60 protein-coding genes and 2 tRNA genes (2 of these 62 only partly in view) are annotated in these 57007 nt (G+C 45.4%); 19 read left to right on the top strand and 43 right to left on the bottom strand.

The annotated features are described in order from the left end of the window. From QZZ22_RS12290 to QZZ22_RS12250, 9 genes are all read right to left on the bottom strand, one after another. Positions 1-469, bottom strand: partial view of a GTP-binding protein gene (locus tag QZZ22_RS12290; RefSeq protein WP_292465300.1) — the beginning only. The gene continues 623 nt to the left of window position 1, outside the view; the window shows 469 of its 1092 coding nt (coding positions 1-469); it begins with the start codon at positions 467-469; its stop codon lies beyond the left edge, outside the window. Positions 470-498: 29 nt separating this feature from the next. Next, positions 499-2121: a methylamine methyltransferase corrinoid protein reductive activase gene (locus QZZ22_RS12285; RefSeq protein WP_292465298.1), complete on the bottom strand. Its 1623-nt coding sequence runs from the start codon at positions 2119-2121 to the stop codon at positions 499-501. Positions 2122-2339: 218 nt separating this feature from the next. Continuing rightward, positions 2340-2618 carry a FeoC-like transcriptional regulator gene (locus QZZ22_RS12280; protein ID WP_292465296.1) on the bottom strand — a complete coding sequence of 93 codons (279 nt, stop codon included), beginning with the start codon at positions 2616-2618 and terminating at the stop codon, positions 2340-2342. 9 nt (positions 2619-2627) lie between these two features. Next, positions 2628-3095 (bottom strand): hypothetical protein, encoded by a 468-nt coding sequence (locus QZZ22_RS12275; protein ID WP_292465294.1) that lies wholly within the window; start codon positions 3093-3095, stop codon positions 2628-2630. Positions 3096-3109: 14 nt separating this feature from the next. After that, positions 3110-5107: a ferrous iron transport protein B gene (gene feoB, locus QZZ22_RS12270; RefSeq protein ID WP_292465572.1), complete on the bottom strand. Its 1998-nt coding sequence runs from the start codon at positions 5105-5107 to the stop codon at positions 3110-3112. A gap of 59 nt (positions 5108-5166) precedes the next feature. Then, a complete protein-coding gene (locus QZZ22_RS12265; protein WP_292465292.1) occupies positions 5167-5403 on the bottom strand; it encodes a FeoA family protein in 237 nt (78 codons plus the stop codon). Between the two features lie 185 nt (positions 5404-5588). After that, positions 5589-6074, bottom strand: a complete 486-nt coding sequence (locus QZZ22_RS12260) for a metal-dependent transcriptional regulator (RefSeq protein ID WP_292465290.1) — start codon at positions 6072-6074, stop codon at positions 5589-5591. Positions 6075-6148: 74 nt separating this feature from the next. Then, positions 6149-7300, bottom strand: a complete 1152-nt coding sequence (locus QZZ22_RS12255) for a pyridoxal phosphate-dependent aminotransferase (protein WP_292465288.1) — start codon at positions 7298-7300, stop codon at positions 6149-6151. A gap of 174 nt (positions 7301-7474) precedes the next feature. After that, positions 7475-8398 (bottom strand): hypothetical protein, encoded by a 924-nt coding sequence (locus tag QZZ22_RS12250; RefSeq protein ID WP_292465286.1) that lies wholly within the window; start codon positions 8396-8398, stop codon positions 7475-7477. 212 nt (positions 8399-8610) lie between these two features. Between QZZ22_RS12250 and QZZ22_RS12245 the strand changes: the two genes are divergently transcribed. Together QZZ22_RS12245 and QZZ22_RS12240 are read left to right on the top strand one after the other, a co-directional pair. Further along, a complete protein-coding gene (locus QZZ22_RS12245) occupies positions 8611-9408 on the top strand; it encodes an HD domain-containing protein (RefSeq protein WP_292465284.1) in 798 nt (265 codons plus the stop codon). Positions 9409-9440: 32 nt separating this feature from the next. Next, positions 9441-10388: a hypothetical protein gene (locus QZZ22_RS12240; protein WP_292465282.1), complete on the top strand. Its 948-nt coding sequence runs from the start codon at positions 9441-9443 to the stop codon at positions 10386-10388. A gap of 233 nt (positions 10389-10621) precedes the next feature. Here the strand turns inward: QZZ22_RS12240 and QZZ22_RS12235 are convergent. The 5 genes from QZZ22_RS12235 to QZZ22_RS12215 form a co-directional block, all read right to left on the bottom strand. After that, positions 10622-10693, bottom strand: a tRNA-Thr gene (locus tag QZZ22_RS12235). A gap of 65 nt (positions 10694-10758) precedes the next feature. Continuing rightward, positions 10759-11760, bottom strand: coding sequence for a class I SAM-dependent methyltransferase family protein (locus QZZ22_RS12230; protein WP_292465280.1), 1002 nt, complete (start codon positions 11758-11760; stop codon positions 10759-10761). Positions 11761-11762: 2 nt separating this feature from the next. Continuing rightward, a complete protein-coding gene (locus QZZ22_RS12225; RefSeq protein WP_292465278.1) occupies positions 11763-12374 on the bottom strand; it encodes a LysE family transporter in 612 nt (203 codons plus the stop codon). Between the two features lie 117 nt (positions 12375-12491). Next, positions 12492-13505: a transcription initiation factor IIB gene (locus QZZ22_RS12220; protein WP_015052822.1), complete on the bottom strand. Its 1014-nt coding sequence runs from the start codon at positions 13503-13505 to the stop codon at positions 12492-12494. A gap of 95 nt (positions 13506-13600) precedes the next feature. Then, complete coding sequence (locus QZZ22_RS12215) at positions 13601-13861, bottom strand: Gar1/Naf1 family protein (protein ID WP_292465276.1); 261 nt, start codon at positions 13859-13861, stop codon at positions 13601-13603. A 300-nt stretch (positions 13862-14161) separates the two neighbouring features. Between QZZ22_RS12215 and ppdK the strand changes: the two genes are divergently transcribed. Continuing rightward, a complete protein-coding gene (gene ppdK, locus QZZ22_RS12210; RefSeq protein ID WP_292465274.1) occupies positions 14162-16834 on the top strand; it encodes a pyruvate, phosphate dikinase in 2673 nt (890 codons plus the stop codon). 218 nt (positions 16835-17052) lie between these two features. Here the strand turns inward: ppdK and QZZ22_RS12205 are convergent, their stop codons facing one another. From QZZ22_RS12205 to serA, 16 genes are all read right to left on the bottom strand, one after another. Then, complete coding sequence (locus QZZ22_RS12205; protein ID WP_292465272.1) at positions 17053-18018, bottom strand: polyprenyl synthetase family protein; 966 nt, start codon at positions 18016-18018, stop codon at positions 17053-17055. 35 nt (positions 18019-18053) lie between these two features. Further along, positions 18054-19400 carry an RNase J family beta-CASP ribonuclease gene (locus QZZ22_RS12200; protein WP_292465269.1) on the bottom strand — a complete coding sequence of 449 codons (1347 nt, stop codon included), beginning with the start codon at positions 19398-19400 and terminating at the stop codon, positions 18054-18056. 67 nt (positions 19401-19467) lie between these two features. After that, on the bottom strand, positions 19468-20577 hold the full coding sequence (gene fni / locus QZZ22_RS12195; RefSeq protein WP_292465267.1) for a type 2 isopentenyl-diphosphate Delta-isomerase: 1110 nt from the start codon (positions 20575-20577) through the stop codon (positions 19468-19470). Further along, a complete protein-coding gene (locus QZZ22_RS12190) occupies positions 20574-21365 on the bottom strand; it encodes an isopentenyl phosphate kinase (protein ID WP_292465265.1) in 792 nt (263 codons plus the stop codon). The genes fni and QZZ22_RS12190 overlap by 4 nt, the downstream gene beginning before the upstream one ends. Before the next feature lie 2 nt (positions 21366-21367). After that, positions 21368-22276 carry a mevalonate kinase gene (locus QZZ22_RS12185; protein WP_292465262.1) on the bottom strand — a complete coding sequence of 303 codons (909 nt, stop codon included), beginning with the start codon at positions 22274-22276 and terminating at the stop codon, positions 21368-21370. Positions 22277-22317: 41 nt separating this feature from the next. Further along, positions 22318-23115, bottom strand: a complete 798-nt coding sequence (locus QZZ22_RS12180) for an MEMO1 family protein (protein ID WP_292465260.1) — start codon at positions 23113-23115, stop codon at positions 22318-22320. A gap of 66 nt (positions 23116-23181) precedes the next feature. Further along, complete coding sequence (gene rpsB / locus QZZ22_RS12175) at positions 23182-23835, bottom strand: 30S ribosomal protein S2 (RefSeq protein WP_292465257.1); 654 nt, start codon at positions 23833-23835, stop codon at positions 23182-23184. Positions 23836-23858: 23 nt separating this feature from the next. Next, positions 23859-24035 carry a DNA-directed RNA polymerase subunit K gene (locus QZZ22_RS12170; protein ID WP_015052812.1) on the bottom strand — a complete coding sequence of 59 codons (177 nt, stop codon included), beginning with the start codon at positions 24033-24035 and terminating at the stop codon, positions 23859-23861. A gap of 208 nt (positions 24036-24243) precedes the next feature. Then, positions 24244-24339: transfer RNA gene (locus tag QZZ22_RS12165), tRNA-Pro, on the bottom strand. A gap of 1 nt (position 24340) precedes the next feature. Then, positions 24341-24529 (bottom strand): DNA-directed RNA polymerase subunit N, encoded by a 189-nt coding sequence (locus tag QZZ22_RS12160; protein ID WP_292465253.1) that lies wholly within the window; start codon positions 24527-24529, stop codon positions 24341-24343. Positions 24530-24534: 5 nt separating this feature from the next. Beyond that, positions 24535-24945 (bottom strand): 30S ribosomal protein S9, encoded by a 411-nt coding sequence (locus QZZ22_RS12155; protein WP_292465250.1) that lies wholly within the window; start codon positions 24943-24945, stop codon positions 24535-24537. Between the two features lie 10 nt (positions 24946-24955). Then, entirely contained in the window at positions 24956-25375 is a 420-nt protein-coding gene (locus QZZ22_RS12150) for a 50S ribosomal protein L13 (protein ID WP_292465247.1), read from the bottom strand. A gap of 9 nt (positions 25376-25384) precedes the next feature. Then, positions 25385-25765, bottom strand: a complete 381-nt coding sequence (locus tag QZZ22_RS12145) for a 50S ribosomal protein L18e (RefSeq protein ID WP_292465246.1) — start codon at positions 25763-25765, stop codon at positions 25385-25387. Positions 25766-25903: 138 nt separating this feature from the next. Then, positions 25904-26377, bottom strand: coding sequence for a DUF2240 family protein (locus QZZ22_RS12140; RefSeq protein ID WP_292465245.1), 474 nt, complete (start codon positions 26375-26377; stop codon positions 25904-25906). Continuing rightward, positions 26377-26886, bottom strand: coding sequence for a hypothetical protein (locus QZZ22_RS12135; RefSeq protein WP_292465244.1), 510 nt, complete (start codon positions 26884-26886; stop codon positions 26377-26379). The genes QZZ22_RS12140 and QZZ22_RS12135 overlap by 1 nt, the downstream gene beginning before the upstream one ends. Before the next feature lie 8 nt (positions 26887-26894). Next, entirely contained in the window at positions 26895-28466 is a 1572-nt protein-coding gene (gene serA, locus QZZ22_RS12130) for a phosphoglycerate dehydrogenase (protein ID WP_292465241.1), read from the bottom strand. 457 nt (positions 28467-28923) lie between these two features. On the opposite strand from serA, the gene QZZ22_RS12125 reads away from it, so the two are divergent. Next, positions 28924-30354, top strand: a complete 1431-nt coding sequence (locus QZZ22_RS12125) for a GAF domain-containing sensor histidine kinase (protein ID WP_292465238.1) — start codon at positions 28924-28926, stop codon at positions 30352-30354. 41 nt (positions 30355-30395) lie between these two features. On the opposite strand, the gene QZZ22_RS12120 is transcribed toward QZZ22_RS12125, so the two are convergent. Further along, positions 30396-30698 carry a DUF2892 domain-containing protein gene (locus tag QZZ22_RS12120; protein ID WP_292465236.1) on the bottom strand — a complete coding sequence of 101 codons (303 nt, stop codon included), beginning with the start codon at positions 30696-30698 and terminating at the stop codon, positions 30396-30398. 89 nt (positions 30699-30787) lie between these two features. Beyond that, positions 30788-32113: an MFS transporter gene (locus QZZ22_RS12115; protein WP_292465235.1), complete on the bottom strand. Its 1326-nt coding sequence runs from the start codon at positions 32111-32113 to the stop codon at positions 30788-30790. 148 nt (positions 32114-32261) lie between these two features. Between QZZ22_RS12115 and hsp20 the strand changes: the two genes are divergently transcribed. From hsp20 to QZZ22_RS12095, 4 genes are all read left to right on the top strand, one after another. Further along, entirely contained in the window at positions 32262-32789 is a 528-nt protein-coding gene (hsp20, locus tag QZZ22_RS12110) for an archaeal heat shock protein Hsp20 (RefSeq protein WP_292465233.1), read from the top strand. A 210-nt stretch (positions 32790-32999) separates the two neighbouring features. Next, positions 33000-34502 (top strand): homocysteine biosynthesis protein, encoded by a 1503-nt coding sequence (locus QZZ22_RS12105; RefSeq protein WP_292465231.1) that lies wholly within the window; start codon positions 33000-33002, stop codon positions 34500-34502. Between the two features lies 1 nt (position 34503). Next, positions 34504-34896: a 4Fe-4S binding protein gene (locus tag QZZ22_RS12100; RefSeq protein ID WP_292465229.1), complete on the top strand. Its 393-nt coding sequence runs from the start codon at positions 34504-34506 to the stop codon at positions 34894-34896. A 32-nt stretch (positions 34897-34928) separates the two neighbouring features. Continuing rightward, positions 34929-35642 carry a UPF0280 family protein gene (locus QZZ22_RS12095; protein ID WP_292465227.1) on the top strand — a complete coding sequence of 238 codons (714 nt, stop codon included), beginning with the start codon at positions 34929-34931 and terminating at the stop codon, positions 35640-35642. 38 nt (positions 35643-35680) lie between these two features. Here the strand turns inward: QZZ22_RS12095 and QZZ22_RS12090 are convergent, their stop codons facing one another. Then, positions 35681-36376 (bottom strand): AIM24 family protein, encoded by a 696-nt coding sequence (locus tag QZZ22_RS12090; RefSeq protein ID WP_292465225.1) that lies wholly within the window; start codon positions 36374-36376, stop codon positions 35681-35683. Between the two features lie 235 nt (positions 36377-36611). On the opposite strand from QZZ22_RS12090, the gene QZZ22_RS12085 reads away from it, so the two are divergent. From QZZ22_RS12085 to QZZ22_RS12075, 3 genes are read left to right on the top strand one after another with little or no spacing between them, the layout of a single operon-like run. Continuing rightward, positions 36612-36857 (top strand): thioredoxin family protein, encoded by a 246-nt coding sequence (locus QZZ22_RS12085; protein ID WP_292465223.1) that lies wholly within the window; start codon positions 36612-36614, stop codon positions 36855-36857. After that, complete coding sequence (gene trxB, locus QZZ22_RS12080; protein ID WP_292465220.1) at positions 36857-37783, top strand: thioredoxin-disulfide reductase; 927 nt, start codon at positions 36857-36859, stop codon at positions 37781-37783. The genes QZZ22_RS12085 and trxB overlap by 1 nt, the downstream gene beginning before the upstream one ends. Before the next feature lie 30 nt (positions 37784-37813). Beyond that, the gene (locus QZZ22_RS12075) at positions 37814-38242 is read left to right on the top strand and encodes a DUF2111 domain-containing protein (protein WP_292465217.1); all 429 of its coding nucleotides are present in this window, start codon (positions 37814-37816) and stop codon (positions 38240-38242) included. A gap of 6 nt (positions 38243-38248) precedes the next feature. On the opposite strand, the gene QZZ22_RS12070 is transcribed toward QZZ22_RS12075, so the two are convergent. Then, on the bottom strand, positions 38249-38458 hold the full coding sequence (locus tag QZZ22_RS12070; RefSeq protein WP_292465215.1) for a hypothetical protein: 210 nt from the start codon (positions 38456-38458) through the stop codon (positions 38249-38251). 69 nt (positions 38459-38527) lie between these two features. On the opposite strand from QZZ22_RS12070, the gene larB reads away from it, so the two are divergent. From larB to QZZ22_RS12035, 7 genes are all read left to right on the top strand, one after another. Then, positions 38528-39304, top strand: a complete 777-nt coding sequence (gene larB, locus QZZ22_RS12065; RefSeq protein ID WP_292465213.1) for a nickel pincer cofactor biosynthesis protein LarB — start codon at positions 38528-38530, stop codon at positions 39302-39304. A gap of 74 nt (positions 39305-39378) precedes the next feature. After that, positions 39379-40563: a nickel pincer cofactor biosynthesis protein LarC gene (gene larC, locus QZZ22_RS12060; protein ID WP_292465211.1), complete on the top strand. Its 1185-nt coding sequence runs from the start codon at positions 39379-39381 to the stop codon at positions 40561-40563. A 110-nt stretch (positions 40564-40673) separates the two neighbouring features. Beyond that, positions 40674-41570, top strand: coding sequence for a serine/threonine-protein kinase RIO2 (locus tag QZZ22_RS12055; protein ID WP_292465208.1), 897 nt, complete (start codon positions 40674-40676; stop codon positions 41568-41570). A gap of 32 nt (positions 41571-41602) precedes the next feature. Further along, on the top strand, positions 41603-43576 hold the full coding sequence (locus tag QZZ22_RS12050; RefSeq protein WP_292465206.1) for a DUF460 domain-containing protein: 1974 nt from the start codon (positions 41603-41605) through the stop codon (positions 43574-43576). Positions 43577-43589: 13 nt separating this feature from the next. Next, positions 43590-44195 (top strand): molybdenum cofactor guanylyltransferase, encoded by a 606-nt coding sequence (locus QZZ22_RS12045; protein WP_292465204.1) that lies wholly within the window; start codon positions 43590-43592, stop codon positions 44193-44195. 23 nt (positions 44196-44218) lie between these two features. Next, positions 44219-44737: a hypothetical protein gene (locus tag QZZ22_RS12040; RefSeq protein ID WP_292465202.1), complete on the top strand. Its 519-nt coding sequence runs from the start codon at positions 44219-44221 to the stop codon at positions 44735-44737. 225 nt (positions 44738-44962) lie between these two features. Next, on the top strand, positions 44963-45607 hold the full coding sequence (locus tag QZZ22_RS12035) for a tetratricopeptide repeat protein (RefSeq protein ID WP_292465200.1): 645 nt from the start codon (positions 44963-44965) through the stop codon (positions 45605-45607). Here the strand turns inward: QZZ22_RS12035 and QZZ22_RS12030 are convergent. From QZZ22_RS12030 to QZZ22_RS12005, 6 genes are all read right to left on the bottom strand, one after another. Beyond that, a complete protein-coding gene (locus QZZ22_RS12030) occupies positions 45600-46838 on the bottom strand; it encodes an MBL fold metallo-hydrolase (protein WP_292465198.1) in 1239 nt (412 codons plus the stop codon). The genes QZZ22_RS12035 and QZZ22_RS12030 overlap by 8 nt on opposite strands. Before the next feature lie 19 nt (positions 46839-46857). Then, positions 46858-49083, bottom strand: coding sequence for a DNA topoisomerase I (locus QZZ22_RS12025; RefSeq protein ID WP_292465196.1), 2226 nt, complete (start codon positions 49081-49083; stop codon positions 46858-46860). A 267-nt stretch (positions 49084-49350) separates the two neighbouring features. Continuing rightward, positions 49351-49854 carry a ferritin-like domain-containing protein gene (locus QZZ22_RS12020; protein WP_292465194.1) on the bottom strand — a complete coding sequence of 168 codons (504 nt, stop codon included), beginning with the start codon at positions 49852-49854 and terminating at the stop codon, positions 49351-49353. Between the two features lie 36 nt (positions 49855-49890). Next, positions 49891-50544, bottom strand: a complete 654-nt coding sequence (locus QZZ22_RS12015) for a peroxiredoxin (RefSeq protein ID WP_292465570.1) — start codon at positions 50542-50544, stop codon at positions 49891-49893. Between the two features lie 19 nt (positions 50545-50563). Further along, positions 50564-50941, bottom strand: a complete 378-nt coding sequence (locus QZZ22_RS12010; protein ID WP_292465568.1) for a transcriptional repressor — start codon at positions 50939-50941, stop codon at positions 50564-50566. A 209-nt stretch (positions 50942-51150) separates the two neighbouring features. Continuing rightward, entirely contained in the window at positions 51151-53415 is a 2265-nt protein-coding gene (locus tag QZZ22_RS12005; protein WP_292465192.1) for an amino acid permease, read from the bottom strand. 319 nt (positions 53416-53734) lie between these two features. Between QZZ22_RS12005 and QZZ22_RS12000 the strand changes: the two genes are divergently transcribed. Further along, positions 53735-54508 carry an exodeoxyribonuclease III gene (locus QZZ22_RS12000; RefSeq protein WP_292465190.1) on the top strand — a complete coding sequence of 258 codons (774 nt, stop codon included), beginning with the start codon at positions 53735-53737 and terminating at the stop codon, positions 54506-54508. Positions 54509-54629: 121 nt separating this feature from the next. Here the strand turns inward: QZZ22_RS12000 and QZZ22_RS11995 are convergent, their stop codons facing one another. The 3 genes in view from QZZ22_RS11995 to QZZ22_RS11985 are tightly spaced (at most 15 nt apart) and all read right to left on the bottom strand, a layout consistent with a single transcriptional unit that may run on beyond the window. After that, positions 54630-55250, bottom strand: a complete 621-nt coding sequence (locus tag QZZ22_RS11995; RefSeq protein WP_292465188.1) for a uracil phosphoribosyltransferase — start codon at positions 55248-55250, stop codon at positions 54630-54632. Continuing rightward, entirely contained in the window at positions 55247-56446 is a 1200-nt protein-coding gene (locus QZZ22_RS11990) for an AAA family ATPase (RefSeq protein ID WP_292465186.1), read from the bottom strand. The genes QZZ22_RS11995 and QZZ22_RS11990 overlap by 4 nt, the downstream gene beginning before the upstream one ends. A 15-nt stretch (positions 56447-56461) precedes the next feature. Next, on the bottom strand, positions 56462-57007 hold the 3' portion of the coding sequence (locus QZZ22_RS11985; protein WP_292465184.1) for a radical SAM protein. 519 nt of this gene lie beyond the right edge of the window; the window shows 546 of its 1065 coding nt (coding positions 520-1065); the start codon falls outside the window, past its right edge; the stop codon is at positions 56462-56464.

Genomic DNA, 57007 nt, shown 5'->3' with positions numbered 1-57007 from the left:
CAATCAGGTCAAGTTTGTTAATGCCTAATACTTCTGCGTCTATTATCTGCCTCATGGCGAAGTGTTTTACTTCCTTCATCAACTGCTTGAACCTGCTTCCGTCTATAAGCGTTACAAGTGGCTGGATAGTGGTGTCCTTCAGGTCCATGAGGTTAATCTCATTCTTGATAATCTGGGGGAAAGCAATACCTGTAGGTTCAATGAGCAATATATCCGGCTTATAGTCTCTGATCAGGAGGCTAATTGTTGTCTTCATGTTCACTTTCAATGAACAGCAGATACATCCGCTTGTCAGCTCGGTTGTCTGGAGGCCGTATTTGGATATCACATCCCCATCAATCCCTACCTCGCCTATTTCATTGACTATAATAGCAACTTTCTTTCCTGCATTGCTGAAGTCCCGTCCAAGTCTCAAAATGGTGGTGGTTTTACCGCTGCCTAGAAAACCACCAATTACTAATACTTTCATAAAAATGATGCTCCTTCTCTAAAAAATGATCATGCTGGGATTTCCAGCACTTCTAGATTTTCCCACTTGAATTTATCTTTCGGGCATGCATTGATGCACCTTTTACAGTTTGCACCGTCGCAGAGGTCTGAACTTATCATGACCACACCTTCGTCATCGATAGTGAGTGCGTCTGTGGGGCAAACCTTGGCACACTTCTTGCACTCGGGGCAGTCTACTTTCATGGTAAGGAACGTGCCTACTTTTTCCAGCACCTCAAGCCCTTCATCGCCAAGCACCGGAATATCTCTGACTACGCGTTTATCGACCCTTGCGATGTGTTCCGGGAGGTCTATCTGGGGGAGCCCTTTCTTCTTGAGGAATTTCTTCAGCATCTTAAAGGGCATACCTTCTGTCCAGTAGGATATCTCCTGGATATATGCATCTTTGAATCCCTGGTCGGTCGCAAACATTATATGATTGCTTAGGATCTTCTTTGCGATTTCCTGAAGTTCCCATAGCCTCTCTTCCGAGAGCAAGATCTCCCTTGCCACAATGAGTGATGTATTGCCTATCTGGATCACTTCATCTACATTGTAGGGCACCATGCCTATCTGGTGTGCTTTTACTGCATCCATGTAGGTGCCTGCAGCTCCTGACATGTATGCTTTCTTTACTTCACTGACTTCTATACCGGCTGCATTGCATAATGCAAGGTGGCCGGCTCTTATGGCGCCAATAGCAAGACCTGCTTCCTGGACATCGTTCTCAAAGAACTTGACCTTGTCCTGCAGGTAGAGTATATGATCTGGCGTGTTTATCTTGGGAAGCTGTATGATGCCGTTCTTCATCCCGGCGTCAATTATAGCAATAACTCCGGTACCTGTTATGCCTTTTGCAGTAAGCTCGCTGTCCTCTAATACTTCTCCGTTCTTTGGGTCTACAAGCTTTGCCTTTATCGTATTCATTTCAGCATCAAGCACGTAGTTGCGCAGGTTGCCGTTCTCAAATTCCACATCTGCGATGACAAACGGTGATGCCAGTTTACCGTGCTTTATCTGCTGCCCTTCAAGTGCAGGACCAGCGGCAGCGGAACCTGTATAGATGGTCCCATTGTGTATAAGTGCCATTTCTGCGTTGGTACCATAGTCCGTGGCAATAGCAGTTTCCTGGGTATCGAGGAAGCCGGACTTTATAATAAGCGCAAGTGCGTCTGCTCCAACTTCATGTCTGATGGCGGGCGGTACCACGAGTTTTGCATTTGGATAAACCTCAAGCCCGGTGACCTCGGAACAATTGACAACACGTGCACTCCTGTCAGATTCCTTAATGTTGAGCTTCTCTTTTTTCCTTTCCCCTGCATATGCAAGATCGTCTATCGGGATTCCCTGGAATATGGAAAGCTGTATCGGGTTTCCACAGATGGCCATTCTTTGTAGTTCTCCAGGCACTATTCCCAAAGCCTCAATGACCTTTCTTACCGCATTCACGTGAAGTCCGTGAGCAAGTTCCAGTCCGTATGTAATAGCAAAGTCAAGGTGGTCCATCACATTAGCTCCCGGAAGCGGGTTACGAAGAGTAATAACTGTCTTTTTTATTTCTCCGCTATCCAGGTCTATCTTCTGTGCTCTAATACCACTAGTTCCTAGGTCGATTGCAACTCCTGTTCTCATGTGTATCCCTTGAATTTTTTGTAAATTTAGTAAGTTACTATTAGGTCCTAACTTAAAAAGTATATGCTACAGTACTGATGTTTGAAGGCAGTACTATTTAAATTGATTGAAGTACTTATATTATTTATGAAAAATGGCAGTACAGTAATCGAATAAAAACACGTATCTCAAGTCAATTGGATTTGTATCCTGTGAGAAACAGCGTAAGAACTAAATAATCATTCCTTGCTGATCATCCTATCTCCTTTTTCAGTCAGGACATACTTTTTACCGTTGTGGTAGGACTTCCATTTATGGCACGCTGGTGATGAAGGACAGGTGCAACACTCTTGTCCGGCAGCTGGCTCGCCGTCATCGCAAATCTCCCTGATGTAGCCCATATGCTCCATATTCTGCATAACTCCCTTCAGCGTATCGGGGCTGATGTTAAACCGTTGCGCAACCTCTCCGTATGAAAGGTTCTCAAGGTAAAGGCCTTTCAATACCTCTTTAAGCATTATATCAACTCAATTCTCTGCAACTTCAAAGCTGTCCTTCCACTTAAGATATGTGAGCAACGACAACACTCCCAGATATATCTCAGGCCTGAGTGCATCAAGGATCGACCAGCCGGCATACTCCTCATTCTTTAGCAGATGGGCCTCAAGCAAGTCGCCTGTCGCTGCAAGCACATATATTCCTGCAAATATAAGGGAAAGCAGGATTCCCACATAAACATATGCAACTCCTTCGTGTACTCCGGAGTGTATCTCTGATGCCCCATACAGGAATACGCATCCTATAAGCATGAGGATCATCCCTGCAATAATATCCGGCGGGATGAACAGACCGTCTGCTATCACATGTCCTGCATACTCTGTCATGCTGGCTTCTGACAGGGCTTTTAAGGCGCCTGTTATCAACTGGACCATTCCAATAAGGATGTAGCTACATCCCATAATAAGGGCGAACAGCATTTTGTCTGTAGTGCTCATCTTATAACCTCTGTTCAGTATCCAAGCAGTTTTCCTCCCTGGTATACCAGGAAAGCTATTAGCCATGCAACTACAATCCCGTAAATAAGGGCAAAAATCGCCCATTTCCAGGAGCCGGTCTCTTTTTTAATAACTCCCAGGGTTGCCACACATGGCATATACAGCAGACTGAATACCATGAGACTGAGTGCACTAAGGGCGGTTATGGATGGGTCAGCGATCAGGCTTGTGGTCAGAGCTGCAGGGTTGTCTCCTACTCCGTATAGCACTCCCATTGATGCCACAACTATTTCCTTTGCCACTAAACCAAACACAAGGGCTACGGTCATCTTCCAGTCAAAACCGAGGGGCTCAAGTAGGGGTGCAAAGAAGTGACCTATCATGCCTACGTAACTTCCTTCACTCCCATATTCTATTCCCCATGGGAACGACGCGAGGGACCATATTATTACTACGCCAAGCAGTATGATGGTTCCTGCTTTTTTGATGTACATCGCCCCGTTATCCCACATGTGCACAATGCTCGTCCTGAGCGTAGGCACGCGGTAAGGTGGCATTTCCATGATGAATGGTGCAGGCTTACCTTTCACGATCGTTGATCTGAGGAGTTTGGCAGATATGACTGCCACAACTATGCCAAGAACATACATGAAGAACACAACGGTTCCTGCTTGTCTTCCAAAGAATGCCCCGGCCAGAAGTATATATATCGGAAGCCTTGCTCCGCAGGATACGAATGGCACTACTAATATAGTAATAAGCCTGTCCTTCTCATCCTCTATACTGCGCGCGGCCATGATGGCAGGGACATTGCACCCGAATCCCATGAGCAATGGGATAAATGATTTTCCATGCATGCCTATCTTATACATGAGCCTGTCCATTATGAATGCTGCTCTGGCAAGATATCCGCTACCTTCGAGCAGGGACAGGAGAAAGAACAAAATGAATATGTTCGGAACGAATGTAAGCACAGCTCCGACTCCACCGATGATACCATCCCCTATCAGGGAGGCCAGCCATTGCGGCTCCAGGCCGGAGCTTACATTGACCGCCAGCCATACAAAGACCCTTTCTATCATGTCGGTGAAAGGTGTGGCGAATGCAAAGGTAAGTTCAAAAGCACCCCACATCAGGGCCAGGAATATTGGTATTCCTAAGTATTTGTTTGTCAGGACTCGGTCGATCATGTCTGATTTTGTCAGCCTGACATTACATCTGGTGCATATCTGCGGAAAAATAGCATTGATGGCAACATATCTTTTGTCTGCTATCTCCGCCTCATACTCTTCCTGGTCAATAGAAGCAAGCAATTGATTGATGGCCTTTGACACCGGGCTTTTCTCCACCTTTGCCTTAACATTGCCGTCCCCTTCAAGCAATCTTATACTCATCCAGCGCAGAGGGTACTTCTTTTGGAGACTTGGGTCTGTCAGCAGGATTTTCTCTATTTCAAGGACCTTGCTCTCAATAACGTCGCCGTAACCAATCTCACGTCCGTGGTACTTATCATCCTGTTTCTGCTCGATAACTCTGTCGAGAAGCTCATCGATGCCGATATCACGGCTTGCTACAGTCTGCACGATAGGAGCTGCCAGGATTTCCTGCATCCTGTCGATATAGAGCTTATCACCTCTTTCCAGAGCGAGATCACACATGTTAAGGGCTATGATCATCTCTGTTTCAAGCTCCATTAACTGTGTTGTAAGGTAGAGGTTTCTCTCAAGGTTCGAAGCGTCGACTATCTGGATAACAATGTCCGGTTTTTCTTCTATAATATAATCTCTTGCAACTATCTCATCCATTGAGTATGCTGTGAGGCTGTAGGTGCCAGGGAGGTCGGTGATCTCTATGTCGTATCCCCTGTAGGTCTTCACTCCGGTTTTCTTCTCAACCGTAACACCGGGCCAGTTGCCCACATGTTGTCGGGACCCGGTTATTGCGTTGAACAATGTGGTCTTTCCCACATTTGGGTTGCCTGCAAGAGCAACTCTGATCTTCGTGTTTCCCATAGGTTCCTCACTCATTAATGTAAATACGATATGCAAGTCTTATATTGAAGGCCGTTTCTTTATTCTATCTTCTGGACAAATATCTGGCTTGCTTCTTCTTTCCTTATCGACAGATGATATCCTTTTATCTGGAACTCTATCGGGTCTCCTAATGGTGCTTTTCTTACAAGTTCCACTTCTGAACCCGCGACCATCCCCATATCTAACAGCTTCCTTCTGGCAGGACCTTTTACACGTACTTTGGTTATCCTTGCCATGTCTCCCGGTTTAAGCGTGTCAAGCGTGATCTCGGACATTTTAAGCAGTTCCTTCTTACTATCAAAATCTCTGATACGGTAATCCTACTTTTGATATATAGCAATATCGCGATAGCTAATATGTTTCTGCATGCAAAACAACCGGAATGAATCGACTGTGCACTCTTTGCAACTGTCAGTAACATAGCCTTCAATGCATTATTGATACACTTTGCAGTTAATACTTACTTTTTATTATTCTTGTGTATCGGGCAATCTTCTTTCTGGGAAGGCTTGCAATCAATGTATTCGCCTGTAGTGTAAAAGTGCCTGAAGTGGTCCAGCCAGTATGGCCATTCACTTCTCATATCAATGAACTCGACGAACTTTGTCAGGATCTCAAATGTTTCGGGTGCAAGTACATGCTCTATTTTGCATGCGTCAAGATTGGCATTTTCCTCGTCAAGTCCAAGTAGTAAGAGGAAGTCCCTGATGACACCGTGTTTCTCCATGGTGCATTTGGCGATTCTCTCTCCTTCTTCGGTAAGTGTGACACCGCCATATTTCTCATAGTTGATGTATCCTAGCTTGGTAAGTTTTTTGAACATCCCGGTAACACTTGGTGAACTGAGCTCCAGTTCCCGTGAAACATCTTTTACCTGGGCATAACCTTTTCTCTCCACAACTTTTTCTATGGCTTTCAGGTAATCTTCAGTTCTTTCAGTTGTCATAAAAACCTACCGTTTTTCGGATTAGCTATTGTATGTAATGATGGGCGATGTTATCTTATATAGATGTATCGGTTTTAATCTGCAAGGTATGTCTGAAGTCTGTCCATCCCATCTTTTATCTTATTTAGACTGTTGGCATAGGAAAAACGCAGGTACCCTTCAGCACCGTCACCGAAATCGATCCCCGGAGTGACTGCAACTCCCGTATCCTCAAGTATTCTTCGGCTCAACTCCAGTGAATCATCTGAGAATCGGCGGGCATCGGCAAGTATATAGTATGCTCCTCCTGGCTCGCCTTCAATCTCAAATCCCATTCCCCTCAGGCGCTTCAGCATATAGCGCCTTCTCTCGTCGTAAGTTGATATCATCTCCCTCACCATCTCCTGCGGACCCCGGAGAGCGGCGATACCAGCATGTTGCACAAAGGCGTTCGTGGATATGAATAAGTTCTGCTGTACCTTTTGCAAGGTGCGAATATGTGCTTTAGGGGCGATCAGGTAACCTAACCTCCATCCTGTCATTGCATACAGTTTAGAGAATCCATTCAGCACAAAGGCATTATCGGTGAACTCAAGAATGGTGTGGTCCTCTCCTTCGTATATCAGTCCCTGGTATATCTCATCGGATATTATGGGCACATCCCCTGCAACATCTGCCAGCCCCCTGAGTGTTTCCTGTGGCATTACATGGCCGGTAGGATTGGAGGGTGAGTTGATAAGTATTGCCTTTGTTTTTTTGTTTATCCTCGAAGCAACCTGTTCCGGTTGTAATATAAAACCGCTTTCTCTGCCGGTATAAATGAAGTCCGGAACTCCGCTAACTGCCCTCACAAAGTTAGGATAGCACGCATAATGCGGGTTTGACATTATCACTTCGTCGTATGGATCAATTAATGCGATGAACAGCAAAAGCATGGCAGGACTTGTTCCCGATGTTATTATCACCTGCTCGGGGCTGATATCAACTCCAAATTTATATCTGTAATTCTCGGTTATAGCTTCCCGGAGTTGCGGGATGCCCTGACTGTGAGTGTACTTCGTGTTCCCTGAACACATCGCTGAAGCAGCAGCTTCACATATATGCGGAGCGGTAGGAAAGTCCGGCTCCCCAATTTCAAGATGGATTATGTCTCTGCCTTCTCTCTCTAGTTCCTGTGCCCTTTCAAGTACTTCCATAACATGGAATGGCGGCATATTTACTGCTCTTTCAGACAAACTTACATTCATTATGATCGGGTCCCTGCCTTCTCTATAATAGCAGGAAAGAGTATGTTAATAAAAAAGTTTCTATCCTGGTTCTGTCAGGACTGGCTAAAGATTAAGAAAAAAGCCCGGCTTCGATGAGCCGGGTCAAGGTCTTTCATCGATGTTACACTTTTACTCCCTCATCTATAATTGGCTCTACTGTTTTTTCTCTCTCGCATAAGCCACAATGGCATCCTTTATGCCCCACTTGAATGCAACCACGATTGCAACTCCCCAGGCAAGCGGGTTGAGGAGAATATAAAATATGCTCGTATCTATGAGCATTGCATCAAGGGCAAGCAGGATTACTACCAATGCAAGGAAACCCCGAAGAGCGGGCATCCATATCTCACTGCCTTCGACACTCATGTTCTTCATAAAGCTGCCAATATAATCCATGAACAGGTCTATCGCAAGAAGCCCAATGACCAGTATCAGGACTCCTGCAAACAGGCTTGGCAAGTATGCTATCATGGCTGCAACAATGCCTGCGATGAGCGTCAGGTTGAGTATGTCCAATGCAGCCATTATGAAAACCAGATAACCAAAGATCTTCACAATGCCAGCTATCAACCCTGAAAATGTCATTCCGCTGGTTCTCATCCCACTTCCGATGGATGTTCGTTCCAGACGTTCATCAATGCCGGTCGCAATAATGATATTTTTAACAAGGCCTGCCAGGAAATCGACAAGAAGCAAGCCTATTATCAAAACTGCCAGCGCTGATAGTATTAACGGGATATATAGGATTATGCTTGTTATAAAAGCTGCTACAACCTGTATCTGCAAAAGGTCTATGATAATGACTGCAAAGATCAGATAAACGAACCATCTTATAACTGCGTCAAATAATTGCACAATAGTAAACTCTGTTCTTTCTATCATTCTCCCGAGGGATGTTCTGTTTATAAGGTCATCCAACCCGATTTTATCAAGAATCTGCGACCCTATCTTTCCAAGGGCTCTTCCTGCTATCCAGCCTATGATTATTAGCAGTATTACGGCTATCAAAAGCGGGATAAAAGCGATTAACGCGTTTATCAGGCCATATACACTATTCATTATCGCTGTTTCAACCATGTTATTTCCTCCTTTCAAATGCAGCATGATAAACACACTTTAAATCTGCTGCATTGGAACCACACAAATGGATGCTCCTATAAGGAAGGCATCACACTCAATCCACATATCAAATTTTGTTATTGCTCTTATTTAAACATACTGTGCAATTAAATTGGCAATCACTTTTCATAGAAAAATCCAATACTGATCGAGACGTTAATCACTACCAGATGATAGAAGATGAGTTCCCTGATCTTGAAAAGAGGTTTCTGGAATACGCACGTTCTTTCTACTCGAAAGACAGTTTCATCCTCCGCAACATCAAGCTCAAGGAAGGGCATAGTCTGAGAGTATGCAAGAATGCCTCATTAATCTCGGCTTCTGAAAAGCTGGACTGTGAAGATCATTACCTTGCCATGACTATTGCACTTTTCCATGATATCGGCCGCTTTGAGCAGGTATCCAGATACAGGACTTTCAAGGATTCCGAATCTGAGGACCATGCACTGCTGGGTGTAAAGGTCCTGCGTTCAGGGGGAATACTCTCGGTTTTGTCTCCTGAGCAGCAGGAGCTCATCTATCGGTCGATCGGGAATCATAACATGTACAGAATTCCCGATGGTCTCGACAGTAAATGCCTTTTTCATTCAAAGCTTGTGAGAGATGCGGATAAACTGGATATTCTCAAGGTTTTGACCGATTACTATGCTGAAAAGGATTCCTTTCCGAACCCTGCACTTGATATGGGCCTTCCTGATGTCCCTGAATACTCGCATCATCTGCTGGATGATATCTTCAATTGCCGGATAGCAAGCACCGCAAATGTACGGACCTGCAACGACATGCGGCTTACGAGGCTCTCATGGGTGTTTGATCTCAACTTTCCCGAGACCTTGCGCCTTGTCAAAGAGCGGGGCTACATCGATATGATAGTGGAAAGGCTTCCGCATGATAATAATGTGGCAGCTATTCGCGCTCATTTGAGTAAGTACATGGACTCTGTCCTTAAGCTTCAATGTAAAGGGTAACTTCTTTAAAAGCCTGGTCCATACTTTATGTAATGTGTCCTGCTCTGGTAGAACTGATTAGTTCACGGATACGCCTCGTAGGGTCTTTGCCTGTTGTCAGGGGATACTACCTGGTCCTGGGTGGCGGGAAGATAGGGGACTCTTTTCTCAGGTATTTAAAGAAAGCGCGTTTCCCATTTGTTCTTGTGATCGATGCTGATGCCAATGCACCAGCTTCATTGAATTCAGATGTTGTGAGTGACATGGGGCATATTGTTGGTATTATCAAATCCATGGCTATCACTCAGGGAAACGATAAACTAAAAAAGTCTTCTCAAAATGAAGAAAATGATGCGGGAAAAGCAGGGGTGATGGGAGGATTTGCTGAGCCACGTTTTTATTTTCACCGGATGGATGTGAATGATGTCTTTTCTCTCCTGACCCACGGGCTGCCTGAATTTGTGATACCTGCCGTGCCTTCACATGCTGCTGCGGATATAGTGGCCTGTGCCATGGACTTCGGGCAGGGTAGACTTGTGAGCAAGCTTTCTATAAGCGGGAATGATGGGGAAATTGAAAAGAGAACCTATTTTGAGAATATTGTCACTACTTTTCCAAAAGACATTGTTGCAGGAAACTATCCTGAACATGGCGCCATATTTTTCTCATACGCGCAGCCAGGAGAAATATGTCCTGACAACTGCCCCGGCCAGGAAAGTTATTGCCGCACTTTTGCCAGAAAGAAACCCCGTACCATTACAAGCTATGTCCGTGATCTGACTTCGAGTTATCCTGGTCAGGTTTTTGAAAGTTATCAGATGAAGCCAGGCATAGGCGGCATCAGGGGTAGTGATCTAAGGCGCAATCTGGTTTCTATCATGAGGCATGTTCGCGCCATCAGGCAAAGCCCACAGGAGCATGGAGGAATCAAAGAGAGCTCCTTTTTTATCGCAACCACCTGCAATTGTCATGGAATTTTGACTCTGATGCAGGTTAAGTGATTCCGGTCTGGTGGGAACATGAGAAAAGAGTGGCCGGATGAAAAGTTGGTGGTTGTTGGTTGGTTGAAGTTGGTGGTACGATATGAACCCGGCCTAGCTTATAATTATATTAATTCATATAAAAATATATCTATTTGATTCTGTGAGTTCTATGCCTTTCAAGATTCTTTTTTCCTTCGATCATCACAAGGTTAAATAATATCCGGCCTGCAGGTTTAGAATCATGGTTTAAAAGCCTCCGGGGGGATTTGAACCCCCGACCTGCTGATTACGAATCAGCCGCTATACCGCTAAGCCACAGAGGCAGATGTGGATGACCTTATAATCGTATGTAGTGATTTAATGATTTCGCTTATATGGTCATGTTCTATTATATTACTTTCACTTCTATACATACGTTGAACTGGTGCGGGGCATAGGAACGGACGACCCTTGTATTAATAACTTCGGTTTCCCGGTTTGCTTTGCATGCAGCCCCTTCTATAAGTTTCAGGGAACTTCCGAATAGATCATTCTCGGAGGTGATGTCGTAGTAATGAATGACAGCACCAGATGCGCACAGCCTGATTGCAGCATCAAGGAACTCGTGGGCGTTGTGGGGGAGATTCATTATGACATGATCCGCAAGGCCCGGGAATCTCTCTGCTAACAAGTTTGCGTCGCCTTCAATTGCCTCAACGTTAGTCGCGGAATTGAGTTCTATATTACGCCGCAGGAATCCAACAGCATCTGGATTCTTATCGATAGCGATTACGCGTATGCAATTACTCTTTTTTGCTATCATTATGCTATAGGGGCCGACACCTGCGAACATGTCCACGACGGTCTGTCCTTCTCTGACTTGTGCCAGGATACGCGAGCGCTCCGTTGCAAGGCGGGGAGTAAAGTATGCTTTTTCAAGGTCGATGTAGTATCTGCAGCCGTACTCCTTATGGATGGTGGAGGTCTTCTCCTCGCCTGCGATTCTCCTGAACCTGCGGGTTCTGAACTCGCCCTCTACAGGTCCCAGGGCGGCAAGCACCGTTTTAACATTGCCCTTGACTTTCATGATGGCCTCAGCGACCATTTCGGGCTGCGCCACGTCATCTTCGATTAGCGCGATATCTCCTATAACTTCAAAATGCGGCACTTCCTCCATAAGATCTTCAAGCTTCAGTTGTCCCTTATGCTCTTCAAAATCCTGCTCTGTGAGCTCAAAATCTCCCGGCAGCAGCTTAAGTTCTGTATCCTGCGGTTCTGCTGTGAGGGGCAGGTAAAGGAAGTCACCTTCCGAGCAGATCCTGGAAGCATTGTCCAGCAGATCCATATCAAGAAGTGCCCTTCGTATAGGCTCGCCATTCTTCTTCAAAATCCGGATGCAACTTTTTCTCATATTCATGTACCTACGATAAACCATGACCCGAACAGGACAAGGAACAGACCACATGACATCAATACCCTTTCATAAAGTTTTGGGGACATAAGCTTCTTTCCCCGGCTGAATGATGTGGAAACAACTGTGAAATAACTAAGGTCTGCAATCCAGTGTCCTATAACGAACAGTGCTGCTGCAAGCATACTAATCTCAAGCCCTTTCAGCACAAGGGCGCTTCCTGCGGCAAGCCACCACAGCCAGAAATATGGATTCGAGGCAGAAGCTAGTATTCCTGCCAATACTGGGTTCGAACAATTGGTCCTGTGCTCATGCATTGAGCCTGCCGCACCATTTGCATTCCTGATCGTGAGGATGCCGAAGATAACCAGCGTGACTCCTCCTATGATGGATATTGCCATAACAGTGTTGTCACTTACTGCTGTGATGCCGTATATTATCAGCATGCAAACTATGAATTCTAAGGCTGCGTGGCCGATGAATATTTCCGGACCTGCCTGCCATCCCCTTTTCAGGGAGGTGTCTATTGTGGCAAAAAGCATTGGTCCGGGCACAAGTGCACCTGTCATCCCCACAGCGAATCCCATGGTCAGCATTTCCAGTAGTCCGATCATAGTTTACACTCACTACCAGTTCAAGTGTTAAAACAGATTTGCCAAAAAGGATATTTACAAAGGAAGTAGCTGAAGATTCTTCCTTTGTTTGATTATGTTTCTATATCTATTGCGTACTCAGAGAATGATCTCGATATCGAGCTCTTCTGCGAGTTCCTTGTACCTGTTACGGATAGTGACCTCGGTCACACCTGCAACATCAGCGACCTCGCGCTGTGTCCTGCGCTCACCGCACAGGATGGATGCGATGTAGATGGCTGCTGCAGCTACACCTGTCGGGCCACGGCCGCTGGTAAGCTCTTTCTCGGAAGCCTGTCTCAGGATCTCAACACCTCTGGACTGCACTTCACCTTTCAGGTTAAGTCCTGAACAGAACCTTGGGACATAATCTATTGGTGATGTAGGCATGAGCTTGAGGGACAGTTCCCTTGAGATGAAGCGGTATGTCCTGCCTATCTCTTTCCTGCTTACCCTTGATACTTCACCTATCTCGTCAAGCGTCCTTGGGACACTGCACTGGCGGCATGCTGCATACAATGCTGCTGCGGCAACACCTTCAATGCTCCTTCCGCGGATGAGGTTCTTGTCAACGGCTTTCCTGTAGACCACTGCCGCGGTCTCACGCACTGTCCTTGGCAGACCGAGGGCTGATGCCATACGGTCAAGTTCTGACAGTGCAAAAGCCAGGTTCCTTTCGGTAGCGTTACTAACGCGTATCCTACGTTGCCATTTTCTCAGCCTGTACAGTTGCGCCCTGTTCTTGGAGGAAATAGATTTCCCGTATGAATCGCGGTTTCTCCAGTCAATCATCGTGGAGAGACCTTTGTCATGTATAGTGTAGGTCATCGGCGCACCTACACGGGAACGTTTCATTCTCTGGTCGTGGTCAAATGCACGCCATTCGGGGCCTTCATCTACGAATTCAGCGTCTACCACAAGTCCGCAGTCCGAACAGACAAGTTCTGCTCTCTCATAGTCCTGTACAAGGCTTCGGCTACCGCACTCAGGACACTGGACCTTGGCTTTCTCAACGTCCATGTCTTTCTCTTTTTCCTTGCGTGCCTTGATCATTGCACGTATCTTCTCCCTTTCGGAAGTATCGGAATACCGTACCCTTTCAACTTCGACCATTTTCAATCACCTTATCTCTATAAACAGAAAATATATTCCTTCAGTCTCTCTCAGTCAACCACAGCTCACAACAACAATCTAAAAGGCTCATGTATTCACTGAACGTATACTCGTTCATTTATCATTTTTTGAAGTTCAGAACCAGCAATTCCCTTGTTCGGTTTCACAATGTAATAGGGCCAGTCAACAGGTCCGAAAACACCGGTAACCTTCCCTATTCTCTTAATCGACTTATCAAGAACAAAAGAATGTATTCTAGGCATTTCCTTCATAGATCCGGAAAACTTCTTCGTCTCCCCTCTGATGATCAGATCATCCTGTTTCGAAAGATGCAATACTTTACCAAGTCGTTTCATATTTTGTGCAGGTTCTACTTTTTTTATTTGTAGCTAATCTCGCGCTTATGTTATATATAGTTTATGCAGAGGTATTAATACCGTCATTTTTCCATACAAAAAGATATCGTTGATTCTGGGAATAAATTGCATGTGTTTTTATACCTAACGCTAAGTAGTGACCGTGCTATCTCTTCGCAGACCACAACCTTAAAGTTATAACAGGACTATTTTGGCACGACTTTATTGTGATTCATAACATCTCTATAATGACTTTATAATTAACTATCCATCATCTATTTTAGGCGTGGAGGAAATCCGGTGGCAGATAGAAAATTCGTATACTTTTTCGGGAAAGAAGAAACTGAAGGTAAAAATAGTATGAAAGACCTGCTTGGTGGCAAAGGTGCCAACCTCGCGGAAATGGCTAATCTGGGAATACCGGTCCCACCCGGGTTCACCATCACAACTGAAGTTTGTGTGCTCTATCTTGAAAACGGGTCATATCCTGATGGGATCCTTGATCAGATAGACGCTGCGATCGAGAAACTCGAAAAGGTGAATGGCAAGAAATTCGGGGATCTGAAGGACCCTCTGCTGCTTTCAGTCAGGTCGGGTGCGCGTGTTTCGATGCCCGGCATGATGGATACTGTCCTGAATCTGGGTCTGAACGACGTTTCTGTTGAAGGCCTGGCAAAAAAGACCGGTAATGAAAGATTTGCCTATGACAGTTATCGCAGGTTTTTGATGATGTTCGGAGATGTGGTACTGGATATCAAGCACGAATATTTTGAATCTGCTATAGAGGCAAAGAAAAACGAGCTTGGTGTCAGGCAGGATACACAGCTCAATGCAGGTGCCTTAAAACAGCTGGCTAAAACGTTCAAGGAGATCATAAAGAAGAAAACCGGCTCTGAATTCCCTCAGGATCCACGTAAACAGCTCCAGATGTCCATTGAGGCTGTTTTCAATTCATGGAACAACCAACGTGCTATCAGGTACAGGAAACTCAACAATATTCCAATGGACTGGGGTACTGCCGTCAACGTGCAGACAATGGTCTATGGTAATATGGGTGAAACCTCCGGTACCGGTGTCGCTTTCACAAGGGACCCCGGGACAGGTAAAAAGGAGTTCTTTGGCGAGTATCTTATGAATGCACAGGGTGAGGATGTAGTAGCGGGTATCAGGACTCCTCTGACTATTACCACCCTTGCACAGAAGATGCCCGGAGCTTATTCACAGCTTGTAGACATCTGCCAGAAGCTTGAGAACCATTTCAAGGATATGCAGGACATCGAGTTCACTATTGAGGAAGGCAAGCTCTACATGTTGCAGACCCGCAATGGTAAACGTACTGCAGCAGCTGCTCTTAATATTGCTGTTGATATGGTCACTGAGGGCCTGATAGATAAGAAGACAGCACTTATGAGGGTCAGGCCGGAGCAGATAGACCAGTTACTGCACCCGACGATAGACTCAAGTGCAAAGTACGAGGTTATTGCCACAGGTCTGCCTGCCTCTCCAGGTGCAGCTGTGGGGAAGGTTGTCTTCACAGCCGAGCATGCCGAGGAGATGGCTGCACTTAACAAGAAAGTGATTCTCGTCAGAGCAGAGACATCACCTGAAGACATAGGGGGCATGGATGCTGCTCAGGGCATACTTACAGTAAGGGGGGGAATGACATCTCATGCCGCTGTGGTTGCCAGGGGAATGGGCAAGCCCTGTGTCGCAGGTTGCGGAGCTATCAGCATTGATATCCATGAAAAAGTATTCACAGTTAACGACCTTCATATAAAGGAAGGTGAATACATCTCAATCGATGGTGCAACCGGGTGTGTCATCCTCGGAAAGGTCTCGCTCATCACACCAGGTGTCAGTGAAGAACTCAAAACCCTGCTTTTCTGGGCTGATGAAGTAAGAAAAATGAACGTCAGGACAAATGCCGACACTCCTCACGATGCGGCCGTAGCAAGGGACTTCGGTGCAGAGGGGATTGGTCTTTGCAGGACAGAGCACATGTTCTTTGGAGACGACAGGATACCTGTTGTCAGGGAAATGATACTGGCAGAGGACGAGTACTCAAGGAAGGAAGCCCTTAACAAGCTACTGCCGATGCAGAGGGAAGACTTCATCGGTATCTTCCGTGCCATGCAAGGATATCCTGTGACAATACGCCTGCTTGACCCTCCACTTCATGAGTTTCTGCCAAAGCAAGAAGAACTGGCAGAAAAATTCCGTCTCCTTGAAGCCGAGATGCTCGCAAGTAATGCAGATGAGCTTATAGGTCTAAAGATCATAATGGAGCGCGTTGAGTCTCTGACAGAGATCAATCCGATGCTCGGCCACAGGGGATGTCGCCTTGGCATAACTTATCCGGAGATCTATGACATGCAGGTGCAGGCGATTGTCGAGGCTGCCTGTCAGCTTAAGGCCGAAGGCATTGATGTCGTGCCTGAGATCATGATCCCTCTCATATGTCATGTGAACGAGCTCAAAGCAGTGAAAAAGCATGTTATCAATGTTATTGAATCTGTGCTGGCTGAGAAAAAGGTGAAGATGGATTACCTGATAGGTACAATGATAGAGCTTCCAAGAGCGGCCCTGACGGCAGACCAGATCGCCCGCGAGGCTGAGTTCTTTTCCTTCGGTACCAATGACCTGACTCAGACAACCTTTGGTTTCAGCAGGGATGATGCGGGCAAGTTCCTTCCCTGCTATGTTGCCGATAGTATCCTTGGAAACGATCCCTTTGCAGTGCTTGATCAGGAAGGTGTTGGTGAACTTGTAAAGATCGGTATTGAAAAAGGCCGCTCTACAAGACCTGATCTCAAGATCGGTATATGTGGTGAACATGGGGGAGAACCAAGCTCCGTAAAGTTCGGCTACAGGGCCGGGCTTGATTACGTGAGCTGCTCACCATTCCGTGTGCCTATCGCCAGACTTGCTGCCGCACAGGCAGTCCTTGAGGACGAAGGCAAATCTCTACAGTAATATACGGGCCTGGTCCCGTATCACTTTTTTGATACACATACTTTATTATTCTGTCAGACTTGCTGATATCTCTGGATATGGATATCCAGATATCATGAGCAAAAATCAAAAACAGGCTTGTTTCAAAAATCAATGAAACCCTATAACAAGAGTACCCAGATATGAGTATGGGTGATATCTATATAAAAACAGAAGAGCAAAGCTCTTATTCAAAAAAATTAATGTGATCTCTGAATCATATAATCTGCAATTGCAAGAAGTATATCTTTTGACTCACTGTCCTCAAGGATATCAAGAAGCCCTTTACCTTTTGTGATATATGACACTGCAAGGTCCCTGGCATAATTTATCGAGCCGGAATCTTCCAGCAGGCGGACAGCATCATTTATCTCTTGTATACTGGCTTCTCCTTTGCCAAATATGTCCAGTTCAACGCCATTGTTCAGTGCATGAATAGCAATGAGCGTCTTTTTCCCTTCCATGAGGTCGCTTCCTCTTACCTTGCCGAGCACTTCTTCAGGAGTGATCATATCTATGACATCATCATATATCTGGAAAGCAATGCCAATGAGCCGACCGAATTCGTAAAGGGTGTCTGCTGTCTCATCAGATGCGCCGCCAAGTATGGCACCGATCTTGCATGCGGCAGCATAGAGCACTCCTGTCTTTTTCTCTATCATGTCGAGGTATTCTTCCTCGGTGACATCCGTGCGGTCTTCGAATTCGACATCCATCCATTGACCTTCGCAGATATCCCTGCAAGTCTTGGACAGTATATCAACACACTTCAGGAGGTTCTCGGGACAGCCTTCGGCACGTGTCATTATCTCAAAAGCTTTTGAGTATAACGTATCGCCTGCCAGGATGGCGCCTGCCTCTCCCCACTTTACATGGACGGCTGGCATTCCCCTGCGGATATCATCCCTGTCCATGATGTCATCATGGACAAGTGTGAAATTATGTACGAGCTCTACGGCAACAGCAGCAGGAAGAACCTTTTCAGGTTCACATCCCACGGCCTCAGCTGTCAAGATCACAATGGCGGGCCTGAGCCTTTTCCCACCGGCATCTGGCAGGTAGCGGGCGGCCTTATACAATTCTGTCGGCCTGGACACCGGGAGATAGTCCTCAATGCCCTTATCGACGCGGACAGACCTTTTTTTAATCTCTCCTATCAGATCCATAGTTTATCACGCTGTTTTTCCTTAACTTTTAACTCTTAATCTTCTTCGATATAGAGTTCTTCGCCATTCCTCAACAGGTGCAGAGTATCGCCAAGTGAGTAACCTGCATCTTCTGCCATCTGGATGTACTCGCTGTGCATCTGTATCGTCCCATGCGCTGGAATGACATGTTCCGGTTTCAGCATTCTGAGTAGTTCCCAGTGGTCTTCCCTGTATGCGTGTCCCGATACATGTACATTATCATATATCCTTGCTCCTTTCATCTTGAGCTTTGTCTCAAGTGCATAGCGGTTTGCCTGGGTCATTGGGTTTGGTATCACATTTGCTGAGAATATGATCCTGTCTCCGGTTTCTATCTTAAACGGAGTTTCACCATTTGCTATCCTGCCAAGTACAGCCCCGGGCTCACCCTGATGTCCGGTCATGACGGGCAGGTACTTGTCCTTGCCACCTTCCATTATCTTTTTCAGCGCATTGTCGATGTCGCGGCGTGTGCCATATATCTCCACGTTTTCCGGGAGATCTATGTATCCCAGCTGATACGCAGTACCAACATACCTCTCCATGGACCTTCCCAGGAGCACTGGTATCCTTCCCATCTCTTTCGCGAACTGCACGATAGAATTCATACGAGCTATATGGGATGCAAAAGTGGTGACTATCATACCGACAGCAGATTCCTCCGTACCGAGCAGGACATCCCTGAGCATCATGTGTGCGATAAGTTCCGAAGGTGTCTTTCCATTCCTTCCCGCATTAGTACTCTCGGTGATGAGTGCAATAACTCCTTCTTTCCCAAGTTCTTTCAGCCTATCGAAGTCTGGGATCTCTCCAAGAGTGGGTGTCCTGTCGAACTTGAAGTCACATGCATATACAACAGCGCCGCTTGGTGTGTGTATGGCCACGAACACTGTATCGATTATACTATGTTGGGCATTGATGAATTCGATAGTGATGTCTTTTGTTATCTCCAGTGTCTCGCCTGCTTTCAATGCAACAATATTGTTCTTGACACCGAATTTCCTCTCAGAGTCTATCTGATGCTTTATCAAAGCAGTAGTGTAAGGGGTTGCTATTATTGGTGCTGCGTAGCGATGAGCAAGCTTGGGGATAGCACCAATGTGGTCCAGGTGGCCGTGTGTACAGACGATGGCACGCACGTTACCGTTGACCTCATTCATAATTGTGTCATCCGGGATTGCTCCCATTTCTATCAGTTCAAGTGAGTGCATCCTGTCGGTGTCCACATCTTCATGGATCTGGACCCTATCCAGGCGAATACCCATGTCGATGATTATTATATCTTCGTTTACTCTGATCGCAGTCATATTGCGGCCCATTTCGTTGTATCCGCCAACTGCTATTATACCTATTTCAGTCATATATTATCCTCTGTTATTTCTATAAATCCAATTTTGCATCTATGTATCATGCTATACTAAATGACAGTTAAATGATCTGGAGATCACTGCTCTCAGATCTGAGTGCGAGTTCTTTTGCGTCAAAACCCCGTAATTCTATATATTCTCTGGTCCACCCGGTCACTATCGCTGGTGCAGAGTGCAGCTTTTTTACATCCTTGCAACCGCAAAGGAACATAGCCACCTTAAGCTCATCGATCATAAGTGAGATGCTTTCAATGACTTCTTCTTCCCCTTTCATTGCCGGTGCTACGAACGGTAACGCAGCGCTTGCCACACAGGCGCCCATGGCAATCGATTTAGCGATGTCCAGCCCTGACCTTATACCGCCGGTTGCAATAACAGGTAGGGATACACTGCATTCTACTATGCTAGGTATGGTGGGTATTCCAAAATCCCAGAATAATTCTCCAATCAGTTCAGAGCGTGTATCCTCTCTTGCCCTGGCACGGTATACTTCTACACCTGACCATGTAGTCCCACCGACGCCTCCTACATCTATGGCTGAGACTCCTGCTTTCTTTAGAAGCAGGGCGTCTTCATGTGAGATGCCGGCACCAGTCTCTTTAACAATTATGGGTGTCTTGAGAGAGCATATCTCCTTGATGCTTTCAAGCGCACCGGATGCGTTCCTGTCCCCTTCCGGTTGTATAGCTTCCTGAAGGAAATTAAGATGTATTGCCATAGCATCGGCGTCTATCATCTCTATTAGTTTTTCCACGCCTTCAACGCCATACTGCTTGATCTGGGCAGCACCGATATTGCCATATACAAAAGCATCCGGTGCCTCGTCTCTGACAATTCTGAAAGAAGCTTCTTGTGAAGGATCCTCAATGGCGGCCCTCTGGCTACCTACTCCTATTCCAATGCCAAGCTCTTCTGCCGCCCTTGCAAGAGCTGCATTGATGGGTGTCGTATCGGGATGACCCCCTGTAATAGAAGCTATCATGAACGGCGCATTCATCTTCCTTCCAAGAAACTCTGCGGAAAGGTCAATGTCATCCATTCCCATTTCCGGGAGTGCCCGGTGCACAAGCATGATATCTTCAAATCCGGCTTTAATCTTTCTTGATTCCACCGGGCTTGCCGCACATAACTGGAGGTGTTCTATCTTTCTCTGGGAGGTGCTCATAATCATGCTCCTGGATGTTCTGCTTTGGAGATCGCAGTTCCTATATTCTCTCCACGGAGGAAGCCTGCAGTGTTCCCTGCATAACCTGCGTTGAATATATATGAAGTTATATCTGATGTATCACTAAGTTCTAGAAGCTCAAGTACCTTTCCCAGCATGCCTCCGGTCACGTCAGTATTTGCAGAACCGCCGATGAACTGTTTGATATGTTCAAAGTTGGTAGCACTGATAACCTTGATCGTGTCGCCGTTCCCGTCAAGAACTCCGTTCTCAGCACTTCCTATGCCTATGCGTTCTGCACCCAGTTCTGATGCAATGTATGGTACTATCCGGTCGCCTGAGAGGACGCATGTCCCAAGTGCCGTATCCATTACAACATCACCATGTAATACTGGTACAAAACCATTGTCCAGCATTAAGTGTATCTGTTCAAGGAACATGTCCTTAATCCTGCCGTTATTGCAAATAATGCAATTCATAGGATGGACTCCCACAGCTTTCACACCAGCATCATTGAGGATCTCAACAACTATCCTGTTCAGCTCTTTGACTGATGCGTGAGTTATGATAGAGCCAAGTGGGTCAAATTTACCCGTAAGGCCATAGCGCTTTGCCTGAGGGTGGCCGAATGAACCTGCACCGTGAACGATCACAAGCCGTGAATCCGAAAGGGCGACTTCACTGGCAATACGCCTGATGTCTTTTACCCGGGCAGTGCCTTCATTCGTGCTTTTGTCTGTGATTACACTTCCGCCTATCTTGAGTACAGTAAGACTTTGGTGACTTGTTGTCATTTCTATGGCTCCCGCCGGACACCCTCATGCGTGTTCTTTGTTATTATGGATTCAGCACCCAGGTCACGGATGGCTTTTGCTATTAACTGTGCGTTTGGCTCGTCAGCAAGTGCGACCATGCATCCTCCGCCACCAGCTCCTGTTATCTTGGCTGCAAAAGCTCCATTGTTCCGTGCAGCATATACCAGTGCCGAGAGTTCAGCACTCCCCACACCAATAGCATCTAGCAGGCCGTGGTTCACATTCATGAGCTTGCCAATGGTTGCATAGTCTTTCTTGCTGACGTACTCTTCAGCGATCTGAGACATGGTCCCTATGTCTGCAAGTATGGGATCTATCACATTCGGGAATTCCCTTTTCAGCCTTGCGACACTTGCCACAAGCTCCCTGGTCGATGAGAATCGGCCAGTGTTGCCGACGACGATCGTGCAGTCGAGGGCCTGCAGTTTTCTGCGTTGGGGTATCATGGCAATGCCTCCCATGGTACTGACATATGTGTCCGTAGGACTGGCGTTACCCTGTACCTCTTTTTCTATTTCGTGCCCGATAGTTGCTATCTCTTCAAGTTGAAGGTTGCACCCAAACAGATGGCTCAATGCCTGGATCGCTGCAACCGTAACAGCAGCTGATGATCCAAGGCCGGAACCAACAGGAAGTCTTGAATCCACCTTGATCTTGACACCCCTTATACGTGTGTAGTCCTGCATCTTTTCTATTACTCTTGAAACATAAGGGTGGATATCATGATCAATACCTGTCCTGCCAAGCACGGATTCAATAATTATGGAGTCACATATCTCTGCCTGTACCCGGGTGCGAATATCTATCGCGCAGCAGATGGCGCTGTGCCCGTAGACAACCGCATGCTCCCCAAAAAGGTAGATTTTTCCAGGTGCAGAACATGTTATCATTTGTGACTCCTGATTGTTAACTGATTATATATCTGTATATTTCATTCAAAGACTATGGCTGCATATCCCACAACCTGCGACCGGTCGCCAGTTACGTCCCCGCTGGTTGCATACTTCAGAAGGCTTGCCTTTCCGGCTCCATGTTCTCTTGACGCAGCTATCGTAGCTGCTATCGGGCCAAATCCACAGGCAGTGATATTTCTTTCCTCTCTTCTCCTGTAGAATTCAGGAATATCCATCGTGATAACGGGATCAATAAGATAGTGATCATTATCGGATGCTTTCTCTGCAGGCTGGTAATGTGTGAAGTCGCTGGATGCTATAAATACAACTCTTTTTCCAGATGCCTTGACTGCACGTGCAACTTCCAGCCCGACTTCTACTGCAGTTTCTTCGTCCTGAAGTCCCATGCAGATAGGAAGTATCTTAAAACCTTCCGTAAACCTATGCTGAAGAAAAGGTATCTGCACTTCGATGGAGTGTTCGAATCGATGGGCTACCTCGTCATAGTCCACTATACTTCCGGCAAGGAGCTTTCCAATCTCTCTGTCGGCTTCGACCTCGCCAAGAGGTGTGATCCATGTGTCCTGGGATAAGGCTACAGCAGACCCGTAGCCTGTATGGTTCGGGCCAAAGAACACGTAGGTGTCCGCTTCGGGAAGCAGGGCATATGCGTGGGCTGCAACCTCTCCGGAGTAAATGTATCCGGCATGAGGCACCACCGCGCCTGTTATGTTCCTTGGCTTGATGTCTGTGTCTTTAAAACATCGGCTCAGTTCCTTCTTCAGGTCTTTTGGACTCCTTGGATAGAACTGGCCCGCAACAGTTGTCTGTCTCATACTACTAATCACCCTATATTAGTACGGGTTTTTGGTATTTGTAGTATGCTCGTACAGATAAGGGCCTCAGACGCCTGCCTCAAAGCTCTCAAGCTCGTAGTTGAAAACTGAATTGTTAGCCTTTGATATCTCTCTTGCCAGAAGCCAGTATACGAGTGATAACGCTTTTCTTCCCTTGTTGTTAGTAGGGATTACAAGATCAACGTCAGATGTCATGTTGTTGGTGTCGCAGAGTGCAACTACTGGTATGCTGATGTCAACCGCTTCCCTAATTACCTGTGCGTCTCCTGTAGGGTCTGTGACAATGATCACATCGGGCTCAAAGAAATGTTCTACTGTTGGGTTTGTGAGTGTTCCCGGGATGAACCTTCCTACCATTGATCTTGCACCGATGGCTTTTGCGAACATTTTTGCAGGGAATTGACCGTATTGCCTGGCGGATACTACAAGTATTCTTGCCGGATCGTATTCGGACAGGAATTTAGCAGCCATCCTTATCCTTTCGTCTGTTGCCTGGATGTCAAGCACATAAAGTCCGTCAGTCCTGACACGGTACACGAATTTCATCATGTTCTCTGTCTTTTGCTGGGTACCTATGTGTACTCCTGCTGCCAGATATTCATCTATGGGGACCAGTGACGTTGATTTCTGCTCCTCGCTGTTTTCAGTCGTTTCTGCTGTTTCAGTCTCAGTGAACTTAATATCTTCAGTTGTATCCATTCAATCACCTTGATTATTATAATCTACTTCTTTCTTTTGACAGTGATGGGAGTAGCTCCCAGTTCGAATTCCCTTTTAGCAAGATATAATGAATTTGTACTTGGGTCATCTATGAGCACTGGCGCTCCCATTGATATCTGCAGTGACCTTGCTCCAATGATCCTTGCTTTTTCATATCTTGTGTAATGTTCTGTGTTCAATAGATCACCTAACGTAAAATTCCCTATATTAAGATAACAATAAAATAGCTTGACCATAGTTGCTTCTATTGGTATAAAGCAGCACATTTTAATGAATAGCCTGTACTATGGTTTTATGCATTACCTTGAATTTGGTGTATTCGGAATCCCTCCGAAAGTGGTCGTCTGCCTATACCAGCATTCTTCCGGTATTAACCGGAAGGGTGTATGGGACCGCTGAGATTTGAACTCAGGTTCCGGCGTAATCCGCATGGAACACCATGTCCCGAACGCCGAAGGATGGACCAAGCTACCCTACGGTCCCTTTACTGATATGGTGCCAATACATCTACAAGTTCCACATGGGAAAGGATCATTCTGCGGCAACAATAGCGAGTAACGCCAAGGTCATCAAGTACCTTGGCAGGCTCTTCGCCTTCGTTAACGCGCCTATTGAATTCTTCCCAGCAGCTTGAGACAACTTTTCCGCAGGTGAAACAACGAACTGGAATCATTTCGCTTACCTGTAGGATTTCTGATATCTGGAACGTGCACCAGGTCCGCCGAACTTCTTGGTTTCCTTCTGTCTGGAATCGTTGACCAGGAGGTTACGGTCGTATGCCATATATGCATCACGAAGCTCGGTATCATTGGTCCAGTCTACAATGCCTCTTGCAATGGCTGTCCTGACAGCGCTTGCCTGACCCATGATGCCTCCTCCGTTTACAGTGACGTCAATGTCAATGCTGGTTACAGCATCTCCTGCAAGAAGGACTGCTTCATCTATTTTTAGCTTTATGAATTCGGGGTCGTATATCTCGAGTGGCTTTTTGTTGATTCGCACCCTGCCGGTTCCCTTCTTCACAGTTGCACGGGCGACTGCTGTCTTCTTCTTCCCGGATGAAGTTACAACCTTATTAGTAGTAGTCATTTTAATCTCCTCAGAACTTTGAACCCAGTTTAGTACTGACATCTCCAAGAGTCAGGTATTTGTTAGAGCTAAGGCGGTTCATGTCTGCTTCTGCAACCTTTGTGATCTCTGCGCTTCTTAACTCTATAGGAACTCCGACATACACCTTCAGGCGTCCCATTGCATCTCGTCCTCTCATGCGCTTATGGGGGATCATTCCCCTGATCGTCCTCTTAAGTATCCTGTCAGGTCTCTTCGGGAAATGAGGGCCGAATTCTCTTGAACCTCTGGTGATCGACTCATCATATTCCTGCAAGGTGGTTGCCTTGGAGCCGGATATGACTGCCTTCTCAGCATTCACTATGTCTATTTTATCGCCTGTGAGTAGCATCTTTGCAACAACACTGGCAAGCCTTCCCATAATGAGCCCTTCTGCATCTATAACTGTCATTCTGGTCACCTACTGTAAAATCCTTACTCTGGAGCCCTTGGGATTCTCTGCAAGGAGTTGTTCTATGGTCATGCACTTTCCACCAAGGCCGGTGATCTTGTCCTTTGCAGTAGTGCTGAAGCTTAATGCTGCCACATTGACTGCTTTGCCTATAAGGCCGGAACCAAGTACCTTGCCTGGTATAAGGACTGTCTCATTGTCCTGTGCGTACCTGCTGATCTTACTAAGGTTTACTTCAGCGTAGTTCTGCTTAGGTGCTTCAAGCCTCTTGGCTATGTCTCTCCAGACCATGACATCGTTATCACGGGAACCCTGCTTCAGATCATTGATCAGCTGCGGGATCCTTGGGTTTGTCTTTCTAGTGATTTTAGCTCGTGTACTCTTGCTCATAATGTTCCTCCGCAAGATTATGTCTCACTCACGCATCAATATGCGTTCGAACATCCATTAGGTGCCAATAAAGTAAGAACATGATAAATCTATATTTCATAGATTCGTCCTTTCAATAACATTACTAGTACATAAATGTTATGTGCTAGTGCGATGGAATATTCTAGTATGGACCTTCTCATAGATGCCTCCTGTGTCGCATCCCATATCTTTTGCGACTATCAGTCCGACAATTTCGATATCTACAAGGTTTCCAAGTTGCTCCTGCTTGCCATTTATCCGGGCTACCACGTCCTTTTCACTCTTGTCTGTCTTTGCTACTATCGTGGATATTAGTTCTTCCAAGAGTAACTTTTCTGCAAAAAGGTTACCTGAGGGCTTGAACCCGTTTGGCAGTTCTATGTGTGCAACATCAAAGGTAGGTATTAGCTTGCTTCCTTCAAGCTTTAAAAGCCCGGAACTTATTGCCTTGTCCCTTGCTTTTGAAGCTAATGGGGGAGCCATCCATTTGAGGTCAAAGGAAAGCGCAAATTCAAAGTCCTTTATTGAAAGTGATGTTGTCGCCTTTTTCTTAAAAGGAGTGGCAACAACAAGTTTCAGTTCATCATCCATTATGACCCACGTCTGAGTTCATCAATAATAGTGTCTGCAACCCTGCCGCATTCTGTTCTTTTCTGGCCGTCGATATGGTTGATATGAAGCACAAGAAGTTCATTCTCAAGGATGGCGCGCACAAGGTACACATCGCCTCTGAAAGCCACTCGGTTGTACTTCCCGTCAAGATAACTGTAGTGCAACTGGACTCTGAAATCCAGGATCCCTTCCTTCTCAATACTCTCAACGATCTCATCGACGTTTTCATAACTCAGTGAGCCGAAGTCGACTCCATTAGTGACGATCTCCACACGTATCTCTCGTTTGGCTTGTATCCTGTGACCTCTCTGGGTGATGGATTCGGTGACGAACATACCGAACTTCCCATCCATGTTAGCCATTACCCTCGTAAAAAAAGGTAAGTCCGAATGATATCGGTACTTTTGTTCGAATTCCACTTCCCTATGGGGGAACCGGTGATATATTCGCTTCCTCATCATTGGCTGATCGTCTTCCGCCAGTTTCATTTTATAACTCAGAGTTTAATAAGCTTGGCATCAATGATCCCTTCCACGGACCTCATCTCTTTAAGAATGGGCTCCGGGACTTCGGAATCGACATTCAATGCCATAATAGTTACTTCTCCGATTGGCACTCTGCCAACCTGCATTCCTGATATATTGATATTGTTTTTCCCCAGTACGATACAGCAGGGTCCTATCACATTAGGCTTATTGATATGGGTTGCCACAATTATGTATCCGGCTGGCGCCAGATCTACATTCTCGCCATTGATGCCGATTATCTTGGCAGCATTGCCAACGACAGTACCTGTAATGGACTGGTCCTCATTACCCTTTGTGATTTTTATCTTGACAATGGAAGCGTATTCATCCGAGGTCTGTGATTTGCTCTCGATAACCTCTACCTTTCTGGACTTTGCGAGGCTGTTTGCATTAACATAGTTGACGGCTGAACCAAGTGCCACCTGGAGCATACCCTTCACAGCAGCAACGGTTACAGGCCTTGTATCTTTTCCTGCAATTTCGCCATGGTACGAGATCTCGATCTTCTCATAGTTCTTTCCAAGCAGCTGTGCGCAGGCTTTGCTCATCGTTTCAGCAAGCTGGATATACGGTGCAAGTACGGACATGACCTCGGGCTTGACAGATGGTATATTGATAGCATTCTTGGAAACACCTCCATTCAATACCGAGACTACCTCTTCTGCAACTGATACCGCGACATTGATCTGCGCCTCTTCGGTGGATGCACCCAGATGGGGAGTTGCTACCAGATTTTCACATTCGAGCATAGGGCTGTCAAAAGGAGGTTCGTTCACGAATACATCTACTGCAGCGCCAGCGATCCTGCCAGACTTAAGGGCTTGGGCGAGTGCTTCTTCATTTATTATACCTCCACGGGCGCAGTTGATTATTCTAACGTTGCTCTTCATCATCTCAAACTCTCTCTTGTCGATGATATTCCTTGTTTCCTTTGTGAGTGGTGTGTGTACTGTAATGAAGTCTGCTTCCTTTACAATCTCATGCACTGACCTGAGCCTGACGCCTAGTTCGCTTGCCTTATCCTCTGAGATGAACGGATCGTATGCAAGAATGTCCATATTAAGTCCCTGGGCTCTCTTAGCAACTTCAGCTCCGATGCGTCCAAGGCCGATGACTCCCAATATCTTGCCATTGACCTCCACGCCCATGAACTTATTGCGCTCCCATTTTTTGGATTTAAGGGAGGCGTTAGCCTGTGGTATATTTCTTGCAAGCCCCATCATCATTGCAATAGTATGCTCGGCAGCTGATAACATATTGCCTTCAGGTGCATTAGTAACAATAATCCCCTTTTCTGTAGCCGCCTCAACATCAATATTGTCAACGCCCACGCCTGCCCTGCCGATTATTTTCATTTTACCGGCCGCTTCTATCACTTTCCTTGTGACCTGTGTCCCACTACGGATGACTAGAGCATCATAGTCACGTATCTTCTCTATGAGTTCTTCTTCGGAAAGCTTGGTTAATACATCCACTGTAAATTGTTGACTGAGTATTGCCAATCCCTGTTCAGATAATGGGTCGCTGACTAATATTCTCATGTTATTTGCTCCATGGATCAATGTGATTATACTATAATATTTATGGTACATATGTGCAGTTTATAGTATAGAACTGCAGCATACATTTTATAATTGTCTCCAACATCTGCATAGTAATTACGTTTTATCTGCCTGGTCTTCCAGGCGCGCAACCTACATACGTATAACTGCTTAAAAACTTAAGCATTGAGTAAGCGTTTACTTGCTTTTCTCATCTAAGCATAATTTTTACTAATGACTCAGAACTACTATTGGATTGATTTTATGATCATTTACAATTTGTTTGAATACACTCTGGATTTATATGCATTGTATGTGTGAAGTTTTATATATTTGTGCTTCATGCCTATATGTAATATCGTAGGAACGATTGGTTACAGGCAGTTATTGGTGGTCTATGAGAAACAATCTATTCTTTACAAGTATTACACTATGTATAATTCTATTTTTCTGCCTCTTGGCTCTGACCCAGGATCCATTTATAGACTTCCTTTTTATCAATGATGCATTTATCTCTGGATTGCTTGCGTATTTCCCTGGGCGGGAACTCTACCTTCACTCTTTCATAGTTATTGTATTCCTGCTTTCAGGGGTTACTCTTTCCCAGTTAACAGTGCAATGCCAGAATGCTGAGAGGAAGGTGAGCAAAAAAGACCGAGAGCTGCTAATTCTTCATTCTGCCGCCTCTGTATCTGCCAGCTCCTATGATGTCCACGATTTTTTAGAGAATGTTCTGAACGAACTTCTTTCATATCTGAATGCAAACTATGGATTCATCCACCTGATAAAGCAGGATTCTGACAACGCAGTAATGTTTGTAGATGCTGAAACGCCTGTCCTGCTGAAAAAAGGTCTTACAAGTATTCCTCTTGATCATCCTCTCATAGTGAGCATAATTGAAATGAACAGCCTTTCTCGAAAGACTGAGAAAGCACATGTTCTTGAAGTGAAATCTGATATCTTCCCGGAATTGGGCATGGACAATATTATTGCTATCCCAATGGTGGCAAGAAATGAGGTGACCGGTTTTTTCATGTTTTCCCTGAAAAAGCAGCTGAAGCTCAATGAAGATGATTCCTACGTACTTGAAAGTGTGGGTAAACTTGCCGGAATAACGGTCGAGAACATACAGCTACTGGAAAAGACTACTAAAGCTTATGAGGAACTGAAGTCGCTTGAAAAAATGAAAGATGAATTCGTATCCAATGTTACTCACGAGCTAAAGACCCCTCTTATCTCCATTAAGGGTTACAGTGAGATAATATATGAGGGCATGCTCGGTGATCTGAACGAGAAACAAAAACAAGGACTAAAAGTCATTGTCTCCAACTCCGAGCGCCTGAGCCGGTTGATAGAATCGCTCCTGCATATGAATGCCCTCCAGTTCAAAAAGCAGCATGTCTTTTCTCCCCTAAGCATGGTCGATGTCATGGATAACGCTATGAAGAGCCTGTCATTTAAAGTAGAGGAAAAAGGGCTACTTCTTAATGCTTCTTATGATAAACGTATGCATTTCATATATGGCAATACTGAACTACTGAAACAGCTTTTTATCTACCTTATAGATAATGCAGTCAAATTCTCACCTAAAGGGGGCCGAATCGGAATCTGCGCTTACGAGGAAAGCGGAATCATGCATGCTGAAGTATCTGATAACGGGATAGGGATACCAGAGAACCATATATCTAAAATCTTTGAAAGATTCTACCAGGTAGATGGCTCAATGACCCGTAACTATGGAGGCAATGGTCTGGGACTCTATCTTGCTAAGAACATTGTAGATGTACATAAAGGAAATATCTGGGTGGAGAGCAGAGAAGGGGTTGGTACGAAAGTTCACGTATCACTCCCATTATATGCTGAGGACGGACATACTGTTCCTAAATAAGTCTTTATCCAATGGATTATTAGTGGATAATATGTGTAGCCTCACAAAATTTCCTCAACTGTTCCTTCTCCAGTGATTGCCTTTTTGCTTCTCTCAGGATATATCTCTTTGTTTTCTCCGGTATTCGCGGTATTGATCCCGAGCAACACGTAGGGGGTACAATGGCGTGTGAGAGATGAAAATATTCCGGTAAAACCTATAATTGCCAGTACCCACTTCCATTTACTATGCTTTGCGATGCCAACTGCCAGAGCAGATATCGCAAGTGACCCAAAAAGCGCCCTTAATATGAGGTCGAGACCTCCTACGTTCTCTTTCATGAACAATTCTTTCAGATTTCCCATATAAATGCCTCCTAATATTTGTACCTGCCTTATTTCCTGTTCTTGCTCTTATCTTATTGCTCTTACTATATTGTTGTGATATGGAGTATTTATTCCTCTTTTCCTCCTTTTATATCCATTCCAATCAACCTGAATGACAAAATGACAACAGAAAATATTATCAGGGCTGCTATAAGAAACGTAGTTGTCCTTAACTGCGTGTATAGCAATCCGCCTGCAAGAAGTCCCAGTATGCTTGCAAGGCTACCGGCGCTCATGGCAAAACCCTGCACTGAACCCTGGTAGATCTTTCCTGCAAATTTAGAAAGGACTGAGAGGATGCAGGGCCACATCACTCCGTTGCCAAATGCAAAGAAAAGTGCTGCTACATATATTAAGAACATATTACCGGGTATTATGAGAAGGAACTGCATCCCAAGAATAAAACCACCGGTAACGATCAGTATTGATTCTGTGTACCTTGTTGCAAGTCTGGCAAGCACCGGTCCCTGGACAAAAGCCATCAAAGCACTGATGATGGAAAAATAGATCCCGAGTTCCGCCGGGCTCCATTCAAGAGCGACAGCAGCAAAGATTGGGAATGCTGTGTAGTATATATTGAATCCCAGGAAAATTAAAAAGTAGACCAGTATCATGAAGGGAACATTCTCGATCTTGAACACCTCTTTAAGGGCAATCTTTTTTCCTTCTTCGGGTGCGTAACATTCCTTGTGCTCCTGGCCAATCACTTTTGCAATACCTCTTGGTGGGGGTGGTTCTTTGCTAATGCAGGCAGAGGGATTGGGGAGATATAATATTATTATCAGGGCTCCAATAATTGATATTGTCAAAGCTGCTAAGACTGGAAGGGTTTCTCCATACGCCGTAGTTCCCAGGATGCCTGCAAGTGCGGGGCCAATGACATATCCAAGATTGGATGCTATTGACATTTGTCCGTAGTTCTTATTTCTCTCCTCTTCGGATGTCAGGTCTGCCAGATATGCATTAGCAACAGATACGTTACCTCCTGTGAGGCCATCGAGCGCTCTTGCAAAGAAGATAACTACCAAAGGAAGAGTTACCATAAATGAACCAAGGAGGCTGGATTCGATCTGAATTAAAGGAGTTACCGGGATAAAAAGTGCTATAAGGAATATGATCCATGCGGCTACTGTTCCTAACTGGCTAAGAAGTAAAACCTTCTTCCTTCCGTAGATGTCGGACCACTTTCCGAGTACCGGGGCCCCGATAAGCTGGAATGCAGGATATGTGGAGGCAAGCAGGCCATATACAAGTGCATTACCTCCATAATCTGTCACAAGAAAAACAAGGAATGTCAGGATTATTCCAAAACCCAGGGTCCCGATGAATGTGACGGTATACAGGGGAAATAATGCTTTTTGACCGGCTGTGGAGTTCATGGAACTCAATGTCATTATACTAATAACTTGCTCAAACAGTTATATATTATGGTATTACTGTTTTGATTGGCAGGCGATCAAAGCAAAATAGTTAAGAATGCATACCTATTTAGTGTGTATTGTCTATTGTAGACCATTCCGATTATCAAAGTGGTGTTTATCAATGTCCGATAAAAGAAAGAAGCGAAGTTTTTTTGAAGATATCCTGGATGATGAGGACTTCAGTGATATTGAAGATATCATCGAGCATATGATGGAAAGGTTCGGTGTAGACGTGGATGATCTTTCAAAACAGCCGTTTGTCTATGGTTTCTCTATCTCGCAGCGTCCGGGTGAAGAACCTGAGATAAGTGAGTTTGGCAATGTACCTTCACCTGATGAGAACCGTTCCGGAAGGCAGCAGATACGCGTGGATGAAAGAAAACCATTGATAGATGTATGTGAGATCGATGATAATGTATATGTTACTGCAGAACTGCCCGGTATAGAGAAAGAAGAGATCGAACTTCATGTAACAGAAAACTCTATGCAGCTTAAAGCATCCGGTAAAGAGCAGAAGTATACTGAGGAGATCGAGCTTCCTACCGGTGTGGACCCTGACAGTGCAAAAGCTGCTTACAGGAACGGAGTGCTTGAGGTAGTCCTGGCTAAAAAAGAGTTCGGGATACAGAGGCCAGTCAGGATAGATTAATGCTATAGGTGGCCTCTTTTTTGTATTCTCTTACATTTTTACGCGTTTTTTTAAGGTTTATTCATTCATCAGTTTATCCTGATACATCTCATCAGTATTTCAGATTGTTCTGTTGGAGTACTATAAAGAAGACAATGTCCGGTTGAAATTACCATAAGTAATTTATAGTAGACAAAATTATTAATTTTCAGAATCCCGAAGGTATAACGCATGGTCAAAAAAACAATTCACGAAATAAACGCTAAGATCAGGGACGGAAGTGTGAATGTTGTCACAGCCGAAGAAATGGTAAGTATCGTAGCGGAACTCGGTCCGGAAGGCGCGGCACAGGAAGTGGATGTGGTTACTACAGGTACCTTCGGTGCAATGTGTTCTTCAGGTGTCTGGTTCAATTTAGGCCATTCGGAGCCTCCTATAAAGATGCAGAAGGTATGGATGAATGACGTTGAGGCTTACACGGGCGTAGCAGCTGTGGATGCATATATGGGCGCCACGCAGCTTTCCGAATCCATGGGTATGGACTATGGTGGTGCACATGTCATCGAGGATCTACTGCGGGGCAAGTCCGTAGATGTGCATGCGACATCTCATGGAACCGATTGTTATCCACGTAAAGTTCTGGATACTTCTCTTACTCTTGAGGACATGAACCAGGCATTAATGAGCAATCCCCGCAACGCATACCAGAGGTATAATGCAGCGACCAATAGTTCCAAACAGACAATCCATACTTATATGGGCTCTCTGCTGCCAAGATTTGGCAATGTCACCTATTCAGGTGCGGGTGTCCTGTCTCCCCTGTCCAATGATCCGGAATATCTGACCATCGGTACCGGTACGCGTATCTTTCTCGGGGGCGCTCAGGGATATGTTGTCGGACCGGGTACGCAGCATGCCTCAGCTGGCATGTTTGGTACTCTCATGGTACAGGGGGATCTTAAGAACATGGATCCTGAGTACATAAGGGCTGCTAATTTCACGGGATACGGTACCTCCCTTTATGTGGGAATGGGCATACCTATACCGGTGCTTAACGAAAGGATCGCGCAGGCTACTGCTGTGAGAGATGCTGATATTACAACCAATATTCTTGACTATTCTGTTCCCAGCCGCGACCGCCCGGCTTTGCGCAAGGTCACATATGAGGAATTGCGCTCAGGTCATGTGGAGCTTGACGGCAGGGATGTTGCAACCTCTTCACTCTCGAGCTTCAAGAAGGCCCGGGTAATAGCTTCTGAACTTAAGGACTGGATCTCCAGGGGCGACTTCCTTATGAGCATGCCTGTTGAGAGGCTGCCTGAAAACACAGTGTCCCGTCCGATGAAAGAGACCGAAGGTCTTTCTTTTGTGTCTGATATCATGTCAAACACCATCGTGACCATAGATAAAGATGCAAGTGTCTACAAAGCAGCAAAGATCATAATGGAGACGGCTTTCAATCACCTGCCGGTGGTCAACAAGGATAATACGCTGGCTGGCATAGTCACAGCCTGGGATATTTCAAAAGCAGTTTCCCAGAATAAGTTTGATCTTGTAGAGGATATTATGACACGTAAAGTGATCACTGCCCAGGCTGATGAGCAGGTTGCTGTTGTTGCCAGGCGTCTTGACCAGCATGGCGTGTCTGCTCTCCCTGTGATCAACAGTATGAACCAGGTTGTGGCAATCATCACAAGTGATGACATAAGTAAATTATTCGCAAGGAGGCACTGAAATGAAGATCAAGATCAACATTTCAAGTGAAACTGTTGTAAGGCCTATTCTCGCGGAGTCGATTATAGAGACCGGGGTTCTTCTGAACGTCTCGCAGGCACATTTTGACCGTTCCCATGGAGAAGTCGTAGCTGATGTATTGGAAGAACATTATGAAAAGATATACCATGCATTAACATCGAGAGGTGCGCGCGTCAGGAGACTCGACGCTCCTATCGAATGGGACGAGGATGAATGTGTCGAATGCGGCGCATGCATATCCGTATGTCCTACCAGGGTATTCTCTCTGGATGAAGATTACAGTCTTAAGGTAGACCAGGCAAAATGCATCCAATGCGGCACATGTATTGAAATGTGTCCCCACAGGGCCCTTACCTTGCTGAACAACAAGTGAACCCGGTTCATAGGTAATACTATTTTCTCAGCATGAAAGAATATTATCGGTTGAAGGAAACCATAGTGACTATCCAGGCGGATGAGCGCTCCTACATAGAAGCAGCCAAAGCGGAGATCATCTGCCAGAGGATGGAGCTTGAAAGATATATTTCCTTTGATCCTTTCTTCAGGACAAGCCTTGAACCCTATGGCATAAAAGGTGAAGCTCCTCTGATCATAAGAAGGATGACAGAGGCAGCTACTACCATGGGTATCGGTCCTATGAGCGCTGTTGCAGGCACTATCTCCGCTTTTGCAGTCGAAGCAATGGTTGATGCAGGAGCCACCTTTGCTATTGTAGATAACGGGGGCGACATCGCAATCATTAATGACCGGCCGGTAGTGATGGGTATCTATGCAGGAGAATCTTCCCTGAAGAATCTTGGTTTCACTTTGAAAGAGAGGGATATAATCACTGGTATTTGTACGTCATCAGGGACAGTAGGGCCTTCCATAAGTTTTGGGATGGCTGATGCGGCAGTTGTTTTCTCGGATAATGTTCCGCTAGCTGACTCCGCTGCTACTGCTCTGGGAAATGCAACCGCTGTAGGGAGGGATGCTGTTGAAGCTTCCTTTGATGTTGTAAAGGATGCATCCGGGATAAAAGGCGCCATAGTGATACAAGGTGACTATCTGGGCCTCTGGGGCGAGGTCCCTCCATTGACAAGGGTCAATGTGGATTACGACTGCATCACAAAAGGATGAGTTGCAGGTGAATACCTGCAAGAATTCCGGTCTCTGTTTCAGGCTGTTGTCGTAACGTACATAATCTCTTCAAAGGGCTGCACTACGACAAATCCCTCTCCTCTGAAAGCCATCTGTACGCTCTCGCCGCTTGATCTTCCGACAAGCGTCTTCAGGGATATGTCGGTCTTAAGCTCAGGGGCAAGGTTTCCGGACCAGGCCACAGTGGCATTTGGGTCGGTGTATACCGGCTGGTCACTGGTAACTCTGAGTGTCAGGGGATCATAGTGGGTAGTTATTGCAACCATTCCCGTTCCTTCCAGCCTGACATTGAAAAGACCTCCTGACATCATACTTGCCATTTTCTTCATAAGCTTGATATCCCAGCTGACACTTTCCTCAAAGGCAAGCAGGTCATTACCGTTGACAAAGATGGACTCATTATTCAGATTGATAATGGATATCTTCTTTCCGGTATCGGCCAGATACACTTTACCAGTTCCTTCGGCCTTTGTGAGGGATACTCCTTCTCCTGTAAAGGCTTTTTTTACAAATTTTCCAAGCCCGTGTTCAAGCACTCCCTCGCGTGTGAATTTCACATTGCCAAGATATGCGATCATAGCGCCTCTTTTTATCCAAACCCTTCCGTCAAGGTTTACTTCCAGCAGCCTGTCGCGCTCCAGTTCGAACTTTCCTTCCCCAAGGTCTTTCTGGCCTGTGGTCCTTATGAATTCTTCCATTGTATAGCGTGGCATTTGATATTTCCTCTTTTTGTAGAATAGTTCACAATTTGTATACATGCAATATAGTTTATTATATTTTATATCTTGCATTAAATTTCTCATATCGCGGGCTACTACAGGTAATCAATAACCGGGGTCAATCCGGAGCCAATATGGCGAATCAAGCTAAGAGTCAATAATTAGATATACTTTTCAGATAATAGAATAAATGACAGGTAATAACAAATCATAACAGGAGTGGTATATTATGGTAAAGGTAACCCTTGTTCATTCGGAATGGTGTCATTTCTGCCCAAGTGCAAAGGAACTCTGGCGGGAACTGAAGGACAAATATGATTTTGAGTATGAGGAAGTTGAGCTGGATACCCCTGAAGGCAAAGAACTTGCTAAAAAGTTCAAGATCCGCTCTATTCCTACAACTATAATCGATGATAAAGTGGTATTTGTAGGGGTCCCAGACAGGGAAAAGGCAAGCAATGTCATAATAGTCTGATGGTTGCAACTATGTATGACCTGATCATTGTGGGGGCAGGGCCAGCAGGATTGACTGCGGGAATATATGCTGCACGGTATGGACTGGAAACACTGGTGCTTGAGCAGTCAGCAGTTCCGGGGCAGATCTCTGTCGCAAATGTTATCGAGAACTACCCTGGCTTCATCTCCACTTCCGGAAAGGAGCTTATGTCCCGTTTCAGAGAGCATGCCCTGGCTAACGGGATCGCTATAAAAAAAGCTGATGTTAAGAAAGTAGAGGATGTAGCAGGTAAAAAGATTGTTCTCACCCATGATGAAGAACTCTATGCTCTTGCAGTTATCGTAGCAACTGGTGCAAACCCAAAACTCCTTGGTGTCCCGGGTGAGAGGAAGCTTCTGGGCAAGGGTGTTTCATATTGTGCTACCTGCGATGCTGCTTTTTTTGCAGACCAGGAGGTTCTCGTTATCGGCGGGGGTGAATCTGCTGTGACTGATGCCCTGATTCTGTCCGGTATTGCAAGTAAGGTCTATGTTGCTCACAGGAGGGACAGCCTAAGGGCCTGTAAAGTGCTGCAACAAAGGGCTTTTATGAAGGATAACATTGAATTCATATGGGATTCGGTTGTCGAGGAGATTATAGGCGAAGAAGCTGTCGAGAAGGTCATAATGAAGAATGTGAAGACCGGCGAGATGACAGAAAAGAATGTTGAGGGTGTCTTCATATATGTGGGCATCAATCCTAATACGGGAATAGTTGAACTCGAAAAGAACGATAATGGTTTCATAATTACAAATGAGAAAATGGAAACGTCTGTAAAGGGTATCTATGCTGCCGGTGATTGCCGTGTAAGCCCTCTCTGGCAGGTTGTTACGGCAGTTGCTGACGGGGCTGTGGCAGCGATCTCAGTGCAGGAATATGTGACAGATCTTAAATTGATGCGATAATAATACTTTTATCGCTTTAAATAGTATGGGATGTTCAAGATGATTTGTAACAACGAGAATGATCAATTGTATTGTCTCAGGATATGTGCGGACTCTACTGCCGATGATCTGCAGCCTGTAGCCCAGGTTGTGCATGCCCTGCTCGGAATCCCTGTTACTATCCGAAGCAAGAATTATAAAGGTCTCCGCATGGAACGGGGCGTGGTCGTTGAGAAGGAATATACGGGTCCGATCCTTGAAGAAGTCCTCCGGACTAATACTCTTATCAGGAAGGTTCCGTCTGAAGGGACTTACAAGGGGAAATCCGTAGTTGTAGTTCCTATAAGGACGCATGAAGGTGATGTGATAGCTGCCATAGGTGTCGTGGACCTGGTGGCCGCAATGGACATACTCTATATGTTCAGGGAGTACCCGGGAATCATCGACGAAGTCGAAGAAGCCAGGAGCAGAATGAAATAAATTGTTTTACAGCTCTTTGAGTTGCCTGAACTTAATGGCCTGTCCAATTACGAATGCAACTATAGAGACTGCAATAGCGAGCAGTATGACCATCAAGAGATTGCCTGCTTCTGCATATTTCATCATGCTGTAGAACAAGAATGCACTTAGTACGGCGCCAATTAGAAACAGGAGTGCAATCGGCAAACTATATATTTTTTCAAGTGGTCCTTCCATAAGGGGAACAGAGTTTTATCCATATTATACTTTTCTATTGTAATCGTGCTAAAGAACATGGAGTATCAAATGGAACTAAAGAACATACTTAATAAAATAAAGAATAACGAGATGGAGCCAGAAGTGGCGGAAGGGCATATACGTTCCATGGGTTATGTTCCGGTTTCAGACATCGCAAAAGTAGATATATTCCGCAGACATCGCACAGGTATCATGGAAGCCATCCTTGCTGAAGGGAAGGACCCCGAAGATGTAGTTGAAATTGCGAAGGCACAGGTGGCTGCAACAGGAAGGGTGCTTATAACCCGTCTTGGGATAAAGCACATGGAATCCCTTGAGTCCTCTTTCAATCCTGGAAATATCGAATGGAGCATGCACAGGACCGCAGCGGTTGTCCACGACGGCACACCTTCCCTGAGAACCGGGGGTCTTGTAGCTATCATTACCGCCGGGACTGCTGACATAGATGTTGCTGAAGAGGCCCGTATGGTAGCCCATGAGATGGGATGCGAGACTATCGCCATATATGATGTGGGTGTTGCAGGCTTCCACAGGCTGGTGGGAGAGATGATCAAGTTGCAGGATCACAAGCCGGATGCCATAGTCGTGGCAGCCGGACGGGAAGGCACTCTGCCAACCGTAGTTTCCGGACTGGTGGATGTACCCGTGATTGGTGTTCCCGTTTCTACCGGCTATGGCGCCGGAGCAAAGGGTGAAGCTGCCCTGCTCTCTATGCTGCAATCATGTTCTGTTCTCTCTGTGGTGAATATCGATGCAGGATTTGTGGCTGGCTCCTTTGCTGCAAGGATCGCAAACACGGTTGCAAAAGCACGTAGCAGAGATTAACTCCGGAAACGCTGCTTCCTGTATAAATAACGACTAGCAATATCCCGATTCAATTATTAAGATGATGTGAAAGCATGAGGTCGCTTATATTCGAACCATTCTCAGGCGCTGCCGGGGATATGATACTTGCAAGCCTTATAGGGCTTGGTGCGGACAGGGAAAAGGTCAGGGAAACCATAGAATCCGCAGTGGACGTTTCCGTATCTGTGGGAAACGTCAACAAAAGCGGTATCGAGGCAGTTGATGTAAAGGTCCACGCTCCCCGGGAGACCCATCACAGGCATTACTACGAACTTGTTGATGTCATTAAAAGCGCAGGACTTCCTGTCGGGGTTGAACAGAGCACTCTTGGTGTGTTTGCCATAATGGCTAAAGCCGAGTCAAAGATCCATGGGCTTCCTCTTGAAGAACTGCACTTCCATGAGGTTGGACAGAATGACGCTCTTGCGGATGTTATAGGCTCATGCTTTGCCTTTCATGAGATTGCTGCAGATGCAGTGTTGTGCACTGCGGTAAACGTTGGCGGAGGAAAAGTGAAGGCTGCACATGGCATGATGGCAGTTCCCGCACCGGCAACTCTGGAAATACTCAAAAACAGCGGGCTATATTTTTATGGTTCAGGAAAACGGGAGCTGCTGACCCCCACAGGTGCAGCTTTGCTAGCATATTTCTCAAAGCCTGTCGAGAACATCCCACAGGGCCGCGTTCTCTCGATCGGCTATGGTGCCGGGGATGCGGATACCGAGGATCCCAATGTACTTCGTTCGATACTCCTGGATGTACAGGACACTCTGTCCCGGGACACGATCGAGGTGCTGGAAACCAATGTAGACGATGTGACCGGCGAGGTGCTCGGGAATCTTTTCGAGAGATTGCTGTCAGCCGGCGCGCGTGATGTCACCATCACTCCCACGACCATGAAAAAAGGCAGGACCGGGCATATCATCAAAGTGATAACAAAACCGCAGGACAGTGACCATGTCGCCAGGGTGTTGATGAAGGAGACCGGCACTCTCGGTGTCCGTGTGATACCCACAAAACACAGGTATGTCGCAGATCGCCGCATGGAGAAAGTTGCTGTGTCTCTCAGGGGCGAGGAATTTACAGTCGCGGTCAAGATAGCCCAGGACCGGACAGGGGAAATATTGCACATGTCAGCGGAATACGAGGACTGCCGCAAGGTTGCGGAGAAGTCCCGGATCCCACTGAAGGAAGTTATGAGGAGGGTTGAGGAAGAGGCGTGGGAGAGATTTGCATAACTTATAGTCTACTCCACAAAGGCTTCCTGTAAGATGTGTTTCATAGAAGGTTGGTTAATATGCCAGATCAACCACAAACATTCTAAACCATCCCGGCAATTACACACCAAATGATAGACGACGTCATAAAAGTATTCAAGGAACTGGACAGCAAGGACCTGCGTATACTGCAGGGCATAGAGATTGGGATGAAGCACTATGAGTGGGTGCCGATGGATGAAGTGATCAAGTTCACACGCCTTCCTTTCTCGATGCTGGATTACAGGATCAGGCAGCTAATGCGAAAAAGGATGGTTGTGGCAACCAATGTTCCTTATGAGGGGTACCAGATATATTATGATGCATACGATGCGTTAGCCCTCAACACATTCGTTAAGAGGGGAACAGTGAATGCCATTGGAGATGAGATTGGTGTTGGCAAGGAATCCGTCGTTATCGAGGCTATAAAACAGCCTGAACTTGGGATTGGTGAACCGCAGGGAGTGATCATCAAGTTCCACAGGGAAGGCAGGACAAGTTTCAAGAGCGTGAAGAGGGTGCGTTCCCATCTGGATGACAAAGAGCACTTCTCATGGATATATGCCGCCAGGCTTGCGGCAAAAAGGGAAGCCGACATCATGCGCCAGCTTTATCCGGATGTGTCCGTACCAAAACTGATAGACAACAACCGCCATGCTCTTGTCATGGAAGTCGCGCCAGGTTCCCTTCTCTATCGCACGAAGCTTGAGGAACCGGAATGGTTCATGGATGCGATCATTGATCAGTTGAAGATCACTTACAGTAAAGGTATCATTCATTCCGATATAAGCGAGTATAATATTTTCGTATATGACGGCGGGGTACAGATCATTGACTGGCCGCAATATGTAGAGAACAGTCATCCTCATGCAGATGAACTGCTGGGCAGGGATGTCTTTAACGTGATCAAATACTTCAAGCGCAAATACAATCTTGACCGGGATCAGGATGAGGTCATGGGATATATAAAGCAGGCCCAAGAGTCATAACTATATGCTATCGCCAACATACGTTTCATTATATGCAGAATGGGGTCATTTACGGTATTGATATCGCAAAGGGTTCCTCGCGGGCCCAGGATGTGCCAAGGTATGCGGTTGCGATCCTTCATGAAGGCGAAGTCACACATTATACCATGCTGCGTAGGCACAAGATACTCAGGATGGTACAGAAGGACCGTCCTGACTATATCGCGGTGGACAATATCTACGAATTGGCGGCTGACAAGAATGAACTGATGCAGTTCCTTGGAAAACTGCCTGAGAACACAAAGCTGGTCCAGGTCACAGGCGGCATTCACCAGAAACCTCTGCTGCGCCTCGCCCAGGAACAGGGTATATCTTTCAACCAGTTCAACCCGGTTGAGGAAGCTGAAGCATGTGCCACGCTCGCGAACCTTGGCGTGGGTTGCGAAGTCTCTCTTTTTGAAGATGTCACAAAGATAAAGGTTAGCAGGGCCCGCTCTCTTGGCAGGGGTGGATGGAGCCAGAACCGGTATCGCAGGAAAGTACACGGGGGTGTGAAAGAGAAGAGCAGGGAAATCGAGAATGTGCTGCGCAGATTCTCCAGGGATACAGGTTTTACTTATACTCTCAAGACGACGGAAGGTTTTGGTGGCTATGTCAGGGCAGAGTATACAGTAAATGCTAAAAGAGAACGAGTACCCATAAAACCATCTTCCACTGCTGATGTGCAGGTAACAGTAAAAAGCGTGGAAAGGGACAAGATTAAATACCTGCCCATAAAGAAAAAGGGTCGCAAGCACACTATCGTCGGGATAGATCCCGGGACCACGGTAGGCATAGCTATACTTTCCCTTGAAGGAGAACTTCTGCTCCTGCGAAGTATCCGTGGGATATCTCATGATGAGGTAGTTAAACTGATAGCAGAATACGGGAAGCCTGCTGTGGTTGCAACGGACGTCTTCCCCACTCCGGCGGCCGTTGAGAAGATACGCCGCAGTTTTAATGCTGTTCTGGGAACTCCGGGAGGGGAAATGAGGGCCGAGGATAAGATAGCACTGGCCAGACCTCTCGGTTATTCCAATGACCATGAAAGGGATTCCCTGGCTGCTGCACTTACAACTTATAAGAATTACAAGAACGTCTTTTCCCGGATCGAGAAAAGGGCTCCAAAGTATCTTGATATTGACACGATAAAATTCCATGTGATTCATGGTGCTTCTATAGAAGATGCCATCGAAAAAGTAATGCCAGCCCCGAAGGTAAAGAAAGAGCTCCGGCCAGAACCGGAAAAGACCGAAATGACGGATGCTGATGTGCAGGTAAGCAGGCTCCGGGAGGAACTGAGCCAGAAAAATGCGCAGATCAGGCAGCTTAAAGATTATGTGGCCGAGCTTAAATATGAGTCCGGACAGAAAGAAAAATCCATTGAGACACTGGAGCATCGCATCAGCAAATTGAAAGGTTCCGGTTACCTTAAAGTTCGCAGGGAGAAAGAGGTACAAATTCGGGATAATGAGATAAACAGGCTTAAAAAGGAACTTGCAAGTGTCCGCCAATCTCTCAGGAACCAGCGTTCCCATACCAAGCGCCTTAAACAGATACATAAGAAAGAAATGAAAGGTGAAGGGTTACCTGTAAAAATCGTCAAATCATTTGCAAAGGAAGCCATACAGCATACAAAAGATATGTATGGTCTTAAAAAAGGAGACCTTATATATCTTGAGAACCCCAGTGGCGGAGGCCCGGTCACTGCATCAATGTTTACGGAATCAGGTGTTCGTGCGATCATAACCTCGGAGGATATACCGCATACTGCCCTTGAATATTTCTATGACACCAACCTGCCTGTTATCAAAGGCCTGGAGGTGCAGAGGGTGGATGACTTTGCAATGGTTGACCCTGCAAGGCTGGAAGATGCCATAAGTGAATGGGAGGAGCGATCAAAGAAGCGCCTTAAAGAGAAAGAGCATCAGCAGTTCAAGTCAATACTTGACGAATACCGTAGTGAGCGCAGGCGGGGACTTGTATAGGGGTGGTATTTTCATGAAACGATCCTCTTTGCTTCTGGCAGGTGGTCTTGGAACAAGGCTTGCAGGCAGAGAAAAAGCACTACTTCTCTTAAATGGTAACACTTTCATAGAGAATACCCTGCGGGTTCTGGACAGGGTATGTGATGAGGTAATAATCTCTTTCAGGGATGAGGCCCAGCTCAGGCAGTTAGGTGAATATGTGCATGGAAGAAAAACAGTGCTGGACACACTTCAGCATGCTGGTCCTCTTGCCGGAATGCTGGAAGGGTTCAGGGCGGCTTCGGGAGAGTATGTGCTTGTTGTAGCCTGTGATATGCCCTACATCAATGCTGATGTCATTGATCGCCTGTTCAAACGGGCAGAAGGCCATGATGCAGTGGTCCCTGTAGGTGATTCCGGGAAAAAGGAGCCATTGCATGCTGTCTATAAAAGAATCCCGATGTTGCATGCAATAGAAATTTCCCTGCCGGAGGGGGATAGGTTTGTCATGTCTCCTGTGCTGAAACTGAACGATGTTGTTTTTCCTGAAGCCAGGACTCTGGGTGACTTGGGAAAGGGGATAACTACATTTATAAACATAAACACTCCTGAAGACCTGGCAAAGTTAAAAGACAATTAATTTAACACTTTTGAGGCAGTTCAATGGATACCGGTATATTAATAGAGACGGCAATAAAAAAGATAGCTGATATCTATGAGCTTGAGATAACTGATGTTAAAAAAGCTATCTCTGACTCTGAATACCCTCTGGATCTGCCAAGAATGGTTGATGAGGGTGTATATTGTTTTCGGGGTCATGATGACGAAATACGGTACGAGAATGCTTCGATATGCCTTTCTGACAAAATACTGGCAAACCCTGGTGTTGCTAAGATTCTGTTGGCTGTTATCTGTTCAAGGATTGACCAATGGGACAGGGAGGATATTCATGAACTTCTTTCACTTCTTAGACAGGCTATCGGTATAATGGAATTGAACCCTGACTGTTACATAGGTTTAAGCTCATGCTGCATTGATATCAACGATCTCCCCTCGGAAGATATCCCTGCAGACCTTGACGGCAAATACAGGATATGGGCCATGGATAAAAATGGGATGTGTCTTGTGGGTACTGATGCTGATCAGGTCATGCATCTGGATGATCTCAGGAACTCCTTTTAATAAATTGTGCAGATTGCTAAACGTATTTATCACTTAAGAGGGTCTCGTTCTTTACTATATATAGGATGCAGTATGCCGAATTCTTTAACAGACTTATATAAAACTTCTAAAAGATTCGATAAGTTAATAATGTTGATGTGCATTAACAAAATTGGAATGGTAGTAATATACTGATATTTGCATATTTATTATCTTCATATCCTTATCTCGGAGTTGGTTGGCGGGATGGAGAACGATACACCTGAGGAATGGTTCAAGCTGGCTTTTGATGCAGAGGAGCCGGAAGAAAAAATAGAGTATTTTGACCTCATACTTGATTGTGAGACGAGGGATCCCGTTCTTTGGAGTGATGATGCTCTTGCTCTCATATGGAACAATAAAGGTATTGCCTATACTTTTATGGGGATGTATACCGAGTCAATGGATTGCTTTGAGAGGTCTCTGAGATACAATAAGAATGACATTGATGTATGGTATAATATGGGAGTTGCCCTTTTCAACCTGGAAAGATTCGAAGAGTCCCTTAACTGTTATAATCGGATTCTGGCAATTGACCCGCGCAATGATAACGTATGGATCAACAAAGGCGATGTGCTTGCTTATACTGGCAGGCACATGGAGGCTATTGACTGCTACAGCAAGGTTCACAAGGAGATCGAGCTTGATTGCAAGTTTGCTATTGTATGGAACAAAAAAGGGCTGGCATATCTTGATCTTGGCCTTTATGAGAATGCAGCCGAATGTTTCTCAAAGGTCCTTTCAATAGATCCTGAACATGTAGGTGCCATAGAGAATATGCGACTTGCGGTTGAAGAAGCCAAAATAAAGAACAGCCTTGCAGTCCAGGCACAGTCCCACACCATTAGATAGTAAAGTGATCGCCCAGTTGAGGTGCATGTGCATTCACACCAGTTTCGCTCCTGACCCACTCTGCAAAGCCTTCCGTGTCCTCTCCGTGCATGGTGAACACCTGCTCTGTACCCCTGTCGCAGAAATCCCGAACAATTGTTTTAAGTTCCCTGTCCCCGCAGTGAGCTGAGAAGTCATACTGTTCAACCTTTATCTCCAATTGCTGGATAACTCCGTCGTTCTCAATTACACGATTGTCCAGGGCCATCCTGCCATTTGTGCCTTCGACCTGATAACCCGTGAGAAGGATCTTTGACTTCGGGTCCCTGTATAATTTTTTCAGGTAGTATAGCACCGGACCGCCGCTCAGCATTCCTGCAGTCGTTACTATTACAGTTGATTCAAGAGGTATTTTGTCTCTTTTAGGTCCGTACACCATTATAGCATTAGCAAAAGCCTTTCTAAGATGCGTGGGGTTACGCAGGGTATCAGGATGCTTTATCATTATCTTGTAAGCGGAAACACCAAGCCCGTCGACATAGGCTTTGATACCATGTGCATCCAGAAGCATTAGTATCTCCTGCGTTCTTCCTATAGCAAAAGCGGGAACTATCACATTACCTCCCACATTGAGCGTATCCATGAGCGAGTCGATAAAAGCTTTCTCTATCTCTTTTCTGGGAGGGTGGTCGTTCCCGAAATATGTACTTTCTATTATTAGCGCATCAACATCCGGGAAATCCGTAGCCCCGGATACCAGCCTGGTGTCTATTGTGTTTATATCTCCTGTATAATACACACTTTTCCCACTCTTGTCTTCCAGACGAATGGCTGCAGCGCCCGGTATGTGTCCGGCATCATAGAACTGTGCATTGTAGCCGTGGGTGTGGAACTCCACGCCGGTATCTATCCGGTGAGTATTTTCAACGAACCTTGAAAGGTCTGTGCTATCGTATGCCGCTATTTCCCTGTTTCTTTCTGCGATTCTGAGGGTATCCCTGGCAAGCATGCTTGAAAGGTCAAATGTCAGGGGTGTCATAAAGACATCAGGCGTAATATCCATCAGATTTGGCACGGCACCCGAGTGGTCAAGGTGTGCATGTGAGACCAGCACAGCTTCCGGCCGCGCACCGTTCACCGGATACTGGGTGACCTCGCCGGGCTTTAAGCCATAGTCCATCATTATCCTGTCATCGATCAGGACGGCCGAGCGTCCGACTTCTCTGCATGCTCCTTTGAATTCTAGTTTCAACCTGATCACCGCTCAAGTTTCAGGCAACGGCATCCTGCCAGCTCCTGATCTTCTTCACCGGAATATTGGTGGTTTTTGCAAGCTCCAGAGGATTCACGTCAACAAGGTCCTTAACATCGGATACTCCTGCCTCGGTAAGTTTCTCAGCTGTAACTTTTCCTATTCCTGTTATGTCGGTTATCTTTTTAGGTTTTATCTTACCGTTGTTATTCTTCTTCTCTTCTTCCTGTATCTTTTTCCACTCAATGAAGTTGCACTGCGGACATCCGAGGTTCCATGGCCTCTTTCCGGAATTGATGATGGTGATGTAGTAAAGGCCGTGCTGTTCGCAGGTCTTATCTGTCACTATCACTTTCCCTCCGCGGGGCAGGGGGAGTGAGAAATTGCATTCAGGGTATCCTTCACAGCCAATGAAACGCCCTCCTTTCTTTGAGCGCATGACCATAAGCTTTGAGCCGCATTCAGGACAAACTCCTATTATCTTATCCTCTCTCAAACCGGCACGTAAGGACTCGCTGATGTTGTCCCTGTTTTCCTCAAGATCCCGGAAGACCGAGAACAACATTTCTCTTGATTCCTTGAGCACTTCGTCTTCCGGAATGTTCCCTTCTGCTATCCTGTCCATATCTTCTTCCAGCTTGCTTGTCATGTCTGGTTTTGATATGGTGGGCGCGAACCTCTCAAGTGACTCTACAACAGCAAAGGCGGTCTTTGTAGGCTGAAGCGGATTGCCGTGGATATATGCCCTTGAGTATAGCTTGCTTATAATCTCATGGCGTGTTGCTTTTGTGCCAAGGCCAAGCTCTTCCATGAGTTTGATAAGCCTGCCCTGACCGTATCTCCCGGGTGGTTGCGTTTCTTTTTCTGCTACATCCTTGCTCAGGACGGCCAGCTCATCACCTTCTGCCAGAGCGGGGAGCAGCCTGTCTTCAGGCGCATTGTATGGATAGTACCATCTCCATCCGGGCTTAACAAGTCTGGCCCCATTAGCCTTGAATTCCTCTCCGGTAATGTCGAACCGCGCTTTGATGGTTTCCCATTCTGCTGGTTCTGCAAATGTTGCAAAGAAGCGTCTGACTATCAGTTCATAGAGTTTCCACTCCTGCTCGTTCAGTTCGGTCTTCTTTGCAAGGGATGCCGGATAAATAGGCGGGTGATCCGTCGTTTCTTTCTTTCCTCTTGTAGGCACGAGCTCTTTCATTGCAAGGAGTTTTTCAGCGTATTCCTTGAATGGACCCTTGGTGAATATCTCTATCTGCGCCCGAAGGTCTATAGTCTCAGGGTAAACGGTGTTGTCAGTCCTGGGATATGAGATGAAACCGTTCATGTAAAGTGATTCTGCGATGTTCATTGCACTTGAGGCAGTATAGCCCATAGTACTGGCTGCACTGATGAACTCCGTGGTGTTGAAAGGCGTGGGCTGCTTGTCGGTCTTGGTGGAAGTAGTTATGCTTGAGACCACTGCGGTCTCTTTAAGTGCGCTGAGGGCACTGTCAACAGCTTCCTTTTCCCAGAACCGGCTGGTCCTGTGCTCAGCCAGGAAGACTTCTCCATTTTCTGTTTGCAGGCTCGCAGAAAGCTCCCAGTATTTCCTGGCTACGAAAGCATCTCTTTCCTTTTCGCGCTCCACTATAAGAGCAAGTGTAGGCGATTGTACCCTTCCCACAGAAAGGAACATGTTACCCAGTCGCCCGGCAGCCAGAGATATGTAGCGTGTCAGGGAAGCACCCCACACAAGATCAATGACCTGCCTCGAATGTCCTGCATCAGCAAGGCTGAAGTCTATCCTGGTGGGATTCTCAAAAGTATCGTGTATCTCCTTGGGCGTGATTGCACTGTAGTGGACCCTGTCAAACTCTACATCGGGATTTACGCTCTTCAAAATGTTCACTGCCTCGACACCAATAAGCTCTCCTTCCCTGTCGTAGTCAGTGGCGATAGTAGCTTTTGTAGCCTCTTTACCCAGCTTTTTGAGCGCAGATACGATCTTTACCTGCGTGGATGCGGTTATTACCTGGGCATCTATCAGTTCTTTAGCCTCGACCTTCTGCCAGTTATTGTAGGCCTTGGGAAAGTCCAGCTTCACAATATGTCCGCTCAGCCCGATGAAAACCTTCCTGTCCTCACCGGTGCCATATTCATAGGTGTCGACTCCGCTGACCCTCACCTGTTTTAATTTGTCCTGGGCAAGGATGCTTGCTATTCTCTTTGCCGCTATATGTTTCTCTGCTATGATGAGATGCATATTGTCTCCAAAGTCCTCATGAGATGAATGAATTCTAGAACGTTGTTCAATCGGAAAACGCCGCAAAGAAGTTTTTGTTTTGTGCGGGCTTTCAACTTTTAAATCTAAAAATCATTCTGCTAAATATACTTATCGCAAACAGGTGTTTCCAATAAGATTAATTTTTCTCTCATCCTGACAAAAATCACTAAAAAAAGAAGCATGCATCCCCCTTCACAGATAAGGTCTGTGGACGGGGATGCATGGATAAGCCCACCCCGGCTTACTTTATTTTTGTTGTAGAAGTTCGATGTCCTCGAGAACTGCCTGTAGGTCATCCTCGTGCTCGATTTCATCGGTCATTATCTGAAGGACCATATTGTAGGTTACAGGATCCTTATCCTTGACCTTGTTCAATATAGTATTATATGTCTGGATAGCGCATTGCTCCCCTTTGATGTTCTGTTCAAGGATCCTCTTTACAAAAGGATCAATGGGAGCATCATATCCGCAGTTGCTGACCTTATACCATTCTTCCGGGGAGAGTATGGGAGTTCCTCCGAGCTGTATGATCCTTGATGCCACCATATCGGCGTGCCTGAGCTCGTCAGCAGCGTGCTGTATAAGTTCGGCTGCAGCCTCTTCCTTCATAGGGCCCTTGATAACCTTTGCTCCTACCCAGTACTGGTAATACGCAAGCCACTCATCTGCTAATGCCTTATTGAGTGAGTCGATCAGATCTTTTACATCTACCCCAAGGGTCTCAAGTATTTGAATTCCTTTAGTTCCCATTTTTGTCACCTGCGTTATTCTATAGTTGTAAACTATTTAAGATTGTTTCTTGAAACACATGAACCAGTCGAGACAGTATGTATTTGAATCCTTGGACTCGACTCTTTCCTTTGCAACCCCACATGAACCGGGTGGCGGGATAATCACATCTTCTCCAGGCTGCCAGTTCGCTGGTGTTGCAACACCTTCCGCATCTGATTTCTGCATGGCTTTAAGCAGCCTCATGACCTCGTCCATGTTTCTTCCGTTTGAGAGCGGGTAGTAGAGTATGGCCCGGATCTTGGCTTTCGGGTCCATGAAGAATACCGCTCTTACAGCCTGAGTATCAGAAGCGCCTGGCTGGAGCATGCCGAATTTCTTTGCGACGGTCATCTTGAGATCCTCGATGACAGGGAATGTCACCTCAACATTCTTCATTCCCTTGTACTCTATCTTTTCCTTGATGGTCCTAAGCCATGCGATGTGTGCATAGATGCTGTCAATGGACAGGCCGATGAGTTCACAATTCAGTGCTTTAAAATCGGCCTGCATGCTTGCGAATGTCATGAACTCTGTGGTACACACAGGCGTGAAGTCTGCCGGGTGACTGAAGAGGATGACCCATTTGCCTTTGTAGTCCTTGGGGAAATTTATCTCTCCCATGGTCGTCTTTGCAGTAAACGCCGGTGCATCATCGCCTATGAGCGGCATTGTTACTATTTCATCCATATTAACCCTCCATACATTCTTTACAGAATCCGTAAAAGTTCGTATCTGTAGTCTCTACTTCAAAGCCTTCTATCTCACCCGCTATCTTCAGCGAGTAATCTGTCAGTTCCTCTGATTCGTAATCAGATATCCTCCCACATCCAATGCAAATAATGTGGTGATGCGGTACAAGATTTGCCTCAAATCTGGAAACTCCCTTGATGTTCACCTCTTTGATAAGGCCCTTTTCGGCCAGGAACCTCAGATTGTTATATACAGTAGCTTTACTGATCCTGGTCAGCTTCTTCCTGACTCCTTCGTACACATCATCTACAGTAGGATGTCCGTCGAACTCCCTCAGGAATTCCAGTATCTCTATCCGCTGATTTGTGTATTTGATGCCTTCTGTATCCGTCTGTGATCCTTCCTTCTATGTTCTTCTTACGGTTGTGCTCTTTTATAGCAAATACCATATAACAAGTAATCCTAATTAATACATATTATTATTTAAAGCTTTTTCTTAGTTAACTCATTGAGATTTCTACAAAGGGAGTACACAGCTGGCTGGGAAGCGCAGAGGCACAGATAGTGCCAAAAAAGCACAGGTAATCAGGCCCTACTGGTCCGAGATGGAGAATCCGGTGATTCCTTTTGCCTTTCCAGCTTGTTCCTGCATTTACGTAATGATTTCCTTAGCAGATAATTCAGGCTTTCTTTGGATATCGGTCTGGATCTTTTCACTATTAGGACAGGTTTCTTGGAATGCCTTGCAATCCTCTGTGACAGGGTCCCGAGAATAGATAGTTTGAACCTCTGGCTGGAATCACCAATAATGGTTACATCGCTATCATTGGTCGCTTCCAGAATTGCATCTTCGATGGAGTATTTTTCCAGTATCCTGCACTCAACGGATATGGTGTTATCCCCGGCCGACAGTTCAGCTATCCTTGTCTTTATCTCTTCTTTTCTTTCCTCTTCCTCGTCGGGACTGATGACCGTTATTATCACTATTCCAGCCCCTGTATTGGCAGCCAGTTCCCTGGCCAGGTTAAGACCATATACTGAGTTTGCTTTACCGTTGTATGCCACAAGTATCCTGTTTATTTTATCCGGCAGGTATCCTTTTAACAGTACTATTTTCTTTTTGGATGACGAAAGCACTTCGCTTGCCACTTCTCCGAGTGAGTACTGGAACATGCTCGATTCGTGCCATCCCATAATTATAGTATCTATGTTCTCAAGCTCTGCCTGCTCTATTATTGAGTTTGCTATGTCGTGGTCAAAGGCCACGATATAGTCTCTTTTACGGCCAAGGGTAGCAGGATATCTGTCGAATTCTTTCTTAAAGCGGGAATCCATCTCTATCTGCTTATCATGATATGCTTCCCGGGCAACCAGCAAGCTTGTCTGTGCCGGCACCTTGATCACATGAAGACCGATCATATCACTGCCCAGGTAATCTGCCAGTCTGAGAAGATCACGCTCATGTCCGGGATTTGATATCGGGACCAATATTTTGACTATTGATTCCGATGTTATGTTTTTTTGTTCGACAGTGTTCTCCAGCAGGTCGAAAAGATTGTATTTTGGTGTGGCTTTACCTCTTCCATAATATCTGAACCATCCTACTCCTGCAAACACCATAATAAGTGCAAAGAATAAGGGCAGGACTCCAAGCAGAGGTAGCAGTATCAGGCTTCCTCCGATTCCTACTATCTGGGTGAATGGAAACAGCGGGTCCCTGAATGTCGGTTCATAGCCCGGTAACGTCCGCTTCCTGAGGATTATCACGGCAAGGTTCAGCAGGACAAAGATAAGTACATTGAAAGCACCTCCCAGTCTTGCCAGTTCCTCAATGTCAAAGAGGAACATGAGAATGATCATAACTATGCCGGTCACCAGGATAGCATTAGATGGCGTTTCGAATCTCCTATGGATAATTATGAACCATTTTGGCATGAGTGCATCCCTGCTCATGGCAAAAGGAAACCTTGAAGACGACAATATGGCTCCATTAGCTGTGGAAAGCGTGGCGATCAGTGCACCGAATACTATGATCATCCTGCCGGTGTCTCCTGCCAGCAGGCCCGCTATATCTGCAAGCGGAGTGACTGTGGGAGTAGTCATGCCAGGGCCGATGATTCCCACGACTACTGCCATTATACCGACGTAGAATATTGTCACAGTCACAGCTGAAGCAATAAAGGCAAGAGGCAAATTCCTGGAAGGGTTCTTTACCTCCTCGGAAACAGCTGAGAGTTCTGCGAGTCCAAGGTATGATATGAAAATCATTCCGGTCGTTGTCAGGATGGACATCGGACCATACGGTACAGCAGGTGTGAAACTGCGTGGCTCTATGAATATAAACACTTCTGATATGAATGCCAGCAGGATCACAATCAGGAGCGCCACAATGATGTTCTGCAACGTTCCGCTACTCTTTGCACCGCGATAATTGATCACAAGCAGGATTAGTCCTGCGGTGGCTGCTATCAGAAACAGAGGAAAGTCATAGAATATCTGGAAGTACTCAGCCAGGCCCACAAGTGCAAAAGAACCTTTGAATATGAGCGCCAACCAGGAACCAAGACCAATCACCGCACCAAGGACCGCTCCCATCGTACGGCTAATATAATAATAGCTTCCGCCAGCAGAAGGCATTCCCGTCGCCAGTTCTGCCATACTGATGGCCGTGGCTATTGTGATGATGCCTCCCAGAAGGAAAGAAAGTATCGCTCCAGGGCCTGCATTTGCCATAGCGATGCCCGGGAGGATGAATATTCCCGCCCCGATCATAGTACCGGTACCGATAGCAAAAGTCGAGAAAAAACCCAGACCACGTCCCAACCTCTCCTGAGTTTCAGTTGCAGCCATTTGTTTATATCCTCTTTCCGGTGACTTCCAGATGACCCAACAGGGCTTTTTAGCAGGCTCTTTTGATACACACCGGTGATAATTAAATGCTTATCTTAAATTGTACATTAAATACCGCATCAGGCAGGGTGTACTCTGCACAGCAAATATATGATGTTCACCTATATAGATAATGCAGATTATGCCGAAAATATATATGCTTTAACCAGATGCTTTAATTAGTTGAGCCATGGATGATTATACTATAGTAAGTTTATCAGCGTGAAACAAGAATACCCCCGGTTTTAACCGGTGGTAGTTCACTCAGAGTTGGGTCACTATGGAAAAAATGAAGATAATCTCATGGAATGTGAATGGTATAAGGTCTGTGCAGAAAAAGGGCTTTTCGGAATGGCTTCAAAAAGAGCAGCCTGATATCCTGTGTATCCAGGAGACAAAGGCGCAAAAAGAACAGCTGGGTCCTGAACTTACTGAAATGAAAGGTTATTACAGTTATTTTTCATCGGCTGAGAAAAAAGGTTACAGTGGTGTGGCAATCTATACCAAAAAAGAGCCTTTGAGCATTAAATGCGGTTTTGGTATCCCGAAGTTCGACAGAGAAGGACGTACCCTTATAGCAGACTATGGGGGTTTTATATTGTTCAACATCTATTTCCCGAATGGAAAAGCATCCCAGGATAGGCTGGATTATAAAATGGAGTTCTATGATGCTTTTCTGGAGTATGCCCGGGAACTGAAAGGGCAGGGAAAGAAGCTTGTTATCTGCGGCGATGTGAATACTGCTCACAAGGAGATAGATCTGGCGCGTCCGAAAGAGAATGAGACTATCTCTGGTTTCCTCCTGGAGGAGAGAGCATGGATAGACAAGTTCCTCTCACAAGGATACGTTGATACATTCAGATCCATGCACCCGGAGCCCGGGCAATATACCTGGTGGAGCGTGAGGTCAGGAGCAAGGGCCCGCAACGTGGGCTGGAGAATAGACTATTTTTATGCAAGTGAAAATGCAATGGAAAACATCCGTGACTCGTTCATCATGCCTGAGGTCCCGGGATCGGATCACTGTCCACTGGGGATAGTCATAGAGTTGTGAAAGAGGAGTTTAAGTTCACTCTATCTGTAAAAAGCAGTTGCAACATATGCATTGAGGGCAGATGTTGACTCAAATTCTTGCTTGCCATGAATACTTACATGTAGATTTCATTGTCAGTACTTCATGACAAATCCTCATTGAATCTAGGAACAAAACCAAAAAGTCTATTGCCCGTATCTGTTTTACCACTCCCAACATAAAAATTTTGAGAAATTCTGCAGGTAATGAAATGAATGTTTTCTCTATCAATAAATTCAGACTGCGCAAACTCTGAGTGCATTACTTGGCAAACAATAGTAAGGCTTTTAAAGCCGGGCAAAGAATCAATTACTTTCTTAATTGAATTTCCTGTGTTAATGACTGAATCAACAATAACTACATTTATACTCTTAAGACTATATTTAGAAAGAATTTGAGTTATGCTCGTCTTTTCATCAATGAATTCAAGTCGTGAATGAGAGCCAAGAATTTCCCTGAATCCGTCTGCAACATAAAGCCCTGAACGCATCATTGTTAGAATTAAAGTAAACTCATGTGGAGCAATATCCATACCTTTTTTCAATCCTTGGACGTGACATATCTCGATCGGATGTAAATCCAATGAATTTACATACTCATAACTGAGTAACTGGCCTAGTGTACGGTGTATTTCTTTTAAATTAACAGGATTAATATCAGCACGTCGGGATTGTGTTGATAATATCTGCACAGCTTTACTGCTTTTTTCTAGACTAGTAATCATTGACTACCCTCATTTGTTTTAATTTGACGTATATCCATAACTGACAAGCTCTTATGGTCTGAAAGATAATTCAATAAGTCTTCACGCCTCTTTTTTCCAATAACCACTACAGCATGTTGTGCACTTTTAAGCATGTCTGCATCTACCATTGAGTCACCGAAAGCAATTACATCTGCCCCCAGATTCACGAATGTTCTGACAAGACATGCTTTTTCCTCATTACTGACAATAGTGTCACTCTTTGAAAGATTATTGCCACCAAGCACTTTCACATTCAGATTGTATCTATCGGCTACAATCTCCCATATATCAGGAAAACCGGAAGTTATCCAAATAATATTCCTGTTACGACCATGTTCTTGTAGAGTCGACAGGATTGTATCATCCAAAACAATCGAGTTGGCAACTCTATTAACAAATTCCTGCATTTTTACGGAGGGAATCTTTGAATAGTATTGTGCTATTTCAAAAAAGGATTCAAAGCAATAATTTCTTCTTTTCTCAAAAATTGAACGAACTTTTTCTTTGTCGATGACATCATTGAGTGTTAAAAAATCAAGGCAATCGCCTGAAAAAAGGGTTCCATCACAATCAAATATTGAATATGATTTATTTGAGTCATGCATAAGTCTTTTACAGAATTCAGTGATATAGTATTGAGATAGTGCCTTGTAAAATTCTACAAGTCTATTATGGATATCAGGTGCTTTTAACAGTGAAAAAGCAATGTCATTGGTTTTACATTCATTTTCAAGCTCTTTGTACTCAAGGTCTTGCCACTCTTGCAACTTTAAAGCAGAGAATTTAGGGCGTTTTCTTTGAACATCGTTGAGGCATTGATTTAATATTTTTTCAGGGGTTGACCGAATACATAAGATGTAATCGTATACTTCACTATCAGCTTTAGTCCATGCTATTTCGTAATTTCCATCATTTTTAATAAAAGCGTAGTGACCTGTAACAATGGTATGGTATTGGGCATTGCGGTGTCTTGATTCAATTTCTCGAATAACAAATTCTCTGTATCTGTATTTCTCCTCATTGTTCATTCTTTTGAACCCATAGATGCCTCCAGGGATTAGTTCATCCATTAAAGATGAACCATCAACTATTTTAAAACGTGTCGAAGATTTTTCAATCTCTCTACATAGGGATGTTTTTCCACAACCTGAAATTCCATAAATTGCTATAATCATGCTGACTCCATTATTTTATCTATTTTGAAAGCTACAAAGGAATTTTTGACGACTCAGGCAGTCATAATTATCACAGTTGTATTCTAGTATACAATCTCTAATGCATTCTTTTGAAACGTTGCAGGATAGACAGTCATTCTTGTAAGGTATTTTTTTGTACATGCGTTTTTGGAGTTCATCAATTTCCTCTTTATAGTTCCCAAGCAGCCATTGAGTTTTCCCCAGCATTCTGCCACATGGATAAACTTCTCTGTTTGCATATATCAAAAAATGTGTGCCTGCACCACAACTGCTACCAAACATCGTGCACACTTGGTCAGGTATTCCTGAAATACTTCTTTGATATGCCTCAAGGTTTCCGATTTCAAGATGTTCCAGATTGTGCTTTAAGAGTTCTGCAGTTGTAGATAGAAATGTATAGTTTTCTTCATCTGATATTTTATCGATTCCTTTTGGAGCATCAACCAATCGATCAAAGATTACTTTTGAGAACCTCTGCTGAATTATAAAATCAATATACATATCAATATTCTCCAGCAGATTTCTTGTAAGAGTAGTATT

Origin of the sequence: Methanolobus sp., assembly GCF_016278365.1 — an archaeon.
In the GTDB taxonomy this organism is placed as follows: domain Archaea; phylum Halobacteriota; class Methanosarcinia; order Methanosarcinales; family Methanosarcinaceae; genus Methanolobus.
Note: the sequence above shows the minus strand (reverse complement) of the source record. Positions and strands in the feature narration are given on the sequence as shown.

What these genes read in the sequence shown, in the direction of transcription:
- QZZ22_RS12285 (WP_292465298.1), bottom strand. Translation starts at nt 2,121, where the DNA reads ATGAGAACAGGAGTTGCAATCGACCTAGGAACTAGTGGTATTAGAGCA.
- QZZ22_RS12280 (WP_292465296.1), bottom strand. Translation starts at nt 2,618, where the DNA reads ATGCTTAAAGAGGTATTGAAAGGCCTTTACCTTGAGAACCTTTCATAC.
- QZZ22_RS12275 (WP_292465294.1), bottom strand. Translation starts at nt 3,095, where the DNA reads ATGAGCACTACAGACAAAATGCTGTTCGCCCTTATTATGGGATGTAGC.
- feoB (WP_292465572.1), bottom strand. Translation starts at nt 5,107, where the DNA reads ATGGGAAACACGAAGATCAGAGTTGCTCTTGCAGGCAACCCAAATGTG.
- QZZ22_RS12265 (WP_292465292.1), bottom strand. Translation starts at nt 5,403, where the DNA reads ATGTCCGAGATCACGCTTGACACGCTTAAACCGGGAGACATGGCAAGG.
- QZZ22_RS12260 (WP_292465290.1), bottom strand. Translation starts at nt 6,074, where the DNA reads ATGACAACTGAAAGAACTGAAGATTACCTGAAAGCCATAGAAAAAGTT.
- QZZ22_RS12255 (WP_292465288.1), bottom strand. Translation starts at nt 7,300, where the DNA reads ATGAATGTAAGTTTGTCTGAAAGAGCAGTAAATATGCCGCCATTCCAT.
- QZZ22_RS12250 (WP_292465286.1), bottom strand. Translation starts at nt 8,398, where the DNA reads ATGGTTGAAACAGCGATAATGAATAGTGTATATGGCCTGATAAACGCG.
- QZZ22_RS12245 (WP_292465284.1), top strand. Translation starts at nt 8,611, where the DNA reads ATGATAGAAGATGAGTTCCCTGATCTTGAAAAGAGGTTTCTGGAATAC.
- QZZ22_RS12240 (WP_292465282.1), top strand. Translation starts at nt 9,441, where the DNA reads ATGTGTCCTGCTCTGGTAGAACTGATTAGTTCACGGATACGCCTCGTA.
- QZZ22_RS12230 (WP_292465280.1), bottom strand. Translation starts at nt 11,760, where the DNA reads ATGAGAAAAAGTTGCATCCGGATTTTGAAGAAGAATGGCGAGCCTATA.
- QZZ22_RS12225 (WP_292465278.1), bottom strand. Translation starts at nt 12,374, where the DNA reads ATGATCGGACTACTGGAAATGCTGACCATGGGATTCGCTGTGGGGATG.
- QZZ22_RS12220 (WP_015052822.1), bottom strand. Translation starts at nt 13,505, where the DNA reads ATGGTCGAAGTTGAAAGGGTACGGTATTCCGATACTTCCGAAAGGGAG.
- QZZ22_RS12215 (WP_292465276.1), bottom strand. Translation starts at nt 13,861, where the DNA reads ATGAAACGACTTGGTAAAGTATTGCATCTTTCGAAACAGGATGATCTG.
- QZZ22_RS12205 (WP_292465272.1), bottom strand. Translation starts at nt 18,018, where the DNA reads ATGGATCTGATAGGAGAGATTAAAAAAAGGTCTGTCCGCGTCGATAAG.
- QZZ22_RS12200 (WP_292465269.1), bottom strand. Translation starts at nt 19,400, where the DNA reads ATGACTGAAATAGGTATAATAGCAGTTGGCGGATACAACGAAATGGGC.
- fni (WP_292465267.1), bottom strand. Translation starts at nt 20,577, where the DNA reads ATGATTATGAGCACCTCCCAGAGAAAGATAGAACACCTCCAGTTATGT.
- QZZ22_RS12190 (WP_292465265.1), bottom strand. Translation starts at nt 21,365, where the DNA reads ATGACAACAAGTCACCAAAGTCTTACTGTACTCAAGATAGGCGGAAGT.
- QZZ22_RS12185 (WP_292465262.1), bottom strand. Translation starts at nt 22,276, where the DNA reads ATGATAACATGTTCTGCACCTGGAAAAATCTACCTTTTTGGGGAGCAT.
- QZZ22_RS12180 (WP_292465260.1), bottom strand. Translation starts at nt 23,115, where the DNA reads ATGAGACAGACAACTGTTGCGGGCCAGTTCTATCCAAGGAGTCCAAAA.
- rpsB (WP_292465257.1), bottom strand. Translation starts at nt 23,835, where the DNA reads ATGGATACAACTGAAGATATTAAGTTCACTGAGACTGAAACAGCAGAA.
- QZZ22_RS12160 (WP_292465253.1), bottom strand. Translation starts at nt 24,529, where the DNA reads ATGATTCCAGTTCGTTGTTTCACCTGCGGAAAAGTTGTCTCAAGCTGC.
- QZZ22_RS12155 (WP_292465250.1), bottom strand. Translation starts at nt 24,945, where the DNA reads ATGACTACTACTAATAAGGTTGTAACTTCATCCGGGAAGAAGAAGACA.
- QZZ22_RS12150 (WP_292465247.1), bottom strand. Translation starts at nt 25,375, where the DNA reads ATGACAGTTATAGATGCAGAAGGGCTCATTATGGGAAGGCTTGCCAGT.
- QZZ22_RS12145 (WP_292465246.1), bottom strand. Translation starts at nt 25,765, where the DNA reads ATGAGCAAGAGTACACGAGCTAAAATCACTAGAAAGACAAACCCAAGG.
- QZZ22_RS12140 (WP_292465245.1), bottom strand. Translation starts at nt 26,377, where the DNA reads ATGGATGATGAACTGAAACTTGTTGTTGCCACTCCTTTTAAGAAAAAG.
- QZZ22_RS12135 (WP_292465244.1), bottom strand. Translation starts at nt 26,886, where the DNA reads ATGAAACTGGCGGAAGACGATCAGCCAATGATGAGGAAGCGAATATAT.
- serA (WP_292465241.1), bottom strand. Translation starts at nt 28,466, where the DNA reads ATGAGAATATTAGTCAGCGACCCATTATCTGAACAGGGATTGGCAATA.
- QZZ22_RS12120 (WP_292465236.1), bottom strand. Translation starts at nt 30,698, where the DNA reads ATGGGAAATCTGAAAGAATTGTTCATGAAAGAGAACGTAGGAGGTCTC.
- QZZ22_RS12115 (WP_292465235.1), bottom strand. Translation starts at nt 32,113, where the DNA reads ATGACATTGAGTTCCATGAACTCCACAGCCGGTCAAAAAGCATTATTT.
- hsp20 (WP_292465233.1), top strand. Translation starts at nt 32,262, where the DNA reads ATGTCCGATAAAAGAAAGAAGCGAAGTTTTTTTGAAGATATCCTGGAT.
- QZZ22_RS12105 (WP_292465231.1), top strand. Translation starts at nt 33,000, where the DNA reads ATGGTCAAAAAAACAATTCACGAAATAAACGCTAAGATCAGGGACGGA.
- QZZ22_RS12100 (WP_292465229.1), top strand. Translation starts at nt 34,504, where the DNA reads ATGAAGATCAAGATCAACATTTCAAGTGAAACTGTTGTAAGGCCTATT.
- QZZ22_RS12095 (WP_292465227.1), top strand. Translation starts at nt 34,929, where the DNA reads ATGAAAGAATATTATCGGTTGAAGGAAACCATAGTGACTATCCAGGCG.
- QZZ22_RS12090 (WP_292465225.1), bottom strand. Translation starts at nt 36,376, where the DNA reads ATGCCACGCTATACAATGGAAGAATTCATAAGGACCACAGGCCAGAAA.
- QZZ22_RS12085 (WP_292465223.1), top strand. Translation starts at nt 36,612, where the DNA reads ATGGTAAAGGTAACCCTTGTTCATTCGGAATGGTGTCATTTCTGCCCA.
- trxB (WP_292465220.1), top strand. Translation starts at nt 36,857, where the DNA reads ATGGTTGCAACTATGTATGACCTGATCATTGTGGGGGCAGGGCCAGCA.
- QZZ22_RS12075 (WP_292465217.1), top strand. Translation starts at nt 37,814, where the DNA reads ATGTTCAAGATGATTTGTAACAACGAGAATGATCAATTGTATTGTCTC.
- QZZ22_RS12070 (WP_292465215.1), bottom strand. Translation starts at nt 38,458, where the DNA reads ATGGAAGGACCACTTGAAAAAATATATAGTTTGCCGATTGCACTCCTG.
- larB (WP_292465213.1), top strand. Translation starts at nt 38,528, where the DNA reads ATGGAACTAAAGAACATACTTAATAAAATAAAGAATAACGAGATGGAG.
- larC (WP_292465211.1), top strand. Translation starts at nt 39,379, where the DNA reads ATGAGGTCGCTTATATTCGAACCATTCTCAGGCGCTGCCGGGGATATG.
- QZZ22_RS12055 (WP_292465208.1), top strand. Translation starts at nt 40,674, where the DNA reads ATGATAGACGACGTCATAAAAGTATTCAAGGAACTGGACAGCAAGGAC.
- QZZ22_RS12050 (WP_292465206.1), top strand. Translation starts at nt 41,603, where the DNA reads ATGCAGAATGGGGTCATTTACGGTATTGATATCGCAAAGGGTTCCTCG.
- QZZ22_RS12045 (WP_292465204.1), top strand. Translation starts at nt 43,590, where the DNA reads ATGAAACGATCCTCTTTGCTTCTGGCAGGTGGTCTTGGAACAAGGCTT.
- QZZ22_RS12040 (WP_292465202.1), top strand. Translation starts at nt 44,219, where the DNA reads ATGGATACCGGTATATTAATAGAGACGGCAATAAAAAAGATAGCTGAT.
- QZZ22_RS12035 (WP_292465200.1), top strand. Translation starts at nt 44,963, where the DNA reads ATGGAGAACGATACACCTGAGGAATGGTTCAAGCTGGCTTTTGATGCA.
- QZZ22_RS12025 (WP_292465196.1), bottom strand. Translation starts at nt 49,083, where the DNA reads ATGCATCTCATCATAGCAGAGAAACATATAGCGGCAAAGAGAATAGCA.
- QZZ22_RS12020 (WP_292465194.1), bottom strand. Translation starts at nt 49,854, where the DNA reads ATGGGAACTAAAGGAATTCAAATACTTGAGACCCTTGGGGTAGATGTA.
- QZZ22_RS12015 (WP_292465570.1), bottom strand. Translation starts at nt 50,544, where the DNA reads ATGCCGCTCATAGGCGATGATGCACCGGCGTTTACTGCAAAGACGACC.
- QZZ22_RS12005 (WP_292465192.1), bottom strand. Translation starts at nt 53,415, where the DNA reads ATGGCTGCAACTGAAACTCAGGAGAGGTTGGGACGTGGTCTGGGTTTT.
- QZZ22_RS12000 (WP_292465190.1), top strand. Translation starts at nt 53,735, where the DNA reads ATGGAAAAAATGAAGATAATCTCATGGAATGTGAATGGTATAAGGTCT.
- QZZ22_RS11995 (WP_292465188.1), bottom strand. Translation starts at nt 55,250, where the DNA reads ATGATTACTAGTCTAGAAAAAAGCAGTAAAGCTGTGCAGATATTATCA.
- QZZ22_RS11990 (WP_292465186.1), bottom strand. Translation starts at nt 56,446, where the DNA reads ATGATTATAGCAATTTATGGAATTTCAGGTTGTGGAAAAACATCCCTA.